Source organism: Anaerolineales bacterium, assembly GCA_015075725.1.
Lineage (GTDB): Bacteria > Chloroflexota > Anaerolineae > Anaerolineales > Villigracilaceae > Villigracilis.
In genome coordinates this window covers 4,608,635-4,666,305 of record JABTTV010000001.1, presented here as the reverse complement: position 1 = coordinate 4,666,305, position 57,671 = coordinate 4,608,635, and the positions used below count along the sequence as shown (strand labels likewise).

Annotated in this window: 60 protein-coding genes, 1 pseudogene and 1 riboswitch (2 of these 62 running past the window's edge); of the genes and pseudogenes, 36 read left to right on the top strand and 25 right to left on the bottom strand. The window is 52.6% G+C overall.

Features of this window, described 5'->3' with window-relative positions; all coding sequences use genetic code 11:
• The 8 genes from HS100_22430 to rimO form a co-directional block, all read left to right on the top strand.
• Positions 1-442, top strand: partial view of an RHS repeat-associated core domain-containing protein gene (locus HS100_22430; protein MBE7436689.1) — the final stretch only. The gene continues 554 nt to the left of window position 1, outside the view; the window shows 442 of its 996 coding nt (coding positions 555-996); its start codon lies beyond the left edge, outside the window; its stop codon occupies positions 440-442.
• 15 nt (positions 443-457) lie between these two features.
• Positions 458-1,177 carry a hypothetical protein gene (locus tag HS100_22425; protein MBE7436688.1) on the top strand — a complete coding sequence of 240 codons (720 nt, stop codon included), beginning with the start codon at positions 458-460 and terminating at the stop codon, positions 1,175-1,177.
• 200 nt (positions 1,178-1,377) lie between these two features.
• On the top strand, positions 1,378-2,154 hold the full coding sequence (locus tag HS100_22420; protein ID MBE7436687.1) for an RHS repeat-associated core domain-containing protein: 777 nt from the start codon (positions 1,378-1,380) through the stop codon (positions 2,152-2,154).
• Positions 2,155-3,394: 1,240 nt separating this feature from the next.
• Positions 3,395-4,561 (top strand): RHS repeat-associated core domain-containing protein, encoded by a 1,167-nt coding sequence (locus HS100_22415; GenBank protein ID MBE7436686.1) that lies wholly within the window; start codon positions 3,395-3,397, stop codon positions 4,559-4,561.
• A gap of 40 nt (positions 4,562-4,601) precedes the next feature.
• A complete protein-coding gene (locus tag HS100_22410; protein MBE7436685.1) occupies positions 4,602-5,615 on the top strand; it encodes a PQQ-binding-like beta-propeller repeat protein in 1,014 nt (337 codons plus the stop codon).
• A 104-nt stretch (positions 5,616-5,719) separates the two neighbouring features.
• The gene (locus HS100_22405; GenBank protein MBE7436684.1) at positions 5,720-7,015 is read left to right on the top strand and encodes a hypothetical protein; all 1,296 of its coding nucleotides are present in this window, start codon (positions 5,720-5,722) and stop codon (positions 7,013-7,015) included.
• Positions 6,984-7,535 carry a hypothetical protein gene (locus tag HS100_22400; GenBank protein MBE7436683.1) on the top strand — a complete coding sequence of 184 codons (552 nt, stop codon included), beginning with the start codon at positions 6,984-6,986 and terminating at the stop codon, positions 7,533-7,535. Before HS100_22405 ends, HS100_22400 begins: the two co-directional genes overlap by 32 nt.
• 540 nt (positions 7,536-8,075) lie before the next feature.
• Positions 8,076-9,428, top strand: coding sequence for a 30S ribosomal protein S12 methylthiotransferase RimO (gene rimO, locus HS100_22395; GenBank protein MBE7436682.1), 1,353 nt, complete (start codon positions 8,076-8,078; stop codon positions 9,426-9,428).
• A gap of 163 nt (positions 9,429-9,591) precedes the next feature.
• Here the strand turns inward: rimO and HS100_22390 are convergent, their stop codons facing one another.
• The 14 genes from HS100_22390 to HS100_22325 form a co-directional block, all read right to left on the bottom strand.
• Positions 9,592-10,098, bottom strand: coding sequence for a CopD family protein (locus tag HS100_22390; protein MBE7436681.1), 507 nt, complete (start codon positions 10,096-10,098; stop codon positions 9,592-9,594).
• 6 nt (positions 10,099-10,104) lie between these two features.
• Positions 10,105-11,205 carry a hypothetical protein gene (locus HS100_22385; GenBank protein ID MBE7436680.1) on the bottom strand — a complete coding sequence of 367 codons (1,101 nt, stop codon included), beginning with the start codon at positions 11,203-11,205 and terminating at the stop codon, positions 10,105-10,107.
• A gap of 94 nt (positions 11,206-11,299) precedes the next feature.
• A complete protein-coding gene (locus tag HS100_22380) occupies positions 11,300-12,805 on the bottom strand; it encodes a murein biosynthesis integral membrane protein MurJ (GenBank protein ID MBE7436679.1) in 1,506 nt (501 codons plus the stop codon).
• Between the two features lie 83 nt (positions 12,806-12,888).
• Positions 12,889-13,680 carry an SDR family oxidoreductase gene (locus HS100_22375; protein MBE7436678.1) on the bottom strand — a complete coding sequence of 264 codons (792 nt, stop codon included), beginning with the start codon at positions 13,678-13,680 and terminating at the stop codon, positions 12,889-12,891.
• A gap of 59 nt (positions 13,681-13,739) precedes the next feature.
• Positions 13,740-14,021: a DUF503 domain-containing protein gene (locus HS100_22370; protein MBE7436677.1), complete on the bottom strand. Its 282-nt coding sequence runs from the start codon at positions 14,019-14,021 to the stop codon at positions 13,740-13,742.
• A gap of 8 nt (positions 14,022-14,029) precedes the next feature.
• The gene (locus HS100_22365; GenBank protein ID MBE7436676.1) at positions 14,030-15,052 is read right to left on the bottom strand and encodes a GNAT family N-acetyltransferase; all 1,023 of its coding nucleotides are present in this window, start codon (positions 15,050-15,052) and stop codon (positions 14,030-14,032) included.
• The gene (locus tag HS100_22360; protein ID MBE7436675.1) at positions 15,049-15,879 is read right to left on the bottom strand and encodes a polysaccharide deacetylase family protein; all 831 of its coding nucleotides are present in this window, start codon (positions 15,877-15,879) and stop codon (positions 15,049-15,051) included. The genes HS100_22365 and HS100_22360 overlap by 4 nt, the downstream gene beginning before the upstream one ends.
• An 18-nt stretch (positions 15,880-15,897) precedes the next feature.
• The gene (locus tag HS100_22355; protein ID MBE7436674.1) at positions 15,898-17,448 is read right to left on the bottom strand and encodes a hypothetical protein; all 1,551 of its coding nucleotides are present in this window, start codon (positions 17,446-17,448) and stop codon (positions 15,898-15,900) included.
• Positions 17,449-17,910, bottom strand: coding sequence for an acyl-CoA thioesterase (locus tag HS100_22350; protein MBE7436673.1), 462 nt, complete (start codon positions 17,908-17,910; stop codon positions 17,449-17,451). It lies immediately after the preceding gene.
• Positions 17,911-17,913: 3 nt separating this feature from the next.
• Positions 17,914-18,291 (bottom strand): hypothetical protein, encoded by a 378-nt coding sequence (locus tag HS100_22345; GenBank protein ID MBE7436672.1) that lies wholly within the window; start codon positions 18,289-18,291, stop codon positions 17,914-17,916.
• 11 nt (positions 18,292-18,302) lie between these two features.
• Positions 18,303-18,767 (bottom strand): GtrA family protein, encoded by a 465-nt coding sequence (locus HS100_22340; GenBank protein ID MBE7436671.1) that lies wholly within the window; start codon positions 18,765-18,767, stop codon positions 18,303-18,305.
• A complete protein-coding gene (locus HS100_22335; protein MBE7436670.1) occupies positions 18,764-19,723 on the bottom strand; it encodes an SDR family oxidoreductase in 960 nt (319 codons plus the stop codon). Before HS100_22335 ends, HS100_22340 begins: the two co-directional genes overlap by 4 nt.
• A gap of 20 nt (positions 19,724-19,743) precedes the next feature.
• Positions 19,744-21,351, bottom strand: a complete 1,608-nt coding sequence (locus HS100_22330) for a G5 domain-containing protein (protein ID MBE7436669.1) — start codon at positions 21,349-21,351, stop codon at positions 19,744-19,746.
• Between the two features lie 19 nt (positions 21,352-21,370).
• Entirely contained in the window at positions 21,371-21,940 is a 570-nt protein-coding gene (locus HS100_22325) for a hypothetical protein (protein ID MBE7436668.1), read from the bottom strand.
• Between the two features lie 41 nt (positions 21,941-21,981).
• Between HS100_22325 and scpB the strand changes: the two genes are divergently transcribed.
• From scpB to HS100_22235, 18 genes and pseudogenes are all read left to right on the top strand, one after another.
• Positions 21,982-22,551: an SMC-Scp complex subunit ScpB gene (gene scpB, locus HS100_22320; protein MBE7436667.1), complete on the top strand. Its 570-nt coding sequence runs from the start codon at positions 21,982-21,984 to the stop codon at positions 22,549-22,551.
• Positions 22,552-22,683: 132 nt separating this feature from the next.
• Positions 22,684-23,862, top strand: coding sequence for a patatin-like phospholipase family protein (locus tag HS100_22315; GenBank protein MBE7436666.1), 1,179 nt, complete (start codon positions 22,684-22,686; stop codon positions 23,860-23,862).
• A gap of 81 nt (positions 23,863-23,943) precedes the next feature.
• The gene (locus tag HS100_22310; protein ID MBE7436665.1) at positions 23,944-24,708 is read left to right on the top strand and encodes an rRNA pseudouridine synthase; all 765 of its coding nucleotides are present in this window, start codon (positions 23,944-23,946) and stop codon (positions 24,706-24,708) included.
• A 70-nt stretch (positions 24,709-24,778) separates the two neighbouring features.
• Positions 24,779-24,885: riboswitch (glycine riboswitch) on the top strand.
• 151 nt (positions 24,886-25,036) lie between these two features.
• Positions 25,037-25,414 (top strand): glycine cleavage system protein H, encoded by a 378-nt coding sequence (locus HS100_22305; protein ID MBE7436664.1) that lies wholly within the window; start codon positions 25,037-25,039, stop codon positions 25,412-25,414.
• Positions 25,415-25,479: 65 nt separating this feature from the next.
• Complete coding sequence (gene gcvPA, locus HS100_22300; protein ID MBE7436663.1) at positions 25,480-26,823, top strand: aminomethyl-transferring glycine dehydrogenase subunit GcvPA; 1,344 nt, start codon at positions 25,480-25,482, stop codon at positions 26,821-26,823.
• Between the two features lies 1 nt (position 26,824).
• Positions 26,825-28,309, top strand: a complete 1,485-nt coding sequence (gene gcvPB, locus HS100_22295; GenBank protein ID MBE7436662.1) for an aminomethyl-transferring glycine dehydrogenase subunit GcvPB — start codon at positions 26,825-26,827, stop codon at positions 28,307-28,309.
• A gap of 134 nt (positions 28,310-28,443) precedes the next feature.
• Positions 28,444-28,950, top strand: coding sequence for a hypothetical protein (locus HS100_22290; GenBank protein ID MBE7436661.1), 507 nt, complete (start codon positions 28,444-28,446; stop codon positions 28,948-28,950).
• Positions 28,951-29,338: 388 nt separating this feature from the next.
• Complete coding sequence (locus tag HS100_22285) at positions 29,339-29,890, top strand: hypothetical protein (GenBank protein ID MBE7436660.1); 552 nt, start codon at positions 29,339-29,341, stop codon at positions 29,888-29,890.
• Between the two features lie 409 nt (positions 29,891-30,299).
• Positions 30,300-30,818, top strand: coding sequence for a DUF4935 domain-containing protein (locus HS100_22280; GenBank protein MBE7436659.1), 519 nt, complete (start codon positions 30,300-30,302; stop codon positions 30,816-30,818).
• Positions 30,785-31,557, top strand: a pseudogene (locus tag HS100_22275) (IS5 family transposase). The gene HS100_22280 and the pseudogene HS100_22275 overlap by 34 nt, the downstream one beginning before the upstream one ends.
• A 1-nt stretch (position 31,558) precedes the next feature.
• Positions 31,559-32,485, top strand: coding sequence for an HNH endonuclease (locus tag HS100_22270; GenBank protein MBE7436658.1), 927 nt, complete (start codon positions 31,559-31,561; stop codon positions 32,483-32,485).
• Between the two features lie 158 nt (positions 32,486-32,643).
• Positions 32,644-32,922 (top strand): DUF4190 domain-containing protein, encoded by a 279-nt coding sequence (locus HS100_22265; protein MBE7436657.1) that lies wholly within the window; start codon positions 32,644-32,646, stop codon positions 32,920-32,922.
• Between the two features lie 47 nt (positions 32,923-32,969).
• Positions 32,970-33,779 carry a 2-oxo acid dehydrogenase subunit E2 gene (locus tag HS100_22260; protein ID MBE7436656.1) on the top strand — a complete coding sequence of 270 codons (810 nt, stop codon included), beginning with the start codon at positions 32,970-32,972 and terminating at the stop codon, positions 33,777-33,779.
• 24 nt (positions 33,780-33,803) lie between these two features.
• Positions 33,804-34,112, top strand: a complete 309-nt coding sequence (locus HS100_22255; GenBank protein ID MBE7436655.1) for a hypothetical protein — start codon at positions 33,804-33,806, stop codon at positions 34,110-34,112.
• A gap of 88 nt (positions 34,113-34,200) precedes the next feature.
• Positions 34,201-34,626 (top strand): putative Ig domain-containing protein, encoded by a 426-nt coding sequence (locus HS100_22250; protein ID MBE7436654.1) that lies wholly within the window; start codon positions 34,201-34,203, stop codon positions 34,624-34,626.
• 141 nt (positions 34,627-34,767) lie between these two features.
• Positions 34,768-35,571 carry a class I SAM-dependent methyltransferase gene (locus HS100_22245; GenBank protein MBE7436653.1) on the top strand — a complete coding sequence of 268 codons (804 nt, stop codon included), beginning with the start codon at positions 34,768-34,770 and terminating at the stop codon, positions 35,569-35,571.
• Between the two features lie 91 nt (positions 35,572-35,662).
• Complete coding sequence (locus tag HS100_22240) at positions 35,663-36,538, top strand: VIT1/CCC1 transporter family protein (GenBank protein MBE7436652.1); 876 nt, start codon at positions 35,663-35,665, stop codon at positions 36,536-36,538.
• 18 nt (positions 36,539-36,556) lie between these two features.
• A complete protein-coding gene (locus HS100_22235; protein ID MBE7436651.1) occupies positions 36,557-37,726 on the top strand; it encodes a DUF1786 domain-containing protein in 1,170 nt (389 codons plus the stop codon).
• 48 nt (positions 37,727-37,774) lie between these two features.
• Here HS100_22235 and HS100_22230 read toward each other — a convergent pair whose 3' ends face one another.
• The 9 genes from HS100_22230 to HS100_22190 form a co-directional block, all read right to left on the bottom strand.
• The gene (locus tag HS100_22230; GenBank protein MBE7436650.1) at positions 37,775-38,416 is read right to left on the bottom strand and encodes a CBS domain-containing protein; all 642 of its coding nucleotides are present in this window, start codon (positions 38,414-38,416) and stop codon (positions 37,775-37,777) included.
• Between the two features lie 178 nt (positions 38,417-38,594).
• On the bottom strand, positions 38,595-39,953 hold the full coding sequence (locus HS100_22225) for a M20/M25/M40 family metallo-hydrolase (protein ID MBE7436649.1): 1,359 nt from the start codon (positions 39,951-39,953) through the stop codon (positions 38,595-38,597).
• A gap of 58 nt (positions 39,954-40,011) precedes the next feature.
• Entirely contained in the window at positions 40,012-40,713 is a 702-nt protein-coding gene (locus tag HS100_22220) for a VTT domain-containing protein (GenBank protein ID MBE7436648.1), read from the bottom strand.
• Positions 40,691-41,200: a peptidylprolyl isomerase gene (locus HS100_22215; protein ID MBE7436647.1), complete on the bottom strand. Its 510-nt coding sequence runs from the start codon at positions 41,198-41,200 to the stop codon at positions 40,691-40,693. Before HS100_22215 ends, HS100_22220 begins: the two co-directional genes overlap by 23 nt.
• Before the next feature lie 18 nt (positions 41,201-41,218).
• Positions 41,219-41,842 (bottom strand): uridine kinase, encoded by a 624-nt coding sequence (udk, locus tag HS100_22210; GenBank protein MBE7436646.1) that lies wholly within the window; start codon positions 41,840-41,842, stop codon positions 41,219-41,221.
• 86 nt (positions 41,843-41,928) lie between these two features.
• Positions 41,929-42,429 carry a thioredoxin fold domain-containing protein gene (locus tag HS100_22205; GenBank protein MBE7436645.1) on the bottom strand — a complete coding sequence of 167 codons (501 nt, stop codon included), beginning with the start codon at positions 42,427-42,429 and terminating at the stop codon, positions 41,929-41,931.
• Between the two features lie 46 nt (positions 42,430-42,475).
• Positions 42,476-42,676: a DUF2892 domain-containing protein gene (locus HS100_22200; protein MBE7436644.1), complete on the bottom strand. Its 201-nt coding sequence runs from the start codon at positions 42,674-42,676 to the stop codon at positions 42,476-42,478.
• Positions 42,677-42,748: 72 nt separating this feature from the next.
• Positions 42,749-43,423 carry a Crp/Fnr family transcriptional regulator gene (locus tag HS100_22195; protein ID MBE7436643.1) on the bottom strand — a complete coding sequence of 225 codons (675 nt, stop codon included), beginning with the start codon at positions 43,421-43,423 and terminating at the stop codon, positions 42,749-42,751.
• On the bottom strand, positions 43,423-44,274 hold the full coding sequence (locus tag HS100_22190) for a DegV family protein (protein MBE7436642.1): 852 nt from the start codon (positions 44,272-44,274) through the stop codon (positions 43,423-43,425). Before HS100_22190 ends, HS100_22195 begins: the two co-directional genes overlap by 1 nt.
• Before the next feature lie 163 nt (positions 44,275-44,437).
• Between HS100_22190 and HS100_22185 the strand changes: the two genes are divergently transcribed.
• The 10 genes from HS100_22185 (at position 44,438) to HS100_22140 (ending at position 54,752) form a co-directional block, all read left to right on the top strand.
• Positions 44,438-45,481, top strand: coding sequence for a rod shape-determining protein (locus HS100_22185; protein MBE7436641.1), 1,044 nt, complete (start codon positions 44,438-44,440; stop codon positions 45,479-45,481).
• 112 nt (positions 45,482-45,593) lie between these two features.
• Positions 45,594-46,436 carry a rod shape-determining protein MreC gene (gene mreC, locus HS100_22180; protein ID MBE7436640.1) on the top strand — a complete coding sequence of 281 codons (843 nt, stop codon included), beginning with the start codon at positions 45,594-45,596 and terminating at the stop codon, positions 46,434-46,436.
• A gap of 7 nt (positions 46,437-46,443) precedes the next feature.
• Positions 46,444-46,944, top strand: a complete 501-nt coding sequence (locus HS100_22175; GenBank protein ID MBE7436639.1) for a hypothetical protein — start codon at positions 46,444-46,446, stop codon at positions 46,942-46,944.
• Positions 46,941-49,127 carry a penicillin-binding protein 2 gene (mrdA, locus tag HS100_22170; protein MBE7436638.1) on the top strand — a complete coding sequence of 729 codons (2,187 nt, stop codon included), beginning with the start codon at positions 46,941-46,943 and terminating at the stop codon, positions 49,125-49,127. Before HS100_22175 ends, mrdA begins: the two co-directional genes overlap by 4 nt.
• A gap of 54 nt (positions 49,128-49,181) precedes the next feature.
• Entirely contained in the window at positions 49,182-49,880 is a 699-nt protein-coding gene (minC, locus tag HS100_22165) for a septum site-determining protein MinC (protein ID MBE7436637.1), read from the top strand.
• 1 nt (position 49,881) lies between these two features.
• Positions 49,882-50,679 carry a septum site-determining protein MinD gene (gene minD, locus HS100_22160; protein MBE7436636.1) on the top strand — a complete coding sequence of 266 codons (798 nt, stop codon included), beginning with the start codon at positions 49,882-49,884 and terminating at the stop codon, positions 50,677-50,679.
• 1 nt (position 50,680) lies between these two features.
• Positions 50,681-50,932 (top strand): cell division topological specificity factor MinE, encoded by a 252-nt coding sequence (minE, locus tag HS100_22155; GenBank protein ID MBE7436635.1) that lies wholly within the window; start codon positions 50,681-50,683, stop codon positions 50,930-50,932.
• Between the two features lie 60 nt (positions 50,933-50,992).
• Positions 50,993-52,120 carry an FtsW/RodA/SpoVE family cell cycle protein gene (locus tag HS100_22150; GenBank protein ID MBE7436634.1) on the top strand — a complete coding sequence of 376 codons (1,128 nt, stop codon included), beginning with the start codon at positions 50,993-50,995 and terminating at the stop codon, positions 52,118-52,120.
• A gap of 52 nt (positions 52,121-52,172) precedes the next feature.
• Positions 52,173-53,660 carry a glutamate--tRNA ligase gene (locus tag HS100_22145; protein MBE7436633.1) on the top strand — a complete coding sequence of 496 codons (1,488 nt, stop codon included), beginning with the start codon at positions 52,173-52,175 and terminating at the stop codon, positions 53,658-53,660.
• Positions 53,661-53,690: 30 nt separating this feature from the next.
• Positions 53,691-54,752: a hypothetical protein gene (locus HS100_22140; protein ID MBE7436632.1), complete on the top strand. Its 1,062-nt coding sequence runs from the start codon at positions 53,691-53,693 to the stop codon at positions 54,750-54,752.
• Here the strand turns inward: HS100_22140 and HS100_22135 are convergent.
• Positions 54,744-55,400 carry an adenylate/guanylate cyclase domain-containing protein gene (locus tag HS100_22135; GenBank protein MBE7436631.1) on the bottom strand — a complete coding sequence of 219 codons (657 nt, stop codon included), beginning with the start codon at positions 55,398-55,400 and terminating at the stop codon, positions 54,744-54,746. The genes HS100_22140 and HS100_22135 overlap by 9 nt on opposite strands.
• A gap of 199 nt (positions 55,401-55,599) precedes the next feature.
• Positions 55,600-57,671, bottom strand: the 3' portion of a protein-coding gene (locus tag HS100_22130; GenBank protein MBE7436630.1) for an AAA family ATPase. Its footprint extends 1,933 nt past the window's final position; only the last 2,072 of its 4,005 coding nucleotides appear in the window; its start codon lies off the right edge, out of view; the stop codon is at positions 55,600-55,602.

Sequence of the window (57,671 nt, the reverse complement as noted above, 5' to 3'; positions counted from 1 at the left end):
AAGACCCATCAAGTTTGTACGCATGGCGGAAGATAAACATCCCCGTGGCGCTGCCGCATGGACAATTTTAGATGTGAAAATTTATAACGACACCTATTATCATGGGAAAATGGTAGCGGGAGCAATAATTACGCATGAACTTGCTCATGTTTGGGATACGCGACAATTTCCTGTTTTCAAGTTGAGCAAGGAGATGAATTCTCGCACGAAGTCATTTGACATCTATTGTAATAACGACTTCGATTCCTCATGTTTTAAATTCAACAATCGCGGAGAATTGCCACCCACCCCGTATGGGCAAACTGGCCCAAGAGAGGATTTTGCTGACAGTTTTGCGATCTGTGTATATCCAAACTTTAAGGGCGTTCCATCTCTGAAAAATTATCCGACTCGCAAGGGTTATATTGAAGGATTGCTCAATGGTAATAAGTGTTCTCAATAAGCATACAGGGAATACATGATGATACGAGATTGGGCAATTTACCGAATTGCAATTACGGGCGTATTAGGAGCCTTACTTTTTGGATGTATAGGCTCTACACCCACCCCCGCTTCCGTGATAACGCCTTCACCCGAGCAAATGGATAAAAGCCTCTTTACCGGAATTCCCTGTTCGGCGCCGTGTTGGCAGGGGCTTGAGGTTGGCGAATCGAGCGAGAGTGATGTAACCTCAATTCTACCAACACTAACTTTCATTGACCACAAAGAAATACAAATATTTCAAGTGTCAATGCCGAACTATGATTTCAGCGCGTCCGCTCCTGGGGTGTTGATTGAGGCAAACTGTATCAATTCTAACCAAATTTGCCTAACACTGGCTGTTATAGATGATATTCTCACTAAAATTGTAGTTGGCTTCAATTACAAAATTACGCAAGATGAAGTAGTTAAATTTTTAGGAGAACCAGATTACATAGGATTTGGCAACCTTGGCTCGGAAAGGGTCATGTGTGAAGTTTACTTAGTGTGGATGAATAGCCGCTTGGTTCTTGCCTCAAGATTCGAAGATCTTGAGCAAGCGGAGAAGTATTGTTATATCGTGGACGAAGAAGGGAGGGCACCTTCAAATTTATTAATTTTAGAAGCAAGATATTTATCAGAAGCGGAACTAAACGCCTACTTGTCGTCAATATCCAGCAAGTTTTTTGAATTTACAGGAGCAGGCCCAGATAAGTAGCATCATAGGATATTCTCCCTCCAATCCACAGCAGACTCTTCAAACCGTGACGATTGACTACATCTACGATCCGTTAAACCGTCTCAACGCCGCGGACTATTCGACCGGTGACTACTATCACTACTCCTACGACGCAGTGGGGAACAGAATGACGGAAGAAAACCAGTTATCAGTATGATGTCGCGAATAGACTCACAAGCGTGAATGGAGTCAATTACACATTCGACGACAACGGGAATCTGCTCAGGGACGGCGTGAACACCTACGTCTATGATTCCGCCAATCGGCTGATCTCGGTCAACGGCACGGAAACCTACACCTACAACGGGCTTGGCGACCGTCTCACACAAAATGGGACTCAATACGTCCTCGATCTCAACGCTGGCTTGACCCAAGTCCTCAGCGACAGAACAAATTCATATCTTTACGGCAATGGACGCATATCACAGACCGGCAGTGTCACCGAGTATTTCCTGGGCGATGCTTTGGGGAGCGTGCGTCAACTGACCGACCCCAACGGAGAAATTACGCTTGCGAAGAGTTATAATCCTTATGGAAATGTGACTTTGAGCAGCGGGGACGGGACAAGTCCCTTTGCGTATACAGGCGAACAGCAGGATGCTTCAGGGCTGACCTATCTCCGCGCAAGGTACTACTCAAGCGGCGATGGGAGATTCCTGTCACGCGATACGTGGGGCGGGGATTACATCAATCCGCTGTCGCTGAACCGGTGGATGTATGTGGAGGGGAATCCGGTGAACCGTATTGATCCCACAGGTCATATTGCGGAGGGACATGATGCGCGGACTGCTGATGTTATCAGGGGTAAATTACGAGTACTATATGGGGTAGAAATCGAAAAAGACTGGGGCTATGTCAAGCAGTATGCGCCAAGTGGGGTAGCCCTGCCAACATGTGTGTGGAAAGAAGGGAATTGGGGAAGCGCTGATGAGTTTTATAACGTTTTAATGGTGTAAGAGCCACTGCCAAGGGATGGGTGGGATCACAAAATTTAGATCGGCAATGAGGTTTCAACCGGTCAAAATAAGACGCGTGGATCTTGATGGGAATACACACCACATACTTTACCGTTCCTACATATTGTATATTTAACTATGGGATTACAAATCGAAACTATATAAACTATACAACCATTCATGAATTTGGGCATGTGTGGATATCCGCACCGGATTTCGTTTAAGTTCTGAGATGTCCAGAGTGGTTGGTTCCTATTATTGCACCCCATACCCACTCCTGCTTGTTACTATGACGCGACCGGGGTCAAGAGGCCCTCCAGAACCTATGCGGGATCAAATGCTCGCGAGGATTGGGCTGAATCATTTGCAGATTATAGTGACCCGCATTACCATCCGTGTTACTTTTGGGATCGATAAGGAAACAATATGTACAGGATAAAAATTAACTCTATTCATTAAACGGTTAATTTTATATTTGTTCTGGCGCTAACCGGCTGTTCTGCACGAATTTCTACCCGAATAAAATACCGATAGTTGATCGGAGTTTCCTGACTGGTGAAATTTGTGATCCGCCTTGTTGGTATGGACTGGAAATAAATAAATCGACAAAAGAGGATGCCTTATCTACCTTGAAACAATCGCCTTTCATCGATGGTAATAGTATTAATGAGTACGAGACTTACTTGTTCAATAATGCCCCTGGCAAGCGAAATTTCATACAAATGCGTAGAAAGTAATAAATACCCATGTGGTATCTTGACCTTCTATGGCGGTAAATTAATAAAAATTTGATAGGTTGAAGTTTGAACTCACGCTTAAAATGCGGTTGAGCGTTTGGGAACGCCTGATCATTTAATCTATTTTACCAAGCCCATACGGAAGATGTGAAATCACGGTGACATGGATAAAAAGGAGCAGCTGTAACTGTTCGCGATAAAATGATTACAACGAATGTGAAAGCATTATAGATGGTAATAACGTGTCACCAAAAATTTTGATTGACACAATCCTTTATACATCACCTGAAATCCTGGAGGAGCATTATGTAAAAAATCCGGGGACTTGTTGTACAACTTTGCAATGGTCTGGATTTAATGAATGATATAGCCCAAATTCCTATAGCTATGATCCTGACAACCGGCTCATTTCCACTAAATGGACAACGACCTACACCTACAACGGACTTGGCGACCGCCTCACCCAAAATGGGACTCAATACGTCCTCGACCTTAATACTGACTTGACTCAAGTCCTGAAAGACGGCACGAATTCCTTCCTCTACGGCAATGGACGCATATCACAGACCGGCAGTGTCACTGAGTATTTCCTGGGCGATGCGTTGGGGAGCGTGCGCCAGTTGACCGACGCCAGCGGAGAAATTACCCTTGCAAAGAATTACGATCCCTATGGGACAGTGACTTTGAGCAGCGGTAATGGGACAAGTCCGTTTGCGTATACGGACGAACAGCAGGATGCTTCGGGGCTGACCTATCTCCGCGCAAGGTATTACTCAAGCTGTGATGGGAGATTCCTGTCACGCGATACGTGGGGCGGGGATTACATCAATCCGCTGTCGCTGAACCGGTGGATGTATGTGGAGGGGAATCCGGTCAATTTGGTGGATCCGACGGGTCGAGCCCCCTTGAGCTTAGGTTATATTGAAGGGCGTTCATGGGGCGGCGGAGTTGGCAATGGATATATTGAAGGAGTGGAAATTGTTTACGATTACGCAACCATGTCTAGGGCAAGATTTACGTATACAGGCGTAGTTGGGGGATTCTTGTTAGAATCTTGGGGGGGAACGATTTATACTGGAGGTGTTGAAGGTTTCCGTTATGATACGAATAAAAGAAGTACATTCATAAATAGTGATTACTCGGGACTATCAATAGGCGGCTATGGTGATTCGTGCATTGCTTGTATACCTTTAATAGGAGGGTTGCAAGGTGGAGGCGGGTATTTCCATAACCGTGATTGGAGCATAAAAGGAGCATTTTTATATGTGTCGCTGGGATTTGGTCACTTGCCAATAGATGGGACGGGATTTGAGAGTAATTACACAATGCGTGGGTCTATTGATTATTATGCAGATAAAGATGGATATGTGAATCGCGGGAGGTTGATCTCTGATATTCTCTCAGGGAGCCGTTCTCCCGCTCTAGGTATCTTTTCCAGCGCATCAATGCTATTTGCGAGCGCAAGGAATGGTCAAATAGGACTGGCATTGCTTGCCGCTAAGCGTTATGAGGATTTTCATGTCCGAAATCCCTTCACTTGCCCAAAGCCACAGAAACCTTATGGGCCGCCAAAACCTACAGATACACCCCATCCCGCGCCGACCATGCCGCCACCATTCCCACCCTCGCCCGATCCGTTTGAAATTCCCGTACCTTGGATTACGCCATAAATATTTGAATAACGAAAAACGACTTGCGCATGAGGATGATATGCGATTAAACCAATTTTTCATCTGGTTATCCAGGCGAAGCGCCCCTATAGCATTATTGATTGTTATTGTTTCTGTGATGATTGTGATTCAAATTTTGGTCGAGAAGATTAATCACCCCAAAATACTGCACACAATAAATCCAACCGAAACAAATGCAACAGTAATATGGTCAAATGACGAATTATCAGATCAAATGATCGCTAGTGGAAATATGCTGCTTGCTGTAACAGCAGATGGAGATGAACTTATTGCCTACGATCTGTTGACCAGAAAAACAGTATGGAAAACAAATCGCCCTTCTACCCGCCCAGGGGCAAGGGGGTTGGTTGTGTATGAAAATATGATATTTTTGCCTAATAGCGTGGCGGTAGACGCATACAACTTGACATCCGGTGAGCTAGTGTGGACGATTTTTTTAGGCGATGGACATGTGGATGTAATTCTTCAGATTGATGGTGAAATTCTAAGAGTTTATTATGGAGATTACATATATCAGATTGACCCTTCGACAGGAGCCATTTTATCCAAGACTAATAAAGAAAAAACATTGTGGACGGTGGAGAATATTTTATTCAGAAAACTGGGCGACTATGAAGTTGAAGCAGTCGATGATCGGACTGGGAGGGTATTATGGAAACAAGGCGATCCATTTTTTGTGGGTGAAGAAAGGGCGCCGCAAAAAGCAGGAGATCATACATTAGTTGTCAGTATGCCAAATAATGGAATATGCTCCCTAAGTTTAGAAAACGGGTATCAAAATTGGTGTAGCCGAGAAATTTATATTTCAAATGTTGCTCTTGACTTCCAGTCAATGCGAGCATATGTATTGAGAGAGGATATTTCTCTTGTAGTTATTGACTTGCTGTCCGGTGCTATCTTGCGCGAGATCGATTTTTCCACTAACATTGAGAACGATGATTTGACTTATGGCAAGGTAGGGTACAGTGGTGGCGTAATAATTGTTTATTTTGCTGATAGCGGGCAAACTTTTGGATTATTATTGAAACAATGATTTGAGAAATCCATGGTAAAGGCACAAACTTATTCAGTTTTTACAGCCACTATGCCTACGACGCTGTGGGGAACAGGCTGTCTCAGGAAAGTTTTGTCAATGACTTGCTGTCCACAACGAATTCTGTCTACGATGATGCCGACCGCCTATCCAGCGTGAACGCAGTCAATTACACCTTCGACGACAATGGGAATTTACTCAGTGACGGCGTGAACACCTACGTCTATGATTCCGCCAATCGGCTGATCTCGGTCAACGGCACGGAAACCTACACCTACAACGGGCTTGGCGACCGCCTCACCCAAAATGGGACTCAATACGTCCTCGACCTTAATACTGACTTGACTCAAGTCCTGAAAGACGGCACGAATTCCTACCTCTACGGCAACGGTCGCATCTCGCAGACCGGCAGTGTCACCGAGTATTTCCTCGGCGACGCCTTGGGGAGCGTGCGTCAACTTGCCTATGCCAGCGGAGATATTGCGCTTGCAAAGAGTTATGATCCGTATGGGAATGTGACTTTGAGCAGCGGGGACGGGACAAGTCCCTTTGCGTATACAGGCGAACAGCAGGATGCTTCAGGGCTGACCTATCTCCGCGCAAGGTACTACTCAAGCGGCGATGGGAGATTCCTGTCACGCGATACGTGGGGCGGGGATTACATCAATCCGCTGTCGCTGAACCGGTGGATGTATGTGGAGGGGAATCCGGTGAACCGTATTGATCCCACAGGTCATATTGCGGAGGGACATGATGCGCGGACTGCTGATGTTATCAGGGGTAAATTACGAGTACTATATGGGGTAGAAATCGAAAAAGACTGGGGCTATGTCAAGCAGTATGCGCCAAGTGGGGTAGCCCTGCCAACATGTGTGTGGAAAGAAGGGAATTGGGGAAGCGCTGATGAGTTTTATAACGTTTTTAATGGTGTAAGAGCCACTGCCAAGGGGATGGGTGGGATCACAAAATTTAGATCGGCAATGAGGTTTCAACCGGTCAAAATAAGACGCGTGGATCTTGATGGGGAATACACACCACATACTTTACCGTTCCTACATATTGTATATTTTAACTATGGGATTACAAATCGAAACTATATAAACTATACAACCATTCATGAATTTGGGCATGTGTGGGATATCCGCACCGGATTTCGTTTAAGTTCTGAGATGTCCAGAGTGGTTGGTTCCTATTATTGCACCCCATACCCCACTCCTGCTTGTTACTATGACGCGACCCAGGGTCAAGAGGCTCCTCCAGGAACCTATGCGGGATCAAATGCTCGCGAGGATTGGGCTGAATCATTTGCAGATTATAGTGACCCGCATTACCATCCAGGTTACTTTTTGGGATCGATAAGGAAACAATATGTACAGGATAAAATTAACTCTATTCATTAAACGGTTAATTTTTATATTTGTTCTGGCGCTAACCGGCTGTTCTGCACGAATTTCTACTCCGAATAAAATACCGATAGTTGATCGGAGTTTCCTGACTGGTGAAATTTGTGATCCGCCTTGTTGGTATGGACTGGAAATAAATAAATCGACAAAAGAGGATGCCTTATCTACCTTGAAACAATCGCCTTTCATCGATGGTAATAGTATTAATGAGTACGAGACTTACTTGTTCAATAATGGCCCCTTGGCAAGCGAAATTTCATACAAATGCGTAGAAAGTAATAAATACCCATGTGGTATCTTGACCTTCTATGGCGGTAAATTAATAAAAAATTTGATAGGTGTGAAGTTTGAACTCACGCTTAAAAATGCGGTTGAGCGTTTGGGAACGCCTGATCATTTAATCTATTTTTGGCCAAGCCCATACGGAAGATGTGAAATCACGGTGACATGGATAAAAAAGGGAGCAGCTGTAACTGTTCGCGATAAAATGATTACAACGAATGTGAAAGCATTATAGATGGTAATAACGTGTCACCAAAAATTTTGATTGACACAATCCTTTATACATCACCTGAAATCCTGGAGGAGCATTATGTAAAAAATCCGGGGACTTGTTGTACAACTTTGCAATGGTCTGGATTTAATGAATGATATAGCCCAAATTCCTATAGCTATGATCCTGACAACCGGCTCATTTCCACTAAATGGACAACGACCTACACCTACAACGGACTTGGCGACCGCCTCACCCAAAATGGGACTCAATACGTCCTCGACCTTAATACTGACTTGACTCAAGTCCTGAAAGACGGCACGAATTCCTACCTCTACGGCAACGGTCGCATCTCGCAGACCGGCAGTGTCACCGAGTATTTCCTCGGCGACGCCTTGGGGAGCGTGCGTCAACTTGCCTATGCCAGCGGAGATATTGCGCTTGCAAAGAGTTATGATCCGTATGGGAATGTGACCTACACCGCTGGGACTTCGTCCACTCCCCACGGCTTCATAGGCGAGACGAACGACGCGTCTCCCTGTATAATTGGCGCAGAGGAAATCTGTGACCAAACAAACTTTTCACCTGGTATCCCTTGGCTGCTCGAAGAACACGGTCGATTCCGATTCGATGGCGCAATTGCTGGCAGGCGAAGGATATCGCTTTGTCGAAGACCCGTCGAAGGCTTCGGTTTTGATCGTCAACACCTGCGGGTTCATCGGTCCCGCCAAGGACGAGTCGTATCGCGTGCTGGGCGAACTGGCGCAAGGCAAAAGGAAGCATCAGGTCCTCATCGCGGCGGGATGCCTGACCCAGCGCTATGGTGTGGAGGTTGCAAAAAGAGTCCCCGGCATCGATGCGATCCTGGGCACACGGCGCTGGATGGACATCGTTCAGGTTGTCGATGAGGTTAGAAAAGGTAAACATCCCGAACCTGTTTATCATTTGCCCGAAGCGCCCACGGTCGGCGCAGATGAACACGGCGCGTTGCGCGTCAGCGTGACGGGGCCGAGCGCCTATCTAAAAATCGCGGATGGATGCAGGCGGCCCTGCGCGTTTTGCGCGATTCCGCTCATCAAGGGCACGGCAGTTTCCCGCCCGGTCGAGTCCATCATCCATGAGGCGCGGGTCCTGCGGGATAACGGCGTTCGGGAATTGATTCTTATAGCGCAGGACTCGACGGATTACGGCCACGACCTCGGAATGAAAGATGGATTGGCTGTCCTGCTCGAGCAGTTGACCGACTCCGTGCCCGATATGGATTGGATCCGCATCATGTATGCCTTCCCGGGATACGTCACCGACAGGCTGATCGATGTGATGGCGACCCGCAAACAAATTTTGCCCTATCTCGACATTCCCCTTCAGCATGCCCATCCCAAGACCTTATACCGGATGAGACGCCCATCCAACATGGATTGGGTGTATAAAACGCTCGGAAAAATGCGCTCGACGATCGAGGACCTTGCCATTCGAACGACGTTCATCGTCGGCTACCCCGGCGAGACGGAAGAGGAATTCCAGGCATTGTACGATTTTGTGAACGAGATGCGCTTCGACCGCGCCGGGACATTTCAGTTTTCCTTCGAACCCGGTACTACTTCTGCGCCGCTGGGCGATCCCGTCCCCAAAGAGGTCAAGCAGGAACGGGAGGGACGCCTGATGGAACTCCAGCAGAATATTTCGCTTCAGGTCAACCAGTCTTATGTGGGCAGGACTTTGGATGTGTTGGTGGAAGGATTCGATAACGGCATATCGGTCGGGCGGTCTTATCGCGACGCGCCGGAGGTCGATGGGTATCTGGTGGTGGAAGGCAGGGCGAATGTGGGCGATATCGTCCCGGTCAGGATCACCGGCGCGTTCGCATACGATCTGACTGGTGTCCTTGCGGAACAGCCTAGTTTGATAAAGTTATAGCAACGTAATTTACCCCAAATTTAATCGGGACGCGGACAAGCGCAGACCGCGAAGCGCGCGGGAAAGGATTAAAAACGCGTTTTCAGTGTTAATCGGCGTTCCATTTGTTCTTAAAAACGAACTCACCCGAGAAACCTTAATCTCCGGGTGAGTCGTGTTTGATTCAAGATACTCTTGCCAGCGCTGTGGCTGCCAGGATCAGCGCCGAGAGCAGCAGGTTGACCCTCAAGAGTCTGGTTTCCCTTTTTTGCAGATGGGCAAGCTCGGCTTCATCTGCCCTGTCTTTTTTTAGAAGAAGGCGCTGGATCGCAGGGAGAACTTCCCAGGTTTGGATGGCGCTGACTACGACCATGAGGACGGCGAATCCGTGTTTGGCGAGGATGGCGAGCGACCATTGCGTGCTGATCGAAAGGAATCCGTCATAATGCGGGCTGGTGCTCAACTGAAACAATCCCGTAACCAAAAGGACGCCCATGCAGAACCAGGCAAGGGGCTCGAGTCGCTTTTGAAGGGCGGAGACAAGGCTGAGTTGGTCCGCCAGTTTCAAGGTCCGTTTTGATGCGGGGAGGAAGAGCAGGTTGATCGCCGCCAGGCTCCCGATCCATGTCACAGTGGCGAGGAAGTGCATCCAATAGATCACCGCCAATGCGGTTGTGGAAGGCGCGCTCATGGATGATTACGGGGTGGCTGTGGGGATCTCGGCTGGAGGAGGTTCTGTGGCGGGCGGCTCTGTCGCCGGGTAGCAGTTGGCATAAGCCTGGTTTTGTCTTGCGAGGCTGGCTTCATCCAGTTGACCCAGGCTTGCTGCTTTTGCATACTGGTCGTAAGCTCCGCAAAACTCCTGCACTGCGAACATCTCGTCAGCGAAGCGCGACGATGCGATGACGAAACGCTGGGCGGCGGTCATGGTCCCATCCCACATCGAGGGCCACCCGGCGGATACCTGCTCGAAGTTGTTCGCGGCTTGTTCCCAATCGAGTTCCCAGAAACTTGCGCCTACCATGTAGGCCCGCGCGCCGTCGCGCAATCCTTTCGCCGTGTTATCGAGCGGACCGAAACGTTCGGCGAGGGTCAGGAAGTAAATGCCGCCTTCAAGGTTGCCTTCTTTTGTGATCAGGTCGTGTCCCTTGTTGCGAAGCGCGAAATAATACATGCCGTCGACCTGCGCCGCTTTGTAATTCTGGTCCAGTTTGCGGACGGTATCCAAAGCCGTCAACGCGCCGGTCCAATCCTGGGCGCGGATAAGTTCCTGCGCGCGTAAAAACGCATTTTCCGCGCCGCTGAAATCGGGCGTGGCAGTGGCGGTGGGCGCGGGGGTGGGTGTGGGGATGCTGCTCAACACCAACACCTCGGTCAGTTTTTCCTGCGCGCCGGGGAAGTTCGGGTCTTTCTGGATGATGTATTCCAACCGCTGGCGTGCGTTTTCATACCGTCCGAATTGAATATCGACCAGGGCAAATGAATACTGTTCGGAAAGCTGTTGGACGAGGATGGCATCTTCGGCGTTCTCGCGCGCGTTGATGCCGGAACTGTAACCGCCGAATCCGCCCAGAACGATGAGCAGGATGAATCCCAGGACACCGCCGAGGATGGATTTCCAACGCGATGTTTTCTTTACTGGCGGTGTGGTTTTCGGCTCTTCCGCCGCCGGTCTCTGGTCTTCCACCCCGGCCGGTTTCAGCGGCTGGGTGTCTTCTTCCTTGTACGCCTTCATCTTTTTTGTGCTGTCGGGGTCGGCAGGTTTATTCGATTGTGTGGATTCTAATTCTTCAGACATGGGCGTGATTATACATTCTTTTGATGGATGCTTCTCTGGTGTTTAATTTTGGTTAACCAGGAAAAAAACGGAAGGTTTTAAATGTTGAAGTGTTTTACAACTTCAGAACGATCTTTGCCTCGGACCAGATGATTGCCAGCGAGATGATCCCGCCGACGATCATGCCGATCAATGCGGTGGAGATCGCTCCACCGGGCAGGTAAAGCGCGATCAGGTAGGCAAGTATGCCGCCGACGATTGCCGCAATTAGACCCTTAATGATGACAGTGTTCGTTTTCAGAGTTTCATGGGTGCGTTTTGAGAGCCAGCCCAGGATGATGACGGCTTCGATGAGCAGGGCGATCTCTGCAAAAGCGATGACAGGCGCGCCGATATCTTGGAAGTATGTCACGCCGAGGATGCCGATCGTCAAGAAGATCAACAACCGGATGGCGACCGCATATAAGGGAATCATCGGCTCCTTGCGGGCGTAGAAGGCGCGGATGGCGATCTCATGAATGGTATAGCCGGTCAGCGTGGCGAGATAAGCGCGGGTGGTCCAGGTGATGAGTTGGGAAATTTCTTCTGAAAATCCGAAAATGCCGCGCACGAGGGGGTGAATCCCAGCCGCCATCACTGCCGCAATGGGTAGGGTTAAGGCGATGAGGACACGGAGGGCGCGTTCGACGGTAACGCTGAATCCGTGCCAGTCTTGTTTGGAGGCGAGTTCGGATAAAGCGGGCAGCATGGCTGTTGCGATTGCCGTCCCTAAAATCGTTTCAGGGACTTGCATGATCATCCAGCCGTAGGTGAGCGAAGTCACTGCGCCGACCTGGTCGAGACGTGACGCAAGGTTATCGCGGGCGATGAAGATGATCTGAATTCCCGCCATGGTAAAAAGGCGCGGAGCCATAAGTTTGAGCGCTTCGATCAAACCCGTGTGTCGCAAATCCACGGCGGGCGTCCAGCGAAAGCCGTACATGATCAAGCCGGGAACCTGAATGAGCAGATGGAACGCCGCCCCGAGGATGACTCCGTAAACCAGACCATGAATTCCAAAGCGCGGCACAAGAAATATGGCGCCGAGGATTTGTCCGACGTTATACATACCGGGCGCGAGCGCGGGCAATACGAAATGTTGATTGGCTTGCAGCGAAGCCATCACGAGGCCGCTGATGGAAAAGATGATCGTGCCTATAAGATTCAGGCGCATCAGATCCGCAAGTAATTTGCGCTGCTCTGCTCCAAACCCCGGCGCGATGCCGAGATTGGCGTCCACGATCTGCTGGGCAAAGATGGCAATGAAGATGGCAAAACCGCCTGTAACCAAAAAACCGATGTTCGCCACGCGCGAGAACAAGTCCCATGCGGCGGCGCGGTCCTTGGTGGTGATGTATTCGGTCAGCAGCGGGATGAATGCCATGGCGAGCGCTCCCCCGGAGATCAACGCAAATAACAGGTCGGGGAGGTTGTTTGCGGCGTTGAACGTGTCAAGCAGATGCACTTCATCCGAGTACTGGCGCGAGATGATGCCCGTGCGCACAAAGGCAAGCACTTTGTCGATCAGAAAGAAGAAGGCAACGGTCAGCGAATTACGGGTAAGACGGGAGAGTTTTGTCATTTGTTGGTGATGAGAAATGCTTGGCGATTAAGTGTGCAAGCAGAGCCGAAACGGTTGGAAAGTGTACCATATGGGCAAATCGATCATAGCGTCGCTTTAATGATGCCGCCGTCGACCGCCATGGCGACGCCGTGGATATAGGATGCGGCTGGCGAAACCAGGAACACTGCGGCGTTTGCAAATTCCTGCGGTCGCGCCATCCGCCCCAGGGGAATCTCCGCGGTTTGTTTTGCAAATTCATCTTCGACCTTTGTCTTGTTCGTCTTTGCGCGAAAACCCATCAATTCCTCCACGCGCTCCGTCATCGTCCAGCCGGGCAGGATGGCGTTGAAACGGATATTTTCCCTTCCGAGGTCGAGGGCGAGAGATTTTATCAATCCGATGGTCGCCATGCGGACGCTGTTCGATAGCACAAGGTTTGGCATGGGTTGTTTGACCGTGTAGGAAGTAACCGCTAAAACAGCCGGGGCGGATGACTTTCGTAGATGAGGCAGGGCGGCGCGGATTAAACGGACATGGCTCAGAAAGGAAGCGTCCACCGCCCGCTGCCAGTCGTCTTCATCGAAAGATTCGAAGGGACCCGCCGGAGGTCCGCCCGCATTTGTGATCAGGATATCGAGTCCGCCAAGCGCTTCGACCGTGGCGGTGATCAGCTTTTCCGCCGATGACGTATCGCTCACGTCTCCCGCCAGACCGTATGCCTGTGTGCCTGTTTCGTCCGTGATTTTCTTCGCTGCGGCGACGACTTTTCTTTCGTCACGGCTGTTTAAAACAACCCGGCATCCTTCGCGGGCAAGAGTCGCGGCGGTGGCGTGACCTAATCCACGCGATGATCCTGCAATGAAGGCGCATTTGTCTTTGAGTTGTAGATCCATTGTTTTCTCCTCGCGGCTACGGATTACAGGCTGACATTTTTTACCGTAACATTCGACCTTTAGACCGTTTCGATCCTTGTATCCCAGACATCGCCATCCGGCCAATTCGCCTCCACCCATTTTGCCACAGTTTGCAGCGCTGATTGCAGAAAGGCACGGTCGTTTCCCGCCATGGCACACAGGAGGATGGCTTCATCCCATTTATCATGCAGGTCCATCTCCGCAACGGATACATTGAATTCGCGATGCAGGCGCGACATGAGCGGCTTGATCCGTCCGCGTTTTTCTTTCAGTGAGGCGCAGAGTGGAATGCGCAAATGGATTGTGAGCGTGGCAAGCATGTTCCTGGCTAGACCAGTCCGCGGATGATGTAGGGTCCCAGCAGGCGGACGATGAAGCGCGGCAGGCGCTTCCAAACGGCAATGGCGAATTGGAATTTTGGATTTTTTTGGTTCAATGAGGGGAGCTCATGCCCCGGCGCGAGCCAGTACCAGTACGCAAGCGGCTTTTTTCCCGGAGCCCATTTCGATTTGAAGATATCGTTGCCGGAGCCGGTCAAACTCCGCCCGAGGTCGAACGTCGAAAACCCCTTTTCAATCGCGTTTTCGATAACCGACCAATACAGGAACTCGCCCGCGTAGGAGGAACGCGCGAACCTCAAGACATTGGCATGCAGGTTGAAAATCGTCCTTCCCTGGTGGATGAAAACCCCGCCCCCGGTTATTCGCCCTCTCGCATCATACGTGACCGCAAATTGGAGCGCATCCCCGAGGCGTTCCGCCATCCGCCGCAGATAATTCTTCGAGTGGTATGGCGACCCGAGTTCGTGCATGCTTCGGGAGATCGCTTCGTAGGTATCGTCCAGCAGGTCGAGACGGCCGAGGCGGAAGCTGAATCCCTTCTTGAGCGATTTGCGGATGTGGTTGCGGTGGTCGGATGAGAATCGTTTCATGAGTTCGTCCGTGCTGGCGGGCAGATGAATCAGATAGGTGAAATATACGGGGTGTTCGCTCCAGCCTTCGGGCGGGGGAGAGGCGGTATCGTCGAATCGAAGCGAGACGTATTCGGCTTTGAGTTCCTTTGCGAGGCGGCGGGTCTTATCCAGTAAAAGGTCGCGGGCTTGGATGTTTTCGTACGCGAATCCCCCGTAACTTCCAAAAGGCGCTGTGGCGAGATAATGACCAAATACCGGGTGCCTGACCTCAAGAAGCGACAGCGCACCGAGAGGCTGGTTCCCATCGATGACAGCGAATCGATGAACGGCATGACCGTACATGTCGCCGATGAAATTCATCCACGAATCGATGCCGATATAACTCAGTTTGGAATCGAGAGTTGGGTAATCGAGCGAATCGACTCGTTGGATGTTCATAACTCTTTTACATAGTCCTGCATGGTGGATGTGGGGAAATTCTTGAGAAGGTCTTTGAGGAAGCTGGATTTATTGTATGTGAAAGGGAAGAGCAGGGGATGATGGAACATATCCACCATGAAATTTTGCGGGTATCCTTTTGGCGTGAAAATCTCATACGGGTGCAAAAAGATGACCGGGCTTTTGCCCGCTTTGAAATCGCGCTCGATGATTTTGTAAACCAATTTGCGGAACAGCCCGACGGTAAAACTTGAGCCGTAAGGGAATTCGCCGCGCGCAACGAGCTTAAGATTCATGTGGCGCGGGGCAATTAATTCCGCAGGGAATTTGAGCAGGGGCAATGTGCTGACGGGAACTTCCCATACATTCGCTTTTCGAACCGCCATTCCCGCGGGCGCATATTGCGACGAGCTGTATAGGAAGTTATGTTGTGCAAGCAGGGGGTATGCTTCCTCGACGGTGTTGATCATCGGCGCGCGGTAGCCGCGGGCGTTGTATCGTTGAATCCATTCCGCCGAGGCGTTCAGGTCTTTTTCTATTTCTTTTACATCGTCAAGCCGGCGGTGGATGTGGCAGTGAAATCCAACCTCGTGACCCGCTTTGGAAATTTTTTCCGGCAGTTCGGGGTACCATCCGACCATTTCGCCGACGAGATAGAACGTGGTTTTCGATCCGCCGAAAATGTCAAGGATCGGGTCCAATGCGTGGCGCGAGGTCTCATTGTCCAGGCGAAGACGGGTTTCGGGCGGCAGAAAATCGTAGCGGCGGGAGGGCGCAAACCAGGATTCGTAATCGATGGTGATGAGCAGGCGCGGGGAGGGTGTCATGATGGCGCGGGGATTATATTACGGGACTTGCTTGATGACGCAGAAGATCGCGCCGAGGCGTGAGATTTCGATTGCGGCGGGTTGGCCGCGCAGGAATTTGAGGTCTTCGTTCGAGCGGGTGTTGACGAGGTAATAATCGCCGGATTTCATATCTTTTTGTTCACTACGGAAATCGCGAACTGTGATGTTCGAGTCAGCATAGTAGGCGGCGATGTACGGCTCGCGCCGGACGAAGAGCTGGGTACCCGGCTCTGCAATTTGATTCAATCCGAGAACGGATTCGCGGTAGCAGGTGAGCCAATACTCCGTCTCATATTCGCGGAAGGCTCCGCCCACTCCGCCGGCGAAGTTGTTGAAGTAGGCATATTGATAGGGGTGCAGCTGGATGATTGGCAGGAGGCTGAACGCTAAAACACCGCATGTGAGGGCAAGCATCTGCCAGGTTTGTTTCAGCCAACCGAATAAAAATTCAAATGCGAAACCGGAAAAAATAAACAAGGGCGGCAGAATGAAAAGAAAGTGACGATATCCATCGTACATGGCGGGGCGTTTCAAAAGAATATAAGCCAGGAGGATGCCAAACCATGCCAGTAAAATTACAAGGGTGAGTCGTTTCTTGTTCTCCGCTTTCCAAAGGCCAAGGAAAACTCCCAGTGCCATAAGAGGATATGTTGGTTCGGTCAAAGTGTAACCGAGCAGGACGGGGAAGTAGCGGCGCGGAGTCTCTCCGGCTCGATAATCGTTCCCGGCAAAAAGCACATTGAGCTGGGTTGGATTATCGGACATAAATATGAAGACTTCGGTGAACTTTTCCAGCGGGCTTTGCCAAAGATAAGGCCAAGCCGCAAACATAACGATCAAAGACGCAACTGCGTATAGCCAGAATAGTGGCTTCTTTAGGAGGTCGATGAATCTGATACCCTGAACCAAGGCGTATAGTATGACGAGGATAGCGGCAAGCGGACCCAGAATGCGGATGGAGGTGGCGATGCCGAGGAAGAATGAAGCGAGGAATATTTTGGCGGTTGGTAAATTGGCAGTTGGGGGGTTGACTATCCATTCATCGATCAGTTCAAAGCCGAAGAGGACTGAGCCGATGAAGAAAGTGAAGAATGGGATGTCTTTGGGATTGATGAAGGAATGTCCCCACAGGAGGGGTTGAAAGGCGAAAAGCGCGGCTGCCGCAAGCGCAGACTCCTTTTTCATCCATTTTGAGGCGAGGCGATAGAGCAGATAAATGCCGAGGTTGAAGGTCAGGAAGTTGATCAGGTGCCAGGCTGAGGCGGAATCGAATCCAAACCGTTTCAATATCGAAACGAATGGCAGGGCAACGAGCAAGTAAGCGGGACCGCGATTGGCATGATCGCTACCGCTGGAACCAAACGAGATCTCGACGTCGAACTCCCCGCTGAACCAGTTGGATGGGGTGTAGGCGTATTTGAGCGCTTCGCCGTAATCGTAAAAAAGCGGTTCGTCCCATGACAAGCCGTAAGAGCGAAACGTCATCAACCCGATGATGAGGTTGATGACGAGAAGGATCAGGATGGGGTGTTGGCGGATGGTTTTCACTTACTTTGAGATACGTCGTTGTTGGCGAAGTTTGGCTTGTTCGTAACGGGCTTTATCTTCTTCGGTTTCGAGAACCAACTGCGGAATGGCGGTGGGATGATTGTTCTCGTCCAGACCGACGTAAACGAGATAGGCTGTGTTCGTATGCGTGCGCTCGCCGGAGATCGGATTTTCAGCAATGACCTGCACTTCGGCTTCCATTGATGTGCGCCCTGTATAGGTAACTTCGGCAGTAAGAGTAACGAGGTCGCCGATCTTTATCGGTTCGCGGAAGACGAGCGAGTCGACGGCGACAGTGACGACGCGGGTTTGAGCGTGTCTCATGCAGGCGAGCGCGCCCGCTTCGTCCACCAATTTCATGATCCATCCGCCGTGGACGTTGCCATGGTTGTTGGCATGTTCGGGCTGCATCAATTGCGAAAGGTAAACGCGCGAGGCGTTCGAGGTCTTGGGTTTTGTCATTCGTCAATCCATGTCCTCACGGAATTCGCCGCTGTCCACGGTATGGAGTCTTTCCGGGGTTTCGAGGAGAACATCAACAAGAGAAAAGCTTAGTTCAGGCAAGAGCGGCGCGAGCGGGATATTCGTAGGAGGCTGGATCCTTCGAGGCGCGGGAGGCGGCTCGAGATGCGGTTTATCCTCGTCCATCGCCCGTTTTCGGACGATTCGCGGGTCATTATTGAGCATGCCCACGTATTCGCCCAGGACGGAGTACACTTCGCGCTTGGGTGTGACAAACCCGATCCAATCTCCGGCTCGGTTGAAAAGGTAGGGGTATTGCAGGAACGCATCCGCATCTCCTGCGGTGTTGTAGATTGGGATCATTGTGGCTTGTTGCGACATGTTTGCCTGCCTTACGAGTCGTCGTCAATATCATTATATGTCCAATAGCGGTTGATGAAGTAGTTCCACATCATTACGATGCCCACCGCCGCGGCGAGGGTCAGGTTCTTGGCGATGAACTCTGCGCTGACGTGTGTCGCCTGAAAGACGCTCTCGACGAATTTAAGAATGGGAGGTTCGAGATAATGAAGGGTCGGGATGCGGATCGCCATCCCTGCGGCGTTGACGATGAAGAACATCACCAGTTGGTTCAGGATCGGGCGCGAGCGCGATTCGGGATAGGTCCAATATCGATTCCAGGTGAAATTGCTGATGACGGCGCAAATGAATGATATCGTCCCTGCGAACACGAGAGGCAGTTCGAGTATTCCATGGGAAAGCAGGTTCATCACGCCGAAGTCGATCGCCGCGCCCAGAGCGCCGACGAGTGCGAACTTGATGAACCGAATCCGTTCCCGCGAGTCGGTCAGGATCATGCCATCCCCAGTTTTTGTTCGAAGAATGGTATGGTGCGCCTGATCCCCTCTTCCAGGCTTATCTTCGGCTCCCAGCCCAGGATGGTCTTTGCGCGCGTGATGTCCGGCTGGCGGCGCTGCGGGTCGCGCGCGCTTCGGGCATTTTCCATGTATTCTATTCCGGCTTTGTTTCCTGTGATGCGATTGATCGCTTCAGCAAATTCCAGGATGGTCATCTCATGAGGGTTGCCGATGTTGACGGGCAGGTGTTCATCAGAATAAAGCAGCTTCACGATCCCGTCGATGAGGTCGTCCACAAAACAGAATGAACGGGTCTGGCTTCCGTCGCCGTAGACCGTCAACGGTTGATTGAGCAATGCCTGTTTCAATAGATTGGGGAGGGCGCGGCCATCCTCCAGGTCCATGCGCGGACCGTATGTATTGAAGATGCGCACGATGCCTGTGTTCACCCCATGAAAGCGATGGTATGCCATCGTCATGGACTCGGCGAAGCGTTTTGCCTCATCGTACACCGCGCGTTCCCCAATGGGGTCAACGTTGCCGGGATAGGTTTCCGCCTGGGGATGGACTTCCGGATCGCCGTAGATCTCGCTGGTGGAGGCGAGGATGAAGCGCGAATTTTCGCGTCTTGCAACGCCCAGACAGTTATGCGTGCCGAGCGCGCCGGCTTTCATGGTCTGGATCGGCAGATTGAAATATCCGGATTTCGATTGAGGGTTTGGGCTGGCAGGTGATGCAAAATGCAGGATGGCATCCACAATTCCGGGAACGAAGAGGTAGTTGGAAACATCGCGTTTGTAAAAATGAAATTTTTCGTCGCCTGCCAAGTGGGCGATATTGTCGGGGCTTCCCGTGATGAAGTTATCGATCCCGATGATTTCATGACCTTCCCCAAGCAGGCGATCGCAAAGGTGGGAGCCTAGAAAACCGGCGGCGCCTGTGATGAGAATTCGCATTCCTTGCACCTCGTAATAAGTTATTTCCAATCAAGCCGGGCGATCAATCCATCCCCGGTGACTTGATAGGATTTGCCGTTGCCGCTGTCGATCAGCCAAAGATTGCCCTGATAGGTGACAGCCAGGAAATTGCCCGTCTGTCCATCCACTTGAGCAGGCGCCCATGCGGGAGTTTGGGGTTCGAGTCCGTTTTTGTCGGGCGGCGGGAAGAGCGCTCGGCTGTTGGAACCGTCGCGGTCCATCACGATCAGACGGTAGCGGCTCGCATCGCTCTGGTCGATGAAGATGGATTGCAGGTATGCCACCTGAAATGCCGCCTCCCTCCCAATGTATTCCACGGGAGAAACAGATGGATACGAGAACATGCCCGCCGAGTTGACCAACGTCACAGCCGCCTCATTTTTGAACGAGAGAGCGGAGATGTCGAAGTAAGGCGACTCTTCGCCGGAGATGGGTGCCGGGGCCGGTGCATGGCTGACAAAGTATAAACTGTTTCCATCCGCGCCCCAAACGATGGGGGGAATCCATGCCCAATCGCTGTGTGTATTCAACGGCGTGATCTCGAGGAGAGGTTTTGTGTAGCCGCCGTCCTGATCGACCAGACCTATTCCATCCGGTCGTGAATAAGCTAGCCGTCCGTCCGGCGCAAATGCAAAGGTCATACCCCACCAGCCGTACACGCCGCCGCTGTTGGCATAAAGCAACCGGCGCGGACTACCGCTGTTCGTCAGGCTGACGCGGTAAAGATCATTATTCGCCTGCCAGCCGGGTGCGGCGCTGCGCGGCTCCACGGTGGAATATGCCACCGAATTGGTGTTTGGAATCCACGCTGCGAAATGAACGACGTTCTTCGCCTGAAGTGAAATCAATTTCGGGTCGAGGTTCCTGGTCCGTACCGCCCAAAGTGTGTTGATCTCTTCATCCGCAGGTTTGCTCGATTTGCGCGTAAAGACGAGATACTCGCCGCTGGGCGAGAGGGTAAAAATTCGCCCGTCGAGGTCTCCCGTGCTGACGATCACACGGCGATTTGCGGTTGAGCCTTCCATGATCCATGCATTGCCGCCGGCAAGATAGGCAAGCGTGCCGGGGATGTTCAACGGCACGAAGGATGCCTGGGAGCCGACCATCACGATCTCCGGCAGGGACTCTTTCAAAATAACCGACTTCACAACCGTCTTTGTGGCTTCAACTCCGTCTTCGATGATCATGCGGTAGGTGATTTCTTCCAGCCCGTTGACGCCCGCTTGCACGAGCCGGGTCTCGCCTTCGGGCAGGGTTTCATTGCGGACGATCTGCCGCTCGAATGGTATGACCACTTCCTCTGTTTCGAAAATTTCCTCGACACGGGTCAATTTGACAGTATCGCCGTTGCCAAGGACGGTGTACAGCGGCGGTTCGGTCTTGTCGAGCGGACCTACCGCGACACCTGCTTCCTCCAGCGCTTGTGACACCGTCAAACCGGAGGGAACGGCTGCATCTTTCTCCTGTCCATCAGCGATGATGCGGATGGTTATGTCGCTGTTCAATTGCGGGGAGCGGCAGGAAGCGATCAGCGAAGCGGCAATAAAAATAAGCAGACTCAAGCCGAATGGAGTCTTGAGCCGAAGCGAAAGGGGTGGGCGGGGCATGTCGGGTATAATCCAGCCGCTATTTGATTCTTCCCGTCACTGTCATGAAACCGTCTGCAATCGTGATGGCCTCCAACCGAAAACCGCTTGCAACGGGACCGAACGAACCGGTAAAAGTTTCGCCGATGACCGCGCTGATCGCAGACTTGAGTCCTTCCGGCGCGGGGAAGGGACCAAAATCAGCGGATGCGATCTCGATCGTTGGCTGTCCGGTGACCGGGTCGATCGCCACATTCATCACGATGAGCATATTGGCGCTGAACCAACCCTGTGTGATCTTGCCGTACATCTGCATCTGGCCGTTGCGCAGGTAAATTTGCGGATCGGTGAAGGGCGGGTCGGTCTGTTGGGAAAGTTTCTCCGCGACGAATCCCGTAAGTTGGCTTTCGGAAATTTGCAGGGTGATGACGCCGGTTTCGGCGCCCGTCAGCATCGCCTGCTGGATCATATCGCGCAGGGCTTGGGCGTCAGTGGGCGACGATGGCACCGTTTGGGCGGGATATTCGGGTCCGCCGACGAATATGGAACACGCCAGCGACATCACGGCAAGTGAAAGAATAAAAAGATGGAAATGGTTTTTTGTTTTCATGATCATCATCACAGACAATATTACAGCGGAGCAATTATAGCATGGGCGAATCGCAATCAATCTCCAACGATGAGTTGAGCCTGGCGGCAAGGATCGAGGCGATGCTGTTCGTCTCTGCCGAGCCTGTGCCTGTTCAACAGCTATCGCAGGCGCTCGATGTCACAGTGTCGGTGGTGGAACGCGGTTTGAAGGAATTGGAAGATTCGCTTCGATCGCGCGGATTGCGGCTTCAACGGCACGCCGGGCGCGTGCAATTGACCACGGCTCCCGAACTGGCGGGGCTGGTGGAAACGTTCTTGGGTCTGGAAGCGATCACACACCTCAGCCGGGCGGCGTTGGAAACGCTCGCCATCATCGCCTACCAACAGCCGGTGACGCGCCCGCAGGTGGATTCGATTCGCGGCGTGAACAGCGATGCCATGCTCAAAAGCCTGTTGAGCAAAGGGTTGATCCTCGAATCGGGCAGAACGGATGGACCGGGCCGCCCGATCCTGTATTCGACCACGCCGGAATTTCTACAGCACTTCGGATTGAACTCGCTGACCGAACTGCCGCCTCTTTCCGCGCCCAAAGAGGCGGACACCGAAGAAGCCGACCTGTTGAAGGGATGATTTCATACGGCTTTATGGAGCGCGGAGTTTTCTCCGCGCTTTTTTAGTTGACTTTAAGTTTCAGATTCTTATAATGGAACCAAGGGTCTTTCACATAAAATCAACATCATAACTTGAGGAAGGAGATTGGTCATGGCAAAGGTCGAGGCACCGGTTTCGAGAGAAGGGATTGGGCTGTGCCTTTCTGGCGGGGGATTTCGCGCCACCTTGTTCCATGTCGGTGCGTTATGGCGCTTGAATGAACTGGGCTATTTAAAGAAGCTTGACCGCATTTCCAGCGTTTCGGGCGGGTCGATCACCGCAGGCTGGCTTGGAAAGTGCTGGGGGGAACTTCGTTTTGATAAAAAAGGTGTTTCTCAGAATTTTATCGATGTCTTTGTCGCTCCGTTGAGAGAGTTTGCGGCGCGAAAGCTCGATCTCTGGCTGGTACTAACGGGGCTTCTCAACCCATTTAGCTCGATCGGCGAAAGCCTCGTCGAATCGTACCGAAAATATCTTTTTGGCGGGATGACACTCCAGGACCTGCCCGATGCGCCTGAATTCGTCATCACCGCCTCCAACGCCCAGACCGGTGCGCTATTCCGATTTTCCAGGAAAGCGGCGGCAGACTACAAGATCGGTGAGATTAAGAATCCAAAAATCGAATTGGCGATTGCGGTCGCCGCCTCGTCGGCGTTCCCGCCATTTTTTTCTCCGGTCATGTTGAATCTCGGGGACAAGGCATTCTCGCCGAATAAAAGTTTACCGCTTCAAAAACCGCCATATACGACGAGGGTTTTCCTTATGGACGGCGGGGTTTACGATAATCTCGGATTGGAGCCGGTCATCAAGAAATATGACACGGTTTTGATCAGCGATGCGGGAGGCGCCTTCGAACTCGAGCCCCGCCCGAAACACTTTTGGGGTTTCCAAGCCTACCGGGCTTTGATGATCATGGATAATCAGGTGCGCAGCCTTCGAAAGCGGGACATCATCGATTCTTTCAAATCGCGGACCGCCATGCTCGATTACATGCGCAAACACAAGCTTTCGAAAGACGAGACGCTCCTGAAGCGCGTCTCCCGCAGGGAAACGTATTGGGGCACTTTTACCAATATTGCGGATTACGATCTCAAGACCGCCCTTCCCTGTCCGCATGCGAGTACGCTGAAACTGGCAAGGCTCCCCACCCGATTGTGGCAGTTTCCAAACGAAACCCAGGAACGCTTGAAAAATTGGGGGTATGCCGTTTGCGATGCCGCCATGCGTAAGCATATCGATCCCAGGCTGCCCAATAACGCAGAATTCCCCTACAAAGGTGGGGTCGGGTGATGCACTAGAAATTTCTTCGATGAGTGAAAGTTTATCGCCTGACTCTATCCATCCATTACCATCTCTGGTATAAACCCGTCCATGCAGGAACGATTACAAAAGATCCTCGCGCAAGCCGGGTACGGTTCCCGGCGTGCGTGCGAGGAGTTCATCATCACGGGGCGCGTCTCGGTCAATGGGAAAGCCGCCGTTCTTGGTCAGAAGGCCGATCCGGCAGTGGATACGATCACATTGGACGGCAAGGCTCTGGCGAAGCGCGAGGCGCTGGTTTACATCGCCTTGTACAAACCGCGCAATGTCCTTTCCGCGGCGGAAGGGCAGGATGACCGCAAGACCGTCCGGGATTTGATTCCCGTGGAAGGTCATCTCTACCCGGTGGGGCGGCTCGACTTCGACTCCGAGGGGTTGATCCTCATGACGAACGATGGAGAGTTGACCAACAAACTCACGCATCCGCGGTATGGGCACGAGAAGGAATATCGCGTGCTGCTGGCGCGCCGCCCGGATAGTGAACAACTTGCGGCGTGGCGAAGGGGCGTTGTTCTAACCGATGGCGACAGGACGCAGCCCGCTTTCGTCAATTTTCTTTCGACGAGCGGAAAAGGCGCGTGGATCCGGGTGGTGATGGGCGAAGGGAAGAAGCGGCAGATCCGCGAGGTGGGGAAGTTGCTTGGCTTGCCCGTCGTGCGCATCATTCGTACAAGGATTGGGACGCTCAAACTGGGCGACCTAAAGCCGCGCGAGTGGAGGCATCTGACCGGGGATGAGGTGAATGCATTGATGGGGAAGGGCGTTCCGGCGAAGGAAAGGAAACCGCGCCCAAAACCAGCGGTACGACGAAAGTAATATTTTACAGATTCCACCCTTTTTTCCTTGACTTACGTCCTTCTCGCCCATAAAATGGGCGTATAACCTAACAGTTTACAGGGAAGAGATCCCGCCCTGGCGGGACGCCGAAGGTGCAAATCCGGGAACAAGGCGAAACCGGATGAAACTCTCAGGCAAAAGGACCCTGCTGCTGTATAACTCTGGAAAGTCTCATTCCATGAGACACCGACGGTGTAAATCCCCCAAGGGATAATCTCTCAGGTTCCATTACAGAGGACGCATGATTATAGAATCGTGCGTCCTCTCTTGATTCGCCCATCTCTCACAATCTGATAGGAGTTAAAACATGAACGCCCCTTCCAATCTCAAGTACACCAAATCTGATGAATGGTTCGACCCTGCCAGTGGTGCGGCGGGAATAACCGATTATGCCCAAAACCAGCTCTCCGATATCGTCTTCGTCGAAATCCTGGTGGATGAAGGCGAGGAAGTGACCGTCGGCAAAGCCATCGCCTCGGTCGAGTCGGTGAAGGCGTCGGCGGAAATTTACGCTCCCGCCGCTGGGAAAGTCTCGGCTGTCAACAAGGGACTTTCCGAGAAGCCCGAAACATTGAACTCCGATCCTTACGGCGCAGCCTGGATGATCAAGATCGAAGGCGGCGCGGCGGGCGAGGTGATGGACTCCGCCGAGTACGAAAAGTACTGCGAGGGAAGGACGCATTAATGCGTAATAGGCGTTCTCAAACGCCGATGTGCGCAAGAGAGCGCACATTACGCCAGGAGTAAACCATGACCTACATCCCCATTTCCCCGCAAGAACGGGATGCGATGTTGAAGACCGTCGGGGTGAAAACGCTCGATGATCTCTTCGAAGCGATCCCCGCCAAACACCGCTTCCCAAAACTCGACCTTCCCCCCGCGCTCACCGAAATGGAAGCCGCCGCGCACCTTGCGGACATGGCCTCCAGCAACGAGAACGTGCGGCAGGATTTGATCTCCTTCCTCGGCGCTGGCGCGTACAACCATTACGTCCCAAGCGTGGTCGACCACATGCTCAGGCGCGGCGAGTTCTACACCGCGTACACACCCTACCAGCCGGAAATTTCCCAGGGCACATTGCAAGCCATCTTCGAATACCAATCCCTGATGACCAACCTGACCGGCATGGAAGTATCGAACGCGTCGCACTACGATGGCGCAACGGCCACGGCAGAAGCGGTCAACCTTGCATATGCTCAATACCGCGGCAAACGCAAAAAGATCGTCATGTCGCCTTCGGTCAACCCGCAGTATCGCGCGGTCATCCGCACATATTCACAAGGCATGGGCTTGACCGAGGTCGGGGACGACGCCGGCAACCACGAGGACGGTCCCGAGGCGTTGATATCCCTTATCGATGAAGCGACCATGCTCGTCGTTGTGCAATACCCCGATTTCTTCGGGCGTATTTACGACTATAAGAAACTCATCGATACCGCGCATGAAAAGGGCGCGCTGGTCTGTGTGGTTGCGAATCCCACCGCGTTGATCATGCTCAAGACCCCCGGCGAAATGGGCGCGGATATCGTCGTGGGCGAGGCGCAGCCGTTCGGCATCCCGCTCTGGTACGGCGGACCCTACCTCGGTTTCTTCACCACGAAGAAATCATACGTCCACAAAATGGCTGGACGTCTCGTCGGCGAAACCGTGGATGTGCGCGGCAACCGTTCGTACGTGCTGACATTGACCGCGCGCGAACAACATATCAAGCGCGAACGCGCCACGTCGAATATCTGCACCAACCAGGGCTTGCTTGCGTTGGGTTGTTCGGTCTACATGTCCGTGCTTGGCAGGCAGGGTTTGCAGGAGGTCGCGAACCTTTGTTATCAAAAGGCGCATTATGCCGCCGCCGAACTCAGCAAGATCGACGGCTTCGGTCTATGCCATCCCGAACCGTTCTTCCACGAATTTGTGCTTTGCACGCCAAAGCCCGCGGGCGAGGTCAACCAATATCTGCTCGATCACGGCGTTCTTGGCGGTTACGACCTGGGCGCGGATTATCCCGACATGAAGAATCATCTCCTCGTGGCTGTCACCGAAATGAACAGCAGGGATGAGATCGATACGCTCGTCGCTTTGTTGAAGGAGATGTGAGATGGCTGCGATAATCGAACCCACCATTTTCGAACTCTCCTCCCCGGGGCGGCGCGGTGTGACCATGCCCGCCTCCGACGTGCCGACAGTTGATCTGCCTTCCAAAGATTTGCTTCGCTCCGAACTGCCCCTGCCCGAGCTCGCCGAAGTGGACGTGGTGCGGCACTACATGAAACTCTCCAGTTTCAACTACTCGGTGGACGGCGGGTTTTATCCGCTCGGCTCCTGCACAATGAAATACAACCCGAAGATCAACGAAGATACTTGCCGCCTGCCGGGATTTTTATTCACGCATCCGTTGCAGCCCATCGAGACCGTGCAGGGAAATCTTGCGTTGATGTACGAAATGCAGGACTGGCTCAAGGAGATCAGCGGCTTTGCCGGTGTGACCCTCCAGCCCGCCGCGGGCGCGCACGGCGAATTCACCGGCGTGTTGATGATGGCGGCATATCACAAATCGCGCGGCGACACGAAACGCACCAGGATGCTCATCCCCGATGCGGCGCATGGCACGAACCCGGCTTCGGTCGGCATGCTCGGCATGAGCGTCGTCACCATCCCATCCGATTCGCGCGGGAACGTGGACCTCAAAGCCCTCGAAGCCGCCTGCGACGATACCGTCGTCGGCATGATGCTCACCAACCCGAACACGCTCGGCATGTTCGATGAGAACATCGAGAAGGTCATCAAGTTGGTGCAGGGCTGCGGCGGCTTGATGTACGGCGACGGCGCAAACCTCAATGCCCTGCTTGGAATCGTCCGCCCGGGCGACCTGGGCTTCGATGTGATGCATTTCAACTTGCACAAGACCTTCTCCGTCCCGCACGGAGGCGGCGGACCGGGATCGGGTCCCGTCGGCGTCAGCCAGCGACTCGTGGACTTCCTGCCTTCGCCGCTGGTCGGCATCATCGAAGAAGGTGATGACGAAACCGCTCCGCTCTATGGCTTCGTCAACCCGAAGAACAGCATCGGGCGCATGAAAGCCTTCCACGGTCATTTTGGAGGCGGTCTTGTCCGCTCGTACACCTACATCCTCATGCACGGACCGGACGGTTTGAAGGATATCGCCCAATATGCCGTCCTCAATGCGAATTACCTGCAGGCGAGATTGCGCGGGACATATCACATCCCTTACGACCGCATTTGCATGCATGAGTTCGTAATGGAAGGGCATTTCGAAGGCTCGGACGTGCGCGCGCTGGATATCTCCAAACGCCTGATGGATTACGACTTCCACCCGCCGACGAACTACTTCCCGCTCATCGTCCCCGAAGCATTGATGATCGAGCCGACCGAGACCGAGAACAAGGACACGCTCGACCGGTTTGCCAATGCGCTGATCAAGATCGCGGAGGAAGCCAAATCCCAGCCGGATCTGCTCCACAATGCGCCAAGCACCACGCAGTTCGGCCGCATGGACGAGGTCAAAGCGGCAAGGGAGTTGGTGCTCTGCTGCTGGCTGCCTGAAAATTATAGTGAGGGGTGAATAGTGAATAGTGAATAGTGAATAGTAAGAAGGAAGCCTCGTGGAGAATCCGCGGGGCTTTTTGATACATAATCACGCTGCTATAATTGCCTTCTGCAAATAAATATCAGCAACAGGGTTTGTACGAGGTGTCTATGAAAGCGAGACAATCGGAAACAACAAAGTCATTCTTGCTTGCCGAATATTCAGCATTGCGGGCTGAATTGCTAAAGCGGATCGAACTTCAACATCAAATGATCTCTTTGGCATTGATTGCGGCGGGGACCTTCCTTTCAGTGGGGATTCAATTCGATTCCGCCACCATCATTCTGATCTATCCCATACTGGCGATGTTTTTGGCGTCTGCATGGTCGCAAAGTGATTTCTGGATTCGGCGCATTGCATTTCATATTCATTTCCATATCGAGGAAGTCTTGGCGGGCAACGATCAGGGATGGGAACACAATAATCATCCGGGAAGCAAGATCCCCTTCTTCGGTTCCCTTTCGTTGTTTGCATCGCGGGGAATATTCATTGGTACCCAGGTCCTCGCGATATTCGTCGCGTGGCTCAGGACGGGGTTTCCCCTGGAGGATCAGGTCTTGATGGTGGTGGATATTTTGATCATTGTCCTCACCCTGGTGTTATTAAGACGGCGATAAATACCTTCCAAAATCGATTTGACTTTACGTGATCCCCGCGGTGAGACCTGCGGGGCTTTTTGGTTTGGGTGGTCAGCTGGCGGGAGGAGAGGAATAGGGAAATTTCGTGCGGGGGAGGGGAAAAGGGACGGAAAATGGGTAATCGAAGGATGGTCGAAGGATGACCGAAGGATGACCGGGCGGCAGGCAGAGGAATTTCTTGCGGGTAGCCAAATGATTCCGGCTCGGAGGCTGGCATATCATGTAAAATAAGGGCAATGGGGAGACCCATGCCTACAGAAGCGGATACTATCCGATTAATAATTCTAAATTTACATTCCATAAGCGGGGATGAGTTGTCCGCGCTGCTGCCGTCCGTGCTGGATAGGGCGTTTAGAGGAGAGTTGTGATGTCATGGATGGAAATTGAAAAACGCTTGAGGGAACTTTCTGTAGATGATGTTATCAAGTTGGTAAAAGGTTTGCACGACTTGTCCCCACAAAATAAAGCCTGGTTGCGGGCAAAACTGTTGCCAGTAGCGCAAGACACAAAATATCTTGAAGATTGCCGCCGCAAAGTTGCCAATTACGTTTACAAGGAAACCAAAGGAATACCTTCCATGCCACGTTTTCGGGAGGCGAAGAAGATTATCAGCGAGTATCGCAAATCCACTAGTGATTTACGCGGGACGCTTGACCTGATGCTTACTTATTTGGAACGTGGGCATGAGTTCACCCTTGATTTCGGCGATATTGACGAACCGTTTTACGATAAACTCATCAACATGCTGGAACACTTTGCGATAGAACTGCGTCGAAGCCCCGCCAAATATGAGTTATACGAACAATTCAGACCGCGATTAATGGCGATCAGAAAAAACTCTGATATTGGTTGGGGATACGGTGACTTCATTCAAGAAACTGTTGGTGAGTTGGAAGAATTGCTGGGAGCGGTTCGGTGATTGTGGTAAAGGTCAATGCGTTGCGGGAGGCGCAGGTCAAGGGCGGGGAGGAATTGTCCGCGTTGATGCCGTCCGTGCTGGATAGGGCGTTCAAAGGTGAACTGTGATGGCAAGAAACCGTCCACGAACAAAACCTTTCACGAATACGCGAATGGAGGACGGTGCATTCGTGCATTCATTGTCTATTCGTGGATGGTCTCGGATGGCGAAGGTCAATGCGTTGCCTGCCCGTTCTTCAGGGCGGTTGCAGGTCAAGGGCGGGGAGGAGTTGCGACGAAGTCGGACGTTGATGGCGTCCGTGCTGGATAGGACGTTCAAGGGAGAGTTGTGATTTCTAAAAGGATTTATTGAGGTAGGTACGATTTGATGCTGAGATGGTTAGAGAGCGCTATTAAGAACAGGAGAATCAATGAAGCAGATATTTCGAAATTATTATCGACTTAGCAATGACGAATTTGCCGAGCTTTGGAAGAACTGCATTTTCGTTTTAGATACAAATATCTTGCTAAATCTCTATCGCTTTCCTTCAGAAGCACGTGATGATCTAATACGAGCCTTAGACCGAGTTAGAGACAGACTTTGGATACCTCATCAAGTAGCACTAGAATATCAAGAAAATCGTCTGACAGTTATTGCTGAGCAAATCAAGAAATTTAATGATGTCAAAAGTCTTATTCAAAACATACAAAAGAATCTTGAAAATGAATTAAATAATTTGCAACTTCGAAAACGGCATGCGTATATAAATCCTGATAACTTAACTACCATAGTGCAGCAAGCCTTTGATGAATACCTAGAGGACCTTGATAAGTTTCAGAAAAAACAGATCGACATTAATAGAAGTTATCTCAAAAATGGTAAACTGGCGCTCAAACCCGAGTTGGGAGCGAGCCAATGGACCTTACAGATGAGCAATGGGAAGTTGTAGAACCTTTGTTACCCAAACCTGTAAAACGGGCAGATGGAAAAGGCAGACCAAGGGTAGATAACCGTGCTATCTTGAACGGTGTCCTTTGGGTCATGCGAACTGGTGCTCCTTGGCACGATATGCCCAATCGGTACCCACCGTACCAAACCTGCCACAGACGGTTCCAGGAATGGGTCAAAACAGGCACATTTGAGACTATTCTCAGGAAACTGGTACAGGATGTGAAAGAACGAGGCGACTTAGATCTGACAGAATGTTTCATCGATGGCACCTTTGTCATGGCTAAAAAAGGGGCTCAGGGGTGGGAAAAACCAAGCGGGGCAAGGGTACAAAGCTCATGGCAGTGGCAGATGGCGCTGGTTTTCCTGTCGCCATATCCGTTGGAAGTGCTTCGCCGCATGAGGTCAAGCTAGTCGAGAAGACCTTGAATGACCGATTGGTGGATGAGAACCCTGAACGATTGATTGGAGATCGAGCGTACGATAGTGACCCTTTGGATGAGAAGTTAGCTGAACAGGGCGTCTTGTTGATTGCACCGCACAAATCCAATCGCAAGAAGCCAAAGACCCAAGATGGTCGTGAGTTACGCCGCTATCGAAGGCGATGGAAAGTGGAACGTTTGTTTGCTTGGCTGCAAAACTACCGCCGCATTCTGGTTCGCTATGATCGTTTTCTTGAGAATTACCTCGCTTTCGTTCATCTGGCTTGCATTGTTATTTTTGTCAGAACCTATTTTTGAGATGAGTTCTAGCAACAATGATCCTATAAGAGACAAGATTGAAGAACTCGTTGACGGCAAAATTGGACCACAGCCTACGGCAAAACAACTTGAGGAAATATATTCAGATGGCAAAGTTAGATATGACCGTAAACAGCCACCTGGATATAGCGATTCTAATAAATCTCAAGAAGACAAAGAAGAAAACAAAAAACGCGACACTTATATCCACAAGAATCTTGCCTTTAAACGAATATATGGTGACCTGATTTTATGGCGAGAGTTAATTGAAGAATGCAAACGCATTTCTGCTAAATATGTAATCTTCATAACAGACGATGAAAAAGAGGACTGGTGGTGGAGCATAAATTCTATGGGGAAGAAGACAATAGGTCCACGACCTGAACTCATCGATGAAATATGTACTGTTGCAGAAGTAAAGCTTTTCTATATGTACAACTCGGAGAAGTTTCTTGAATATGCAAAGAAATACTTGAAAATAAGAATTAAAACTAAATCAATCGATCAAGTTAAAGAAACCAAGCTGTTAAATCGTGCTAATTCCAATTTGCGGAGTATTGCCAAATCAGCATTATACGCGCCTCAAGAAGGACGTTGCTTTTACTGCAATTCTGTGTTGGATGATGACTTGACTTATATCGATCATGTCTTTCCGATAAGCATGGGTGGACCAAATCTTCTTTGGAACATCGTATTGGCTGACCCTAATTGCAATATCCGCAAAGGAGGACGGTTGCCAAATTCAGAACATATAGAGAGACTCATCAATCTTCACGAAAAAGTCATTGAAAAGGGAGATTCCGCTAGCCAATTATTAATTGAGCAATTAGGTGAGACCCATTTAGACCGAAAGAATTATATTTTGAATTTTTATAACAAACTTCTTGATCAGTATGGCAGCACTAGTGAGCAACTCCAAATATTCTAGGTTAATCAGCGTTTTGAAATCCAACGCAATCACGAAAACCATCATGCTGCGGGAGTTGCAAGTCAAGGGCGGGGAGGAGTTAACCGGATGGTCGCAATAGACAATAAAGGAGAATGAAGATGAATCAACAAAATTACACACAGAACACAGGGTACCCGATGTTGCCCACCAGTACGCTGGCAATCGTCAGCCTGGTTTCAGGGATATTAAGTTTTGTCATGCTGCCGGTCATTGGCGCGATTGTTGCCATTTGGACCGGCTATGAGGCTCGTAAAGAGACCAGGTCCAATCCGCCAAAGGCAGGCGGCGATGGACTGGCAACGGCAGGGATCGTCCTGGGCTGGGTCCACGCCGGGTTGATCGTCGTATCGCTGTGTTGCGCCATTTTGTATTTTGGCTTTTTCGCCACGATTTTTGCAACCTCGATGCAGCAGTAGTCCTTTATAGGGGGGGATATGGGCGCATACAAAGGTGAATTATGACCATGAATCAAGTGAAATATGAAGCGCTGCCCTTCCCCATGGAACGGCAGGTGACGGTCCAGGGCGGCCGGCTCGCATCGCGGAAACACACGATCCATGCCCTGATCGAAGTGGACGTGACCCGGGCGCGCCGCATGATCCACGAACATAGAACGCGCACCGGCGAGGCGCTCTCTTTTACTGCGTTCGTCATCGCCTGTCTCGTCAAAGCCATAGACCGGAACAAGAGGATGCACGCCTACCGTGATTGGCGGAACAGGCTCATCATCTTTGATGAGGTGGATGTGAATACGATGGTTGAGGTTGAAGCAGGTGGAAGAAAAAGAGTCGTGCCCCATTGGGTCCGCGCGGCAAACAAGCGCACGTTAAGAGATATTCATAATGAGATCCGCGCAACCAAAGCAAGACCGGAACAAACCCGCGAGTTTGGGGTTCAGTGGCTGGGTCTCCTGCCCGCATTTGCCTGGGACATTTTCTTCTGGTTTATTTTCAAGAACCCACACTGGTTAAAAAAGAGTTTCGGCACGGTCGGTATGACCTCGGTTGGAATGTTTGGAAAGGGCAGTGGCTGGGCCATTCCATTTGGCCTGCATACGCTTGATATTGCGCTTGGCGGTATTGCCGAGAAACCCGGCGTGGTGGACGGCCGCATCGAGATTCGCGAATACCTGTGCATGACCATCAGCTTCGACCATGACATTATTGACGGAGCGCCTGCCGCGCGGTTTACTCAGCGCCTCAAAGAATTAATCGAGAGCGGCTATGGCGTGGAAGAATTCATAACAGGAGAACGCGGCCATGGTGAAGGCTAGGCAGCCCATACGGGATTTTAGTTGATGAATAACTGGTATTCTGTCAGCCTTGGAGATGGGATCATGGCGGCGACTCCCTCCGCTGAGATCGAAGACCGATTTCAACGTTCATTCAATGCCGCGGGGAAGCCGAGTTCCATGGCTGTATTTATTCGCTCTGAATCGGAGGGCCGCCTGCATTGTGAGGTCATTGCTTATTTTTCGCCCGCCGCCGTTGATGTGGCAACAGCCTTCGATGCGCAGCCTTGTCCAAAACCTGTGCGGGCGGGGTTAAGTCTGCTGGCAGGCAATGAGCATGCGTGGTCGGTCCTTTTTCATGAAAGCGCTGCCTAGATGTTTGGATATATAAAAGATGATGGCGAAGGTCAATGCGCCGTGAATCATGCGGCATATTTTCGATGACATACCCAAAGGAGAAATCATGAAGAATAGATTATTGCCGGTCTTTCCTCTTCTGCTGCTGTCGGCTGCCGCCCTGGCTTGTTCCCTCTTCACAGGCGGCTCGGGAGGGATACAGACGGAAGAGCCGGAACCCGACTTCGAACCCGTCACCGATCCGCTGGTCATCGAACCCGAGTCCCTGCCGGATGCGAAGATCGGCGAGAAATACGAAGTCCTGGTGCGCATCACCCAAAATGTGACTCCTGTCGGTGACATGTTCATTTCGAGCGGAACCCTCCCCGCCGGGCTGGAACTGGTCTTCATGGAGGGCGAAGATTCTGGCGTCATCAGCGGAGTGCCGACCGAGGCGGGGACGTATTCATTCACCCTGTCCGTATGGTGTTTTGGGACCCAGGTCAGCGGGCAGACCCTGGATAAAGAATTTACGATCGTGGTCGCGGAATAACATTTCCGCTGCGGGTAGCGGGTGGATGACTCTCTGCATTTTTGAAAGCGGTGCATCTTCATAAGGCGCGCTGTGTTATAACCCGCATCTTTTACAAAGGCGTAGGGACGTCTTTGTAATTTTCGTCACAGGAGAGAGGATATGTTCAATAAACTGCTTTTCCATCGCTTCATCACGCTGAAGAGCCTGCTCACCCGCCTGCAATACGAGTTCATTTCGGCGTTGAACCTCAAACGCGATGTGCTCTTCATGAATTTCGGTTATACCGCCCATCACCTGGGGCATGAACCTCTGGCGCTCGACCCCGACGACGAGATTCACCGGTACCCCCTGCAGTTGTATCATCACGTGGCAAAACATGCGGATTGGGCGAACGCCGACGCGCTCGAGGTCAGCTCGGGGCGGGGCGGAGGCGCGGCGTTCATCGTGCGTCACTTCAAGCCAAAATCTTACACCGGCGTCGATTTCTCCGCCAACGCCGTCGAATTCTGCCGCGAACATCATCAAATGGATGGCTTGCGCTTCGAGCACGGCAACGCCGAGGACCTGAAATTCCCCGACGCCTCCTTCGATTTGGTCGTCAATGTGGAAGCGTCCCTGTATTATCCCAACATCCAGAAATTTTTTCAGCACGTGCGGCGGGTATTGAAGCCCGGCGGTCATTTTTTGTATACCGACCTGCGTTATGAAGAAAAGGTCGCGGAATGGCACGGACAAATCCACGCCATGGGTCTGAAGGTCGTCCACGAGGAGGACATCACCGATAACGTCCTCAAAGCCATGGAACAGGACCGCGAACGGCGTATTCACCTGGTCAACACATACATCCCGCCCATCCTGCGCAAGCAGTTCTATCATTTCGCGGGTCTCGATATCGATTCCCCCAAGTCTGCGCCGCATTTGGAGCGGCGGCGTTATTGGTATTTCGTCCTGCAAAAAATATAAGACGGTTTCCGATAAAACACGCGCCAGGCGGCGCGTGTTTTTGTTTGCGATTATGGCGTAAAATATCCGCATTCATGTACAAGGAGACGATATGCAGGCACTGAGCGAAGATATCCGCAGAAAGGTATTGCTTTTCCAGCGGACCGAGATCACCGAATACCATATCTATAAACGACTCGCAAAGCGCGTAAAATCAACGGAAAATTCCGCGCTCCTCGACCGCATCGCGGAGGACGAGCTGCGACATTACAACGAGTGGAAAAAATACTCGGGCGAAGAGGTCAGCCCGCGCTGGCTCAATGTCTGGTTTTATACGGCGCTCAGCCTGCTCTTCGGCTTCACCTTCGGGGTAAAACTCATGGAACGCGGGGAAGAGACGGCTCAGAAGAATTACGCGTCGGTCATGGAGGAGATCCCCGAAGCCGCAAAATTCCAGCACGAAGAGGACGAGCACGAAAGGGAACTGATCGATATGCTGGATGAAGAACGATTGCAGTATGCGGGCTCGGTGGTGCTCGGCTTGAACGATGCGCTTGTCGAGTTGACCGGCGCCCTGGCCGGACTTACCCTCGCGCTTCAGAACGTAAAACTCATTGCGTTGTCGGGTCTGATCACCGGCATCGCCGCGTCGCTGTCGATGGCGGCGAGCGAATATCTTTCGACCCGTTCCGAGAACACATCCAAGCATCCCGTGCGCGCGGCGGTCTACACCGGCATCGCCTATATCGTGACGGTTGCGCTTCTCGTCCTGCCGTACCTGCTCTTCGACAATTACATCCTCGACCTTGTCATCGCCCTCTCGACCGCCGTTGTCATCATCGCGGTGTTCAATTATTACATTTCGGTGGCGAAGGGCGAGTCGTTCCGCGAACGCTTTTTAGAGATGGCGGGCTTGAGCCTCGGCGTGGCATTGTTCTCGTTCGTCATCGGTTATTTCATCCGTTTGTGGTTGGGCATCGAGGTTTAAAGCGAGGGACTTTCAGGCATGAAGATTTTAGCAGTAGATATCGGCACAGGCACGCAGGATATTTTTCTCTATGATTCGAATCTCGACATCGAGAACGGATTCAAACTCGTCCTGCCTTCGCCCACCATGATGGTTCATCGCCGTCTCAAACAATCGCTTCATTCGCGGACCCCGATCCTGCTCACCGGTCACCAAATGGGGGGCGGCCCCTCAGCCTGGGCGATCGAAGAAGTTGCCCGCGCAGGGATTCCCGTTTACATGACCGCGTCCGCCGCGACGACCTTGAACGACGAATTGGATAAGGTGGAAGCGCTGGGGATCATGATCATTTCGGAAGACGAAGCCAACCGGCTGTCTTCCACGGTCCACCGTATTGAGTTGAAGGATTTTGATTTCGAATCGATCTCCAGGACGTTCTCCGATTACGGCATTTCGTTGAGCGATCTTGCGGCGGTAGCGGTTGCCGTCTTCGATCACGGCAATGCGCCGCCCGGCGTCTCTGACCGGCAATTCCGCTTCGATTATTTGGATGACCGCATTCGGGAGAGGAATTCGCTTTCGGCGTTTGCCTATCCTTCCGACAAGATTCCGCAAATCATGACCCGCCTGCGTTCGGTCGCGGATTCGGCTGGCGATCTGCCCTGTCCGCTTGTGGTGATGGATACTGCACCGGCTGCGGTCCTGGGCGCGGATTTTGATCCGGCTGTTGCAAATCGCGAAAACAAGATCGTTTGCAATGTCGGTAATTTTCATACCCTGGCGTTTCGTTTGGGTGAAAAGGGGATCGAAGGCGTGTTCGAGCATCATACCGGCGAGATCGACCTGGCGAAACTCGAAAACCTGATTCGCAAACTGGCAGACGGCTCCCTCAAACATGAAGATGTCTTTGACGACATGGGTCACGGCGCCCTGATGTATTCGGATGAGGTCTTTGAATTTGGGAGGGCTGACTTTGATGTAGTGGTGACGGGTCCCCGTAGAAGTCTCTTCAATCGTCAATCTGAAATCGAAAATAGTAAATTCCTCCAACCATACTTTGCCGTCCCCTTCGGCGACATGATGATCGCGGGTTGTTTCGGTCTGCTCGCGGCAACGGCGGAGATTCTGCCCGGGTTGGCTGAGCCCATCATCGGTTCATTGAGAGGCGGGCGCGGGCGGGGGGTCGCGCCGTGGGATGCAAATCCATGAAATAAAAAGAGCGCGCGGAGAAACTCCGCGCGCTCGCCGTATGATGCGCTAACTTTGACGGATATCCCAAAACTTTTTGACCGCTTTGCTCAGGATTTTGGTGATCTCGTCCTTTTTCAGGCCTGCCACCTTGAAGGTGAGGATCTTGCTGCTGGTGTCCTCGCCGGAAAAGAAACCGAAGGAGATGAAATTCCCGCCCGCTTCCGCCACCGCCTTTGTGACCTTGGCAAGGGTTCCGGGGGCGTCGGCGATCTCGGCGGTGACCCGGATGGCTTTCGTACGGGCGCCCATCAACTCAAGCAGGATCTTGAACAGATCGGTTTCCGTAATGATGCCGACCATTTTGCCAGACCGCATGACGGGCAGGCCGCCGATCTTTTTATCAGCCATGATGCGCGCCGCTTCCTCGATGGGGGTGTCGAAATCCACTGTGATCACTTTTTTGCTCATCACTTGTTTGACCGTAACTTTGCTGATCAGGTAGTTCATTTCCCACACACTCAAGCTGGTGACGGGGGAGGGAGACGCGTTGAGCAGGTCCCTTTCGGCAACTATGCCGAGCATTTTCCCGTCCTTGACGACGGGCGCGCGGCGGATGCGTTCGTTTCTGAACATGGCAAGTGCGTCATGCACCGGGGTTTCCGGCGTGACGGTGATAACAGGGTGAGACATTCTTTCGCCTACGAACATGGGTTCCTCCAAACGTAGCGTAATATTGTGAAATTTGTTACAAACATATTATATACAATTTTAGTAAAAAGAAAGTCATGAAATCGGAGTGAAAAAGGTCACTTTAGCGGACGGTGGAGGATGGACAATGGACGGTCAATAGATCATCGGCTACCGTCCATTGTCTTCGGTCTTGCGTTTACGCTGCAAACTCCTTTATGACCCTTGCCGTGTGTTTTGCGTGCTGGGCATACAGGTCGAGGCGGAAGTTTTCGTTGGGGGCGTGGGCTTTTGTGTCCGGGTAACCGATTCCCATTGTCACCACCGGGAGTCCAAGTTTGTGGACGAAGGGATAGTTCGGTCCCGAGCCGCCGATCATTGGGACAATGTCCATCTTCGCGTCGTAGATTTCCTCCGCCGTATCGACCACCAGTTTGACGAAGGGATGATCCGGATCGGTCCGCGCCGCGGGTTCCCCTCCGAGGAAATTGATTTGGACGTCGCTGAAGCCTTCGGCATCCAAATGGGCGCGCAGTTTTTTTAGAATATCCTGCGGCATCTGGTTCGGCACAAGGCGGAAGTCCACTTTGGCGGAAGCAAATGCCGGCTGGACGGTCTTCGAGCCGGGTCCCTGGTATCCGCTGGTGAGGCCGCAGATCGTGCAGGTCGGGACGAAAACTTCTTCAAGTTTCAAATCCATGCCGCCGGTAAGACCTTTGATGAAATTCTTTGCTCCAAATCGTCGTTTGTATTCATCGGCCATGTCCGGCAATTTCTCCATGAACTCGCGGTCGCGGTCGGTGGGCTGGACACAATCATCGTAAAAGCCGGGGATGCGGATTCGTTCGTCTTTGCCCTTGAGGGTGTTCAAGGCCCAGACCAGCCTCCAGGCTGCGTTCGGCAGGATGCTCCCGCCCAGACCCGAGTGGACATCCGTCGATAACGAAGTCACGGATAGCTCCACATAGCAAATCCCGCGCAAGCCCAGATACTGTTGGGGGCGTCCGCGGTGGTCCACGCCGCCGAACTCCCAAATGCAGGCATCGGCTTTGAGCAGGTCGAGATTTTGAGAAATAAAATCGTGCAGGTGAACGCTGGAGGTTTCCTCTTCGCCTTCGATGATGAACTTGATATTGCAGGGAAGTTCGCCTTCCTCCGCGAGGAATGCGTCAATGGCGTGCAAACGGGAGGTGAGATGTCCCTTGTCGTCGCTCACGCCGCGCCCGTACATGATCCCATCGCGAATCTGCGGCTCGAACGGCGGGCTGTCCCATAATTCCAGCGGTTCGGGCGGTTGGACGTCGTAATGATTGTAGATCAGAAGCGTCTTATCGCTCTTGCCTTTTCTCTCACCGAACACGACCGGCGCGCCGTCGGTATCCATGATCTGTGATTTGAATCCGCGCTTTTCGAGCATTTCCTTCACGATCAGCGCGCATTCCTTCAGTCCAAGGTTTTGCGCGCTGATGCTCGGCTGGGCGGCATACCGTTTGAGTTCATCGAGGCTTTGGTTCAGGTTTTTGTCGATAAAAGCGTCAATCTTTTCGTAGTTGCTCATGATTAGCTCCTTTTTGAAAAATCAGACCTGAAAGGCTTCGAAACCTTTCAGGTCCATGTTATTCATAGAAACTTGCGATCCAATCTATCGAGTAGGCTCCGGCAAAGGCAAAGATCAGCATCTTGATCGTCACGCCAGCCCAGCAGGCGAGCAGGAACTTCCATAGCGGGATTTTCGAGATCCCGGCGGCGATTCCCGCCACATCGAAAAATGGGTTGGGGATGGCGGATAACAAGAGAATCATCCATGCGCCGTGTTTTTGAACCCAGGGCAGGATGCGGTTATATGTTTGCGAATTTTCAACCGCAGCCTGGCCCCCATAACCGGCAAGATAACCGGTTAATTCGCCAAGCGCGCCGCCTGCCCCGGCTGCAAATCCAACGCCCGCCGGGTTGATCACTGCACCCATCCCGAAAACCACCGCCACGCCCGGCGCGGGCAGGATCACGGTCGCGTTGGCGATCAGCGCAATGAGAAATGCGCCGAAATAACCCAGCTGAGCAAATTCCTCCACACGGTCGCGGATGCTGTATACATAGACGGTGATCCCGGCCACTGCCAGCACCGCGAGGATTCGCAGGATGGTCGTCAGGAGTTTGTTTTCAGGTTTTGAAACCGGAAGGTCAACACGATGAGTGTCAGGCGAAATATCTTCTTTCTTCTTTTTTCCTTTTCCTCCGCCGCTAATAGCCTTTGAACTCTTCGACTTGCCGGTCTTTGAACCTTTTTTTGCCGGTCTAACTTTCTTCGATGGTGACACGGAGAATTTTCACTGCCGGGGCGTTGACGTTGCTCGGGTCGCGCTCCGGGATCGACATCAAAACATCCTCGCCCTCCACGACCTGCCCGAAGACAGTATGACGGTTATCGAGATGCGGCGTGGGCACGTGCGTTATGAAGAATTGCGAGCCGTTCGTCCCCGGTCCCGCATTCGCCATCGAAAGGATTCCACGCTTGTTGTGTTTCAGGCTCGGGTGAAACTCGTCCTGGAAGCGATAGCCGGGTCCGCCTCTACCGGTCCCGGTCGGGTCGCCGCCCTGCGCCATGAAATTTGCGATCACGCGGTGAAAGACCACTCCGTCGTAGTAGCCTTCGCGCGAAAGGAAAACGAAGTTGTTCACCGTCACGGGGGTTTTATCCGCAAAAAGTTCGAGCACGATCGTGCCGTTGTCGGTTTCCATGCGCGCGCGGTAGTTCTTTTTCGGGTCGATCTGCATTTCGGGGGGCTTGCTCCATTGTTTTGCCATGTAGTTCTCCTTTGTGATTTATTTGAGTAAATTTTCGATCCTTGCGGTGACCATGTCGAGCGCGGCGGTGTTGTATCCGCCCTCCGGGATGATGACATCCGCGTATCGTTTGGACGGTTCGACGAATTCGAGATGCGCCGGGCGCACGCTCGCAAAATATTGTTCGATCACAGATGCGGTGGTGCGGCCGCGTTCGGAGAGATCCCGCTGCAAGCGCCGGATGAAACGAATGTCGGCATCCGTATCGACAAAGAGCTTGACATCGAACAACTTCCGCAGGTCGGGTTCCACGTAAAGGAGAATCCCTTCCACGAGGATCACGTTTTTCGGCTCGACGGTGAATGTCTCGGGCTTGCGCGTGTCGTTCGCAAAATCATAGATCGGCACTTGCACGGGTTTGAAATCCCTAAGCGCGATGATGTGCTTGATCAGAAGTTCTGTTTCGAGCGCGTCCGGGTGGTCGAAATTCACATCGGAGTGCTGGGAGGCTTTCATCGTCCGCAGGTCTTTATAATACGAATCGTGTTGGAGAAATGCGATGCTATCTGCGCCAACTCTTCGCAGGATCTCCTGGGCAACGGTGGTCTTTCCCGAACCTGACCCGCCTGCGATTCCGATCACCAATGGGATTTTCTGCGTCATGAACTGGATTATACCCGTCGGGGCGTTTCGCATGGAAACAAAACGGCTCAGGCGTGACCCTGAGCCGTTACTCCTACCTGAGGCAATTAATTCCTCTTCAGTATTCCTGTCAGTGCCCTCCAAATCGGGCAACGGTCATACACGCCTAAAAAGGCGAGCACTGCACCGAGTCCCAGGAGGAGCCAGTTACCGTTCATGACGCCCAGAACGATGAGCAGACCGCCGGAACCCAGCCTGAGCAACCGGTCGAAAATGTTCATCGGAATCTTGATTTCTTTCCCTTTCGCCAGGGATTCGAAGACGGTACGATATCCCGCTTCGTTCTGCGCCCCTGTCAACCGGGCGACTTCACGACCGTCCTGAAAGGCGAGCACAGTGGGAATGCTAAAGACCCGGTATTGCTGGAGCAGTTCCCGGGCGGTATCGGCATTGACGGGCAGAAACGCCACCTCTTTAGCGTATTCCTGCCCGAGTGTCTCGAGAACCGGTTTTGTCATCATACACGGGGCACACCAGCCAGCCCAAAAATCCACGATGACGGGTTTCCCGGCTGTGTCGATTTTGTGTTGAAATTCCTGTAAGTTCATGGCTTTAAGAATGGAGCGGATGGCGAACCATCCGCTCCTCGGCAGGTTAAGCCTTATAGGTGCTGAACTTGAACGGCGCGTAGAGCGGGCAGAACGCGACGATCGAAGTGAGGGTGAAAACCCCGGCGAGCGCGAGCAGGACGATGCCGAAAGTTCCGGTGACGATCCCGCCGAAGTAAAGGTAGACGAACAAGGCGGAAATCACGAGGCGGATGATGCGATCGGCGTTGGACATATTGCGTTTCATTGGAAAAATCTCCTTTAGTTTTGTTTGATGCCCCCAGTATAGGAGAGTCCCTCGTCCCTGTCTGTGACAATGTCACATATTCGAGCGGGTTTCCAGCGGCTCAAAATCCAGCACTTCGATGAATCCCCTGCCCGAACGGATACTGCCTTCGGCGATGAAATCTTCGAGCAGGCGGCTGATCACTTCGCGGGAACTTCCCAATTCTGAAGCGATCTCCTGGTGGGTGACGCGAATGGGATTCTCGCTTCGCCCGCGTTGGAGCAGTAGAGCCGCCACGCGGCGGTCCATGCGTTGAAAGACAACCTGATCCACGACCTGCATGACGGTCGATAACCTTTGCGACAGCAGGTCGAAAACAAAGTCGCGCCAGAAATCGAATTTTTTGACCCAGCCGCGGAAAACGTCGGCGGGAATCATGACTGCCTCCGCCTCTTCTTCGACCGTGGCAATGGCCGGAAAGGTCTTATAACTGAGGATCGCATTGGCGCTCAATATGCACGATGAGCCGTTGCCGAAACGGTAAAGCGTTATCTCGCGTCCGGTCTCGCCGATCTTGTACACCCGCACAACGCCTGAGATGAGCAACGCGATTGATTCGACTGTGTCACCCTCCAGGAAAATATCCCGTCCGGAGGGAATCCGCGCCAGGAACGCAGATTTCCGGAACTCCCTGACAAGTTCCGGATCTGCGTTATTGAGGAATGGCATCGTTTTGGCGATGCGCTCGAATTGGAAATTATCCATCATCAATCGAACATGTATGCCAGCCCTACTGTTCCGGGTCCTGCATGAGTGCCAACAACAGGGCTGACCTCTGTGAACAGGCTTTCGACAGGTGAAAGCTCGACATTCGCGCGGTCGAGAAGTTTTTTTGCGTCATCCGCCGCATCCGCATGCAGAGTGGCGAGGCGGATATTGGGTTTGCCTTTCACCTTTTCCGTCACCAATTCCAGCACACGGTCGTGCGCTTTGGTCTTGGTGCGGATGCGGTCCATGCCTTCGACCTTTCCCTCTTTAAGAGCAAGGATCGGTTTGAGGTTCAGCGCCGAACCGATGAACCGCTGCGCGCCGCCGATCCTGCCGCCGCGATGTAAGAATTCCAGCGTATCCACGGCAAAGTACACGCCAGTTCGTTCGCGGGATTTTTCCACAAGCGCGGTACATTCCTGGAGATTTGCCCCGGATTCCATCGCGCGTGCAGCGGCAAGCACTTGAAACCCGAGCGCCATCGCGGTGGCTTGGCTGTCGACAAGATATACTTTCTCCCCGGCGCTGCCCATCAGGTCTTTCGCTTGAATCGCAGATTGAAGGGTGCCTGATAATTTAGAGGATATGAAAATACCCAGCACGGACAACCCGTTATCGACGATGCCCTGAAATATTTCCTGCATGATCGCCGGCGAGACCTGCGATGTGGACGGCATGGCTTTGGCGGTCTTTAGCCTGGAATAAAACTCGGAAGGCTGGATATCTACCCCGTCGCGATAGGTTTTTTCCTCCCAAATGAGGACTTGCGGCGCGACGTGGATACCGTATTTCTTTGTCAATTCCGGCGGGATGTAGGCGGTGCTGTCGGTGACGATCGCAAATTTGGACATGGCTTCCTCCGATTACAAAAATTATTTCCCGATTCTACCGTGTTAATGGAGGCTGGCTGAAAAAATCTAAGATTCCCCCTCATGGTATAATTCCTCGAAAGTTCCACCCGAACCCATCCCCGTATCATAGGAGCCGATTTTGGCCTTCAACCCCATCAATTGGCTGTTAGGCCTCTTTTCACTCGATATCGCCATCGATCTTGGCACCGCAAATACGCTTGTACATGTCCGCGGGAAGGGCATTGTAATCAACGAACCATCCTGGGTGACGGTGGATAAGAAATTGCGCCAGCCGCTCGCAATCGGGCTGGAAGCCAAAGAGATGGTCGGTCGTACGCCAGCAAATGTCGTGGTCGTGCGTCCCATTCGGGACGGGGTCATTGCCGAATTCGATGTCACCCGTGTGATGTTGGAATATTTCATCGGAAAAGTGCATGAACAAAGCGTGGTCCCGCTGCCGCGCCCGCGAGTGATCATTGGGCTGCCCACCGGTGTGACCGAAGTGGAAAAACGAGCGGTATACGATGCGGTCATGGCATCCGGCGCAAGACAAGCCTTGTTGATCGAAGAACCCATTGCGTCTGCGATCGGAGCCGGTCTTCCCATTGGAGAAGTCCGCGGATCGATGGTGGTGGATATCGGAGGCGGTACAACCGAAGTGGCTGTCATGTCCATCGGTGGGGTGGTGGCTTCAAGGTCTTTGCGCGTCGCAGGCGACGAGATGGACCAGGATATCCTGCAATATCTGCGCAATAAATACAACCTGCTGATCGGCACGGGCATTGCGGAGCAGATCAAATGGCAGATCGGTTCCGCCTATCCCTTGCAGCCCGAAAAAACCATGGAGGTTCGCGGGCGAAACCTTGTGACCGGCCTGCCTGAAACCGTCGAAGTATCATCGGTTGAAATTCGTGAAGCGCTTTCGGGATCCGTCCAGGTCATCATCGATACCGTGCGTGATGCGCTCGATGAGATCCCGCCAGAGATCGTATCGGACCTGATGGATATTGGGATTTGTCTGGCGGGAGGCGGCTCACTTCTTCAGGGGCTGGCAGACCGGCTCACCGACGAGTTGAAATTGCGAGTCTGGGTGGCGGAGGATCCGTTGACATGTGTGGCGCGTGGCGCGGCAATGATTTTCGAAGACCTGGAAAGTCTCAGCCGGTACCTGATCGGCCTGGAACGCGGCAGTACGCGGCATATTTGAGCCGGTTATTTTTCATTTTCCCCTCATCGAAAAAGATTTTAATATGGTATTCTTTCAGCATCGTGCAATCTCAGGACGAAGCATATCGATGCGTGTTGGACTGTAATTTCGAATGAATTCCCGTTCCTTACAAACAACCATTATCTTTCTGGTCGTGGGCGGAATCCTTGTGCTTGCCTTTAGCGGCGTGCTTGGTTCGGCTTCGCGCGGATTTACAGCAACCCTGATCAATATTCAAACCTGGATCGCCGGACGATTTACCGGTTTTCAGGATTTTGTCACCGCCCCGCGCGATATCGTCACTTTGCGACAGCGCAATGCCGAACTGGAAGCGCAGGTCTCTCAATTACAGGCGCAATTGATCGAACTTCAGCAGCGCGTGAACGAAACGGAGATCCTCGCCGCGCTCGTGGATTTTTCCCGCTCCAATCCCGAAAGCACGTATAAAGCTGCATCCGTAATTGGCCGCGACCCGAGCCCTTTCCTTCATTACATCATCATCAACCGCGGTTCCAACGATGATATCCGCCGCGGCATGCCGGTGGTGACGAATCAAGGCCTGGTCGGCCGTATCGATGCAGTCATTGCCGACGCCGCCCGTGTTCAACTCGTCACCGACCCGGCATCATCGGTCAACGTGTATCTACAGAACGCCGATACGAGCGCAGTTTTGTACGGTTCGGTCACCGGTGATATTTTGCTCGATTTGATCTCTCAAAATGTCACGGTTGAGGCGGGGGACCTGATTTTGACCTCCGGATTGGGCGGCGGCTATCCCGCGGATCTTATCATTGGGCAGGTCGTCACGGTTCGTGCCCTGGAATTTGAGTTGTTCCAACAGGCGACGGTTCAGCCTGCCGTGGATTTTTCCCGCCTCGAGATCGTGTTGGTCATCACCAATTTCCGCCCGGTGGATATTGCGCCCCTCGAACCGGCGACCACTCCTATTCCTTGATCCTTCCATGCGAAATCTAATTGCATTCCCTTTGTTGGGGCTGGCTGTGATTCTCCAATCCTCCATTGTCAGTCAGATCCGGCTGCTCAATGGATATGCCGACCTGCCGCTCGTGCTTCTTGCCGCCTGGGCGTTACAGGAAAGAGTCGAATCTGCCTGGCATTGGGGCGCGGTTGCCTGTCTCTTCCTTGGATTCATCTCCAGCCTGCCGCTTCCTGTTATGGTATTGGGGTATTTCGGAGTCTTATTCGTTGCGCGAATCCTTCAGCGCAGAGTGTGGCAGGCGCCGCTGCTTGCAATGTTCAGTGTTGTATTTCTGGGCACCCTGTTCTTTCATCTACTCTCTTTTATCATCCTTCGTTTTTTGGGGACAACTTTCTCGTTCGGAGACGTCGCAGGTCTTGTAACCCTGCCAAGTTTGTTGTTGAATATGCTATTGTGCATCCCGATATATCCGTTCATGCGCGACGTGTCGCATTGGGTATACCCGGTCGAGGAGTTTGCATGAGCACCGGTTCAGAATCAAGACCAGTCCGATTCGAGGCGTGGCGTCTCGGGGTGATCTATTTCGTGGTTGGAATCACCCTGACGGGGTTCATTCTGCGTCTGATCAACCTGCAGCTATTCAACAGCGATCTGTATCATACCCGCGCAGTGGACAATTACACCACCGAGGTCAGCATCCCTGCCGCGCGCGGGATCATTTACGACCGCAACGGATATATATTGGCGCGAAACGTCGCATCCTATAACGTGGTTGTGACTCCCGCCAACCTGCCGGTGGACGACTCGGATATCCAGCGAATCTATCGGGAACTTTCCGAACTTGTGGACGTCCCGGTGGGCGGACCGGTAACCGACGAATCGTTGGAAGAGGCAAAACTTTTTGCTCCCTGTGTGCCCGGACCGGGTATTTCCCAGCTGGTTGCATTGCAGGATACTCTTGCACCATACAGCCCCGTGAAGATTCAATGTAATGTGTCCGAGGAGGTCGCCCGTATTGTTGAGGAGAAAAAAGTGGACTGGCCCGGTGTGAGCGTGGAGATCGAGCCGATCCGCGATTACCCGACCGGATCTTTGACCTCGCATGTCATTGGCTTTTTGGGTCCGATCCCCGCTTCTCAAGAGGAGGAATTGCGCGCGAAGGGATTCATCCCCAACCGCGACAAGATCGGGTATGCAGGCGTGGAAACTTCACTGCAGGATATTCTGGCTGGCAGAAATGGTTTGCGCGTCGTCCAGGTGGATGTCGCCGGGCAGGAGATTCGGAACCTCGAACCGCCCATCGCGCCTGTGCCGGGACACAATGTTTATCTGACCATCGACACGCGGTTGCAGGCGGCTGCACAGGCAACATTGGAAGAGGAAATTCGGTTTTGGAATACATATTTTGGACGTGTGCGTATTTCAAGTGGAGTGATCATCGCCATCAATCCGAAGACAGGCGAGATCCTTGCGATGGTTTCCTATCCTACGTATGAAAATAACCGGTTAAGCCGCTTCATTCCTGCGTATTACTATGAACAACTGAGTCAGGACCCGCGCAAACCCCTGTTGAACAATGCCATATCGGCTGAGTATCCGCCTGGCTCGACCTTTAAACTATCGACAGCCACTGGCGCATTCAACGAAGGTGTTGTCGATCTGGATGATATCGTCCAGGCGCCGGGCCAGTTGCTTTTGTGTGAGCGGTTCAACCCGAACGATCCCTGCACGGATCGCAACACCCGCCCATTTGTCGATTATATTTTCGATCAGCGTCCTGAAGGTTTCGGTCCATTGACCTTTCTGCAATGTATCGCTTACTCGAGCAATGTTTGTTTCTACAAATTGGGCGGCGGATTCGAGAACGAAATCCCGCAAGGATTGGGGATCGAACGCCTTCAACAATACGCACGTGCCATCGGGTATGATGCCGCTTCGGGTATTCAGTTACCGGGTGAACAGGATGGGTTGATTCCCGACCCGCAGTGGAAGCGCATCAACACCGGTGAGAACTGGTCGACGGGTGACACCTATATTGCCAGCGTCGGTCAGGGATATGTGCTGGCTACGCCATTACAGGTCCTGATGTCAGGTGCGACGATTGCCAACAACGGCAAGGTAATGCAGCCTACCATCGTCCGGCAGGTGACGGACGGCGATGGCAATGTTGTAGAAGTGTGGTTCAATCCGCAGGACTTTACCGCCACCGAATTCGAAACGCCGGGCAGTTATCAAATATCTCCCTTCACGCCCAACATGAAATGGGATATTACCGTTGAACCCCTGATTCAGGAATATTCATGCGACGGTCCGTATTGCACGTTGACGGATGATTTCAAGATAGTCGAGCCTGAAACGGTCCAGGCTGTCCGTGCGGGTACGAGACGGACAGTAACCGATACCACCTTCGGCACCCTGAGCGATCTTTTCACGGATTTCCCCATTGCAGTGGCGGGAAAGACGGGGACGGCGGAGTATTGCGATGACGTCGCCCGCGCAGCGGACCGCTGCCAATTCGGCGCCTGGCCCACACATTCGTGGACGGTGGCCTACGCTCCCTTCGAGGATCCGGAAATTGCAGTGATCGCTTTCGCCTACAATGGGGGAGAGGGAGCGAGCGTCGCAGGCCCCATGGTCGCACGTGTCATCAAAGCATATTTCGAAATCAAGGCATTGGATATCGCGCAAGGCGCGCCGCCGCCGTAATTTCCATAATTTCATCAGGTATAATTGCCCATCAATGCCTGAATGAACGCATTTATGGAATCGACTTCTTCTATCGTACAGATCAAGGGAATCCGCGACGGCCTGTTGGCGACTTTTGCGGATGCTGACTGGGGCGATCAGCGTGACGCGCTCATGCTTCAGATCACCGAGCGCTCCACATTCTTCCAGGGGGCGAGGCTTGCCATGGATGTCGGGTCGCAGGTTCTGAAAGTGAATGACCTTGTGGACCTGAGAGACTGGCTTTCGGAACGTAACATCACTCTCTGGGCGGTTGTCAGCGAATCGCCCACGACGGAAACCACCGCCCAATTGCTTGGCCTTGCCACGCGAATTTCCAAACCGAGACCCGAAGAAGCCAGGCATGTCCTTGAATCCATCCCCGAGGATTCTGCGCTCTTTGTTGCGAAAACCGTCCGATCTGGCACACGAATCGAATACCCCGGACATGTCGTAGTTTACGGTGATGTCAACCCCGGCGCGGAGATCATCGCAGAAGGGAACGTCATCGTTTGGGGACGGGTGCGAGGCGTGATCCATGCCGGGGCAAAAGGCAACCGCGAAGCATTCATCTGCGCGCTTGATCTCTCTGCCAACCAATTGCGCATCGCAGACGAAGTGTCTGCCATGCTGAAGCCGCAGAAGGACCCGAGACCCGAGGTCGCAAGTATCAACCATGAAGGCAAACTGCAAGCCGAACTCTGGTCGCCCGGCGAAACCACAACTAGGAAATGATATGACCGCTCAAGTATTTACGATTACTTCCGGCAAGGGCGGCGTGGGTAAGACCACCGCGGTCGCCAACCTCGCCACGGCGCTCGCCATGGACGGTAAACGCGTTGTTTGTATCGACGGCGATATCGGTTTGCGCAACCTTGATGTGGTGATGGGGCTCGAAAACCGCATCGTGTACGATATTGTGGATGTGATCGAGGGGCGCTGCAAACTTAAGCAGGCGATGATCCGGGATAAGCATTATCCCGAAATGTATCTTTTGCCAGCTGCGCAAACCCGGGACAAGAACGCAGTTTCCCCATCGGATATGGTGCGCATCTGTAAAGACCTAAGAGCAGATGCCGACTTCGTGATCATCGATTCGCCTGCGGGCATCGAACGCGGATTCCGAAACGCGATAGCCGCAGCTGACAGCGTCATCGTGGTGACGAATCCCGAGGTCAGCGCGGTGCGCGATGCGGATCGGGTGGTGGGAATCCTCGAAGCAGAGGAGAAAGGCAACCCGTCCCTGATCATCAACCGGCTCAATCCAACACTTGTCAAGAATAACGACATGCTCTCGGCAGAGGATGTGCTCGACCTGTTGGGGATTCGCCTGATTGGCATCGTGCCTGAGGATGAGACTGTGATCATCGGCTCGAACAGGGGTGCGCCTGTCGTCACCGACGGGAAGAGCAGGGCCGGGACGGCATTCCGGAATATTGCCAAACGCCTGCAAGGAGAGGATGTGCCTTTCCTCGACCTCGCTCCGCAAAGCGGGTTATGGAACGCCATTCAACGCCTGGCGGGAAGGAAGTGAAATGAAATTTTTCACCCGCAAACGAAGCGCGGCAAGCGCCAAGGAACGTCTGCAATTGGTTCTTGTGCATGACCGCACCGACCTGACTCCCGGTCAATTGGAATCGTTAAAGGACGATCTGCTCAAGGCAATCTCGCAATATATCGAGATCGACCCTGAAGCTGTTCGCATCGAATTGGAACGGGACGGACGTGAACAGCGTTTGGTCGCTGATATCCCCTTAAAAAGTTCGTCGCGTCATCGCACAGGTTGATCCTTCAGAACACGGACATGGATGAACCTGTGAGATATCGGGTGCATTCATGTTTTTATCATGGAACGTGGACTCTCCTGGAGAAATTTCGATTTTCTGCTTTTAGGCGCGGTGGTGCTGGCTTCCGCCTTTGGCACCGTGATGATTCGCTCGGCGATCGCGGGGAATGAAGTCCTTCAGCCGCTCATTTCACGCCAGGTATATTTCGCCATTTTGGGCGTGGTGTTGATCTTCCTGCTCGCCTCCATCGACTATCGCTATTGGATCTCGCTCTACCGGCCGATCCACCTTGTCATCATCGGTTTTCTCCTCACGCTCACTGGTTTTGGGCAGGAGGCGTTTGGCGCGCAGCGCTGGTTCCAGGTGGGGGTATTGTTCCTTCAGCCTACTGAATTCGCGAAGATCGTCGCTCTTATTGTCTTGGCGCGGTACTTCGAAGTCACACGCGATCAACCTCGCGATTTGCGTTGGATGGCGGGCGCGTTTTTTCGCGCGATCTGGATCATCGGTTTGATTCTCCTGCAGCCCAACCTGAGCAACGTCATGGTGTTGTCTGTGATCCTTGCGGTCATGCTCTGGGTCAATGGAATTCAGGTCAGACAGGTGGTGATTGCCGCCTTGCTGGGTTTTCTGTTGTTGGGAACTGTGATAACCCTTTCGGTCCTGGGAGTCCAGATCCCCGGCATGCAGGCTTACCAGCAGGAACGCATTGTCAATTTCGTCGTGCCAAATCCAAACGACACCTTCGGGAATCGTTACAACGTTCAACAGGCGTTAATTGCGGTCGGGTCGGGGGGGGTGTCCGGTCAGGGATATGGTTATGGATCGCAAACCCAGCTCCGTTTCTTGAAGGTCCGTCACACCGATTTTATTTTTGCGGCAGCCTCTGAAGAGTTCGGCATGGCGGGTGGGTTGCTGATCATTATCACGCTTGGACTGGTTGTCTGGCGCTGCATCCGCGCGGCGCAAAAGGCAAGGGATGTATCGGGCGCCATGCTGGCCATCGGTGTGGCTACATTGATCTTTTTCCAGGGGGCGGTGAATATCGGCATGAATTTGAATCTGTTGCCTGTTTCCGGGCTGCCCCTGCCTTTCATCAGTTATGGCGGCAGCGGCCTCACCGCGCTCATGATCGGCATCGGTTTGGTACAATCCGTCGTCATGCGCCAGAAAGAGCTAGAATTCTAAAAAAGTCCAGAGACGATGGGTTGCTGTCCATCGACGATCAGGAGTCGCATCTTTGTCCATCGAACCCGCCCGCACCCGTATCGCGCCTTCGCCGACAGGTCACATGCATCTCGGCACGGCACGAGTCGCATTGTATGATTATCTGCTTGCCAAAAAGACCGGCGGTCAGTTTGTCCTTCGCATTGAGGATACGGACCTGAAACGCACCGTGCCCGGCGCCGAGCAGGAGATTATGGACGGCTTGCGCTGGCTTGGATTGCAATATGATGAAGGTCCAGATATTGGCGGTCCGTTCGGTCCATACCGTCAAACGGAGCGGCGCGATATTTATCAGGCGCACGCCAGAATTCTCGTGGATAAAGGACATGCCTACCCTTGTTTCTGCACACCTGAGCGGCTTGAAAAAGTCCGCCAGGAACAAATGAGACGAAAGGAAAATCCCCGCTACGACGGCACCTGCCGCGTCATTCCACCTGAGGAGGCAGCCAAACGTGTTGCCAGCGGCGAAGCCCACACCGTTCGTTTCAAAATCCCGCATGAAGGTGCGACTGTTGCGCATGACCACCTCCGCGGAGATATCACCACCGAAAACAAACAATTGAACGATCAAGTCATCCTCAAGACCGATGGATTGCCGACCTATCATCTTGCCGCGATTGTTGATGACCATGAAATGCAGATCACGCACGTCATGCGCGGTTCGGAATGGCTGGGAACTTTTCCGCTTCATGTAAACATCGTCCGCGCATTCGGGTGGGAGGAGCCTGTCTGGATTCACCTTTCCGTTTTCTTGAAACCGAGCGGTAAGGGCAAAATGTCCAAGCGTGAGGCGGCAGAGGCTATGAAAGACGGCTATTCCATCTTCATCAAGGACATGCAAGACCTTGGCTTTACCCCCGAAGGTGTTTTGAATTGGTCTGCGCTCATGGGGTGGGGCGTCGCCGAAGATGACGTGATGACCGTTGAGCAGATGATCGACCGCTTCACCATCGACTCGTTGACCCCCTCTCCTGCCGCGATTAATTTCCAAAAACTGGATCACTTCAATGCGACTCACATCCGCCTCCTGACGATCGAAGACCTGGCAGCCTGCCTCAAACCTTACTTTACCCGTGAAGGACTCAATGTCAAAGAGGATGTGCTGCTAAAGATAATTCCACTCATCCGCGAGCGTCTCACCACCCTGGACGATTGCATTTCATTTGGCGCATTCTTTTTCAAGGACGAAGTGACTCCCAACCACGAAGACCTCATTGCAAAGGGATTGGACGCGAAACAATCAGCAGAGATCGCTCGAAGGGCGTATCAAATTTTGGGAGCGCAACCAGACATCAGTCACGAACGATGCGAACCGTCCCTGCGGGCATATGTCGAAGAGAGCGGATTCAGCGCCAATCAGGTTTTCGGCATTCTGCGAGTCGCAGTGACTGGTCAAAAGGTCAGCCCGCCCTTGTTTGAAAGCATGGAGGTCATCGGGCGGGATGTCTGCCTGCGGCGGATCGAGAACGCCATCGGCATCCTGGAAAAACTCCCGGCATAGAAAAGTTGAAAATAGACGGAGGAAGCGCGTATGGAAACTACGATTACTTCTCGAGATGTGATTGGCAGGGATCCATTTGGGCGCTTCCTCTTTGGCTTGAAGTTCAAACCCTGGCAGGCAGCCCTGCTGAGCTTTTCGGCTTTTGCTGTCTATATGTTTGCACTGCCGGCAATTTTCGGCACGCTCCTCCCTCGCGAGGGACTGGATCGCAGCAGCATCGCGGACAGGGTCAACATGGTTGGGTTTTTGTTCATCCATCCTGTTGTGATGTATTTCTATGTTTGGCAATCGGAAGCGATCGCCGGAGTGTATGGCAAAGTCCTGCCCCTTCTGTCCGATAGGATGCACGGCGGAGCCTTGCGCGCATCGCGAATCTTGCATGCCACATCGCGTATGTGGCTGCTTGGGGTGTTTGTCGGCGCGGGGGTGATGGTTCTTGGTTTTTTGTACGTTTCCCAATATATCGGACTGCGCTGGTATAGCTACAATTGGCTGATGGCGGTCATCCTTCAATTTTCGCGGTTCATCCTGTTCTATCTTATCCTCCTTGCCCTGGTAAGGCATCTGATGATGGCATTCAACCTCAATCGTATTTACCGGCACGTCACGCTCCCGGTTCTGATCGGTCAGTCCAGATACAGCGAATCCTTTGAGGCTGTCACCAGGTATGGTCTGTGGTTTGCCGGGTTCGGCGGTGTGTTGGGAATGTTTATCGCGATGCGTTTCTTTTGGGGGAATCCGCTCTTTCCCGAGGATGCAATCTATCTGGTTCTGTACCTGCTTCTCATCCCCCTTGCTTTTTCTCTTCCATTCTGGCAGGCACATCGAAGCATGCGGCTTGCGCGCTTGAATGCCATCCGTCATATTTCGAACTCACTTCAGGATGAATACGACCGATTGCTGAAGGACCTGGAAGCGGAGAACGATATAAACCAAAACAGCCAAATCGTGGCGCTGCGTTCCATGCTCGAAATGACTGAAAAAGCCCCCACCTGGCCTTTTGAAAACTGGGATTTCTACCGCGTACTCGCGGCGATCTTCTTCCCGTTCCTCATGACCGGGTTAAGCGTGCTTCTGGATCTACTAATCTAAATTCACCCATTGTTGTTCTTCTTCCATATCCGTCCGGTAGATGATCTGGTAGGCGGGTGTGTTCATCCCTCCGATACTAACCTCAATGAGTTTCCCTTCGATCTGCGCCTCCTCGGGAATCATATCCATGGCTTCCTTGGTGATGAGGATTTCATCCGCCTTGCCCAGGTCCTCTCCCATCTTACAGGCGCGGTTGACGGCGTCGCCATACATGTCGTCCTCATTGAGAATAAGAATCCTTCCGTAATCGATGCCGATGGTGACGTGAATATCCATCTCTTCGCTGGTGAGAAGGTTCGCGGCGGCGATTGCATGCTGGATGGTAATGGCAGTCCGCGCCGCCGAGGCTGGATCGGGAAAGACGGCAAAACAATTATCCGCTTCGAATTTGATGATGCGCCCGCCGTAGTTCGCGATGATCGGCTCGACGGTCAGCTGCATGCGCCGGATCATGGAGAGATAATGGATGATCCCGTACTTGCGGGTCAGGAGCGAGAAACCGGACATATCCAAAACGAAGGCGGTATTTTCACTCCCATATTTCTGCCAGATAATATCCTCCAGCTGCTTGCGTTTCACCGGGTCAGATTCCTGTGAGTAGTTCAGCAGGGTTTCCTGAAGGAGGGGATCTTTTGGTTGGATCTGCATGAGGTAATTATAACGAAAAGGTCACGGAAATGCCGGTAATCTCCCGACGGAGTTTTCCTATCGAGCGCTTTCAGGTTCCTTGATACATTCATTCACGAGCGAGATGTCGTTCACCCGGTTTTGCAGAGGGCGGGTAAGCACACGTATGATCCCTGTGGTAACTTCAGGACGCTCGGACATCAATAAGTAAGGGGGCTTGTCAACGTGTAACCATCATTGGCGCGGCATCCATGTCGGCATCCAAAGCGACTCCCAGCCGACCAAAGATTTCGTTGGCGTGAGCCAGATTGAGGTCCCGTTCCGAACCGGCGGCGTGCCGCCCCATCTCGCGATAAACCAGCGCTTCATCATACGGCATGGACATTTTCTGCGCCGCCGCCAAACTTTTGTGCCAGTTCTTTTGTGCGTTGCGCGGTTTTCCGTCCAGCCAATCGTACAGTCCCTGCCACATTAATGCCCGGGCTTTGGCGATGGGATATGTCCTCGCAAATTTACGCAATGCAAGGCAGGCCCGCCCCGCGAGCGTCTTCATCTCCGATTTTTCGCGTTGGGTTCCAGATTTTTCCCACAACGCCAAATATACATGTGCAACATTACTATAAGAATCGAAGGATGGAGCGATACGAACAGAAGCCTGTTTCAGCAATCGGGCGGTTTTATCGGCGGCGTCCCGGGCTTTCTCAAGTTCACCTTTTTGGAAATAAACAGCGGCGAGTGTTCCCAGGGTTGATTGCTCTGCCGTCCCCGAATCTGCGATCAAGGCATATAACGCCAAAGCTTTTTCCAGCAGTTCGGCAGCCTGGGTTATTTTCCCGAGGTGGAGCAAACTCACAGCTTGACCGTTCAACCCCCATGCCTGATGTTCCAAATGATTCCTTGCCTGTCCGCTTTGATAAACGTCCGCGCACCGCTTGATGGACAGATCAAATTGGCCTCGAAAATGAGCAAGTCTCCCCTGATTTACGAGCGCAAAAGCCCAATTGCGACGATCCCCCAGCCGATCGCTGATTTCCAGCGCCAGTTGGTAGGCTTTTTCACCATCTTCCCATTTTCCGTTATTGAGGGCATATTGACCTTCCCTCCACAAGACAAAAGCCTGAGTATACAAATGATCGAGCCCGGTCAATGTGGCACGTGCCCGGCGAAAATAAGACAGTGCCAGAGCATGCATGGGGATCGGCATCACGCCGAAACCCAGAGCCAGGATGGCATACGCCCTTGCCAATATCGGCGATTTATGCCGCGCTGACTCCGCCATATTGAGAATTTTCATACCCAGATAATAATCAATGGGACCTATCTTGTTTGCCAGTGTGTCAATAAATATAAGGAGTTCATATGCGCGCAGTAAATCCAAATCATCGTCGTTGATCTCTGCCTCCGACCCCGCATCATCCGGGATGGGGTTGATTGAAAACCAAAGCCGATGCCAAACCTGCTTCAAGGCTTGCCCAGACAGCCCGATTCGTATCTGCAAAGCAGTCGCCGGCAATGGCCGACCGATCAAGTTCAAACCCAATGTTAGATTTTCCCGCGCCTCCGCGAGCCGCCCCCGGCCATAGTAGACTTCCGCCCGCTTGAGACATAAGCGGGCTTGTTCCCCTGGTTCGCTTATCAGGGGATAAAGCCGCTCGTAGTAATCCAGCGCGGCTTCATTGTTAAATGCCTCCCTCGCGGCATCCCCAGCCTTGTGCCAATATTCGCGCTGTTTGCCCTGGTTATTGCTGCGCCCGTAATGCTGGGCGATCATCTCCACAGGCGCACCGATGCTTTCAAGGTACACTGCCAACTGTTCGTGCAATTGCGCCCGCAAGGCGAAGGGCAGGCTTTCGTACGTCACTTCATGCGTGACGATATGTTTGAACAGATACGTCAGTTCCGGTTCCGAATCCAGGGGGGTGATGTCCAGCGTATCCAGTTTATCCAGATCTGTTTTGACATGTGTCAGGTCACCAAGGGCGGGGTAGTACCCCGTCAACCAGGCGGCGCGGAAGAAACGCCCGACAATGCTGGCCGCGCGCAATGTATTTTTTTCACGTTCGCTTAATTGGTCGATGCGGCTCAAGACGAGTGTATGCAAACTATCAGGGAGTTCGATCTTATCCAGTCCCGCTGAATCGCGCGGGTCGAGGCCACGGTCACGTAAATAGTTGAGCAATTCCTCGAGATAAAACGGATTGCCCTGTGAACGATGCATCAATTTTTCCACCAGCAGAGACGGCGCAGCCCCGCTTTGCGAGGGATACAACTGCGCGAGTTTTGCACGGACAG

What these genes read in the sequence shown, in the direction of transcription:
- HS100_22425 (MBE7436688.1), top strand. Translation starts at nt 458, where the DNA reads ATGATGATACGAGATTGGGCAATTTACCGAATTGCAATTACGGGCGTA.
- HS100_22410 (MBE7436685.1), top strand. Translation starts at nt 4,602, where the DNA reads ATGCGATTAAACCAATTTTTCATCTGGTTATCCAGGCGAAGCGCCCCT.
- HS100_22400 (MBE7436683.1), top strand. Translation starts at nt 6,984, where the DNA reads ATGTACAGGATAAAATTAACTCTATTCATTAAACGGTTAATTTTTATA.
- HS100_22390 (MBE7436681.1), bottom strand. Translation starts at nt 10,098, where the DNA reads ATGAGCGCGCCTTCCACAACCGCATTGGCGGTGATCTATTGGATGCAC.
- HS100_22385 (MBE7436680.1), bottom strand. Translation starts at nt 11,205, where the DNA reads ATGTCTGAAGAATTAGAATCCACACAATCGAATAAACCTGCCGACCCC.
- HS100_22380 (MBE7436679.1), bottom strand. Translation starts at nt 12,805, where the DNA reads ATGACAAAACTCTCCCGTCTTACCCGTAATTCGCTGACCGTTGCCTTC.
- HS100_22375 (MBE7436678.1), bottom strand. Translation starts at nt 13,680, where the DNA reads ATGGATCTACAACTCAAAGACAAATGCGCCTTCATTGCAGGATCATCG.
- HS100_22370 (MBE7436677.1), bottom strand. Translation starts at nt 14,021, where the DNA reads ATGCTTGCCACGCTCACAATCCATTTGCGCATTCCACTCTGCGCCTCA.
- HS100_22365 (MBE7436676.1), bottom strand. Translation starts at nt 15,052, where the DNA reads ATGAACATCCAACGAGTCGATTCGCTCGATTACCCAACTCTCGATTCC.
- HS100_22360 (MBE7436675.1), bottom strand. Translation starts at nt 15,879, where the DNA reads ATGACACCCTCCCCGCGCCTGCTCATCACCATCGATTACGAATCCTGG.
- HS100_22350 (MBE7436673.1), bottom strand. Translation starts at nt 17,910, where the DNA reads ATGACAAAACCCAAGACCTCGAACGCCTCGCGCGTTTACCTTTCGCAA.
- HS100_22345 (MBE7436672.1), bottom strand. Translation starts at nt 18,291, where the DNA reads ATGTCGCAACAAGCCACAATGATCCCAATCTACAACACCGCAGGAGAT.
- HS100_22340 (MBE7436671.1), bottom strand. Translation starts at nt 18,767, where the DNA reads ATGATCCTGACCGACTCGCGGGAACGGATTCGGTTCATCAAGTTCGCA.
- HS100_22335 (MBE7436670.1), bottom strand. Translation starts at nt 19,723, where the DNA reads ATGCGAATTCTCATCACAGGCGCCGCCGGTTTTCTAGGCTCCCACCTT.
- HS100_22330 (MBE7436669.1), bottom strand. Translation starts at nt 21,351, where the DNA reads ATGCCCCGCCCACCCCTTTCGCTTCGGCTCAAGACTCCATTCGGCTTG.
- HS100_22325 (MBE7436668.1), bottom strand. Translation starts at nt 21,940, where the DNA reads ATGAAAACAAAAAACCATTTCCATCTTTTTATTCTTTCACTTGCCGTG.
- scpB (MBE7436667.1), top strand. Translation starts at nt 21,982, where the DNA reads ATGGGCGAATCGCAATCAATCTCCAACGATGAGTTGAGCCTGGCGGCA.
- HS100_22315 (MBE7436666.1), top strand. Translation starts at nt 22,684, where the DNA reads ATGGCAAAGGTCGAGGCACCGGTTTCGAGAGAAGGGATTGGGCTGTGC.
- HS100_22310 (MBE7436665.1), top strand. Translation starts at nt 23,944, where the DNA reads ATGCAGGAACGATTACAAAAGATCCTCGCGCAAGCCGGGTACGGTTCC.
- HS100_22305 (MBE7436664.1), top strand. Translation starts at nt 25,037, where the DNA reads ATGAACGCCCCTTCCAATCTCAAGTACACCAAATCTGATGAATGGTTC.
- gcvPA (MBE7436663.1), top strand. Translation starts at nt 25,480, where the DNA reads ATGACCTACATCCCCATTTCCCCGCAAGAACGGGATGCGATGTTGAAG.
- gcvPB (MBE7436662.1), top strand. Translation starts at nt 26,825, where the DNA reads ATGGCTGCGATAATCGAACCCACCATTTTCGAACTCTCCTCCCCGGGG.
- HS100_22290 (MBE7436661.1), top strand. Translation starts at nt 28,444, where the DNA reads ATGAAAGCGAGACAATCGGAAACAACAAAGTCATTCTTGCTTGCCGAA.
- HS100_22285 (MBE7436660.1), top strand. Translation starts at nt 29,339, where the DNA reads ATGTCATGGATGGAAATTGAAAAACGCTTGAGGGAACTTTCTGTAGAT.
- HS100_22280 (MBE7436659.1), top strand. Translation starts at nt 30,300, where the DNA reads ATGAAGCAGATATTTCGAAATTATTATCGACTTAGCAATGACGAATTT.
- HS100_22270 (MBE7436658.1), top strand. Translation starts at nt 31,559, where the DNA reads ATGAGTTCTAGCAACAATGATCCTATAAGAGACAAGATTGAAGAACTC.
- HS100_22265 (MBE7436657.1), top strand. Translation starts at nt 32,644, where the DNA reads ATGTTGCCCACCAGTACGCTGGCAATCGTCAGCCTGGTTTCAGGGATA.
- HS100_22260 (MBE7436656.1), top strand. Translation starts at nt 32,970, where the DNA reads ATGAATCAAGTGAAATATGAAGCGCTGCCCTTCCCCATGGAACGGCAG.
- HS100_22255 (MBE7436655.1), top strand. Translation starts at nt 33,804, where the DNA reads ATGAATAACTGGTATTCTGTCAGCCTTGGAGATGGGATCATGGCGGCG.
- HS100_22250 (MBE7436654.1), top strand. Translation starts at nt 34,201, where the DNA reads ATGAAGAATAGATTATTGCCGGTCTTTCCTCTTCTGCTGCTGTCGGCT.
- HS100_22245 (MBE7436653.1), top strand. Translation starts at nt 34,768, where the DNA reads ATGTTCAATAAACTGCTTTTCCATCGCTTCATCACGCTGAAGAGCCTG.
- HS100_22240 (MBE7436652.1), top strand. Translation starts at nt 35,663, where the DNA reads ATGCAGGCACTGAGCGAAGATATCCGCAGAAAGGTATTGCTTTTCCAG.
- HS100_22235 (MBE7436651.1), top strand. Translation starts at nt 36,557, where the DNA reads ATGAAGATTTTAGCAGTAGATATCGGCACAGGCACGCAGGATATTTTT.
- HS100_22230 (MBE7436650.1), bottom strand. Translation starts at nt 38,416, where the DNA reads ATGTTCGTAGGCGAAAGAATGTCTCACCCTGTTATCACCGTCACGCCG.
- HS100_22225 (MBE7436649.1), bottom strand. Translation starts at nt 39,953, where the DNA reads ATGAGCAACTACGAAAAGATTGACGCTTTTATCGACAAAAACCTGAAC.
- HS100_22215 (MBE7436647.1), bottom strand. Translation starts at nt 41,200, where the DNA reads ATGGCAAAACAATGGAGCAAGCCCCCCGAAATGCAGATCGACCCGAAA.
- udk (MBE7436646.1), bottom strand. Translation starts at nt 41,842, where the DNA reads ATGACGCAGAAAATCCCATTGGTGATCGGAATCGCAGGCGGGTCAGGT.
- HS100_22205 (MBE7436645.1), bottom strand. Translation starts at nt 42,429, where the DNA reads ATGAACTTACAGGAATTTCAACACAAAATCGACACAGCCGGGAAACCC.
- HS100_22200 (MBE7436644.1), bottom strand. Translation starts at nt 42,676, where the DNA reads ATGAAACGCAATATGTCCAACGCCGATCGCATCATCCGCCTCGTGATT.
- HS100_22195 (MBE7436643.1), bottom strand. Translation starts at nt 43,423, where the DNA reads ATGATGGATAATTTCCAATTCGAGCGCATCGCCAAAACGATGCCATTC.
- HS100_22190 (MBE7436642.1), bottom strand. Translation starts at nt 44,274, where the DNA reads ATGTCCAAATTTGCGATCGTCACCGACAGCACCGCCTACATCCCGCCG.
- mreC (MBE7436640.1), top strand. Translation starts at nt 45,594, where the DNA reads ATGAATTCCCGTTCCTTACAAACAACCATTATCTTTCTGGTCGTGGGC.
- HS100_22175 (MBE7436639.1), top strand. Translation starts at nt 46,444, where the DNA reads ATGCGAAATCTAATTGCATTCCCTTTGTTGGGGCTGGCTGTGATTCTC.
- mrdA (MBE7436638.1), top strand. Translation starts at nt 46,941, where the DNA reads ATGAGCACCGGTTCAGAATCAAGACCAGTCCGATTCGAGGCGTGGCGT.
- minC (MBE7436637.1), top strand. Translation starts at nt 49,182, where the DNA reads ATGGAATCGACTTCTTCTATCGTACAGATCAAGGGAATCCGCGACGGC.
- minD (MBE7436636.1), top strand. Translation starts at nt 49,882, where the DNA reads ATGACCGCTCAAGTATTTACGATTACTTCCGGCAAGGGCGGCGTGGGT.
- minE (MBE7436635.1), top strand. Translation starts at nt 50,681, where the DNA reads ATGAAATTTTTCACCCGCAAACGAAGCGCGGCAAGCGCCAAGGAACGT.
- HS100_22150 (MBE7436634.1), top strand. Translation starts at nt 50,993, where the DNA reads ATGGAACGTGGACTCTCCTGGAGAAATTTCGATTTTCTGCTTTTAGGC.
- HS100_22140 (MBE7436632.1), top strand. Translation starts at nt 53,691, where the DNA reads ATGGAAACTACGATTACTTCTCGAGATGTGATTGGCAGGGATCCATTT.
- HS100_22135 (MBE7436631.1), bottom strand. Translation starts at nt 55,400, where the DNA reads ATGCAGATCCAACCAAAAGATCCCCTCCTTCAGGAAACCCTGCTGAAC.